The following is a 57,671-nucleotide window of genomic DNA, read 5'->3' as shown; positions in this document are numbered from 1 at the left end:
GATCGTCTACCTCGCCGACCCGGCCAACAAGTCCCTCACCGGCACCAGCCTCGCCGTGGACGGCGGCCTCGCCGGCCTGCGGATCGTTCAATAGGATCGAGAGGAGGGCACCGAATACGGCAGCGCTTCCTTGCTCGCACACAGCGTCCCGATCTACATCGGTTCGTGCCCGCCTGCCCTGCGACCGACCAACATGTAAGTTATCATACAAGTGACGAGCCAACGTTCGGTCGCGTAGGATTCGTCTGATAGGCGGAAGCATCCGCTGATACGGATTTGGAGTCGCTGACGACATGCATTCGACACCCGCGATCGGCGGCGAGGTTCTTCAGCCGCAGCGCAACCGCCCCCCGCTCGCCGCCGCGGTCGTCAAGAGCCTGGCGACCGCGATCGTCGTCGGCGAATACAAGCCGGGCTCGGCCCTGCCGCCCGTCGGTGAACTGTGCGAGCAGTACGGGGTCAGCCGCACGGTCATCCGCGAAGCCACGACCGCCCTGGTCGAGAAGGGCCTGGTCCTGTCGCGACAGGGGTGGGGGACGATGGTTCTCGACCAAGAGCATTGGAACCTCTTGGACCCGCTGGTCCTCCAAGGGCTCTTCCAACGCAAGGACCGACTGTTCTATCTCGACAATCTCATCGAGATCAGGGCAAATCTGGAGTGCGCCATGGCAGCCCGGGCTGCCGGTCAGCTCGACGAAGCGCAGCGCTCGGCGCTCAAAGCGAAACTCGATGAACTCGCAGAGCTCAAGGACGACCCCGCCGCCTACATGCGGGTCGATCTCGAGTTCCACGAACTGATCCACCGCGCCTCGCGAGACGCGTTCGGCAGGGCGATCGTCGCGAACATTCAGGGCAAGGCACTGCACACTCCGCAGTACAGCGGAGACCCCACCCGCGATGACATCGAGCATGCCCACGAAGGCCACGCTCGGATCCTCGAAGCCCTGCTCGACGGCGATGCCGACTGGGCCGCCGCGGCCATGCGGAAACACATCACCTCGTCCTGGAAACGCCGCCGCCCCCGTGAAGAGCCGGCCACGGACTGAGTGCCGCCTGGCGACCACCGCGCATGGGCAGCCGGGGCCGACCCCCAGTTGAACGCTGCGCGCGTCAATTTTGCTCCGACCGCAGAACTGCGGAAGATGCCCTCAGCGCTGCCCTGCCCCGGTTCGGCTTGTCCGCCAACAGGAAACATCCCTCCCTCAATAACATATCGCGAACCTTAAATGCTTCATTGCGTCGCCGCGTGGATGCTGCTACGCTCCCGGAAATAACAGATCATACATGTTATGTATGTTGTCTTGGGAGGTCTTTATGCGCAGCAGAGTAGTAGGCATCCTCGCCGTCGCCGCGGTGGTCGCGGCCGGGGCGTGGTTGCCGGTGGCCGAGGCGATCGGCCAAGAGCAGGGCGAAATCGTCGTGTACGTGGCGACGGATGGCGAGCCGGATGCGGCGGGGACGTTCGAGGATCCGGTGTCGTCGATCGCGGCGGCACGGGATCTGCTGGCCGGGCAGACCTCGGCCAATGTTCCCGGAGCGGTCTACATCAGGGGCGGCGTGTACCCCGTGGAGGAGACCACGGTCCTCAGCGGTGCGGCGCATTCGCACGTCACGTACGCCGCGTACGAGGGCGAGGACGTCCGCTTCACGGGCGCGCACAAGCTGCAGACAGGCGGCTTTCAGAAGTTGACGGACGTCTCGGGGGCTCAATTCTCGTCGGCGGCCCGCCTGCAGAGTTCGGTACGCGACCAGGTATACGTGTTCGATCTCGGAGCGGCGGGCATCCCGACCGGCGAGCTCCACAAGAACGGGTTCAACTGGGTGCAGCAGCCGATGCCGCCCGAACTGCTCGTCGACGGGTCCACGCAGCGGCTCGCGCAGTACCCGAACGGCGGCACGAAGATGACCCGGACCGACCTGTCGGTGAGCTACGCGCCGCAGGGCGCCCGGGACTTCTTCTCGGACAAAACCAGCAATACGAAGACCTATGAAGAGATGCTCCAGATGCCGGGGCCGATCTTCAACGCGAACTCGGCGGCGGTGAAAGAGCGGTTCCTGGAATGGGGGCCGCCGACGATCTGGAACCAGCAGGTGAATCAACCGCCCCACTCCACGGATCCGAACGACCCCTACTACGTCGACAACGCGCAGCACGAGACGGACGGGTGGCTGAACGGGTTCTTCGGCACGGACTGGGCGACCGAGAACCTCCAGATCTACTCGGCCGCCGATGACGGCTTCAACCTCCGCAGCCACTTCCCGACGATGTACCGGGCGACCTCCACCGGAGGCGTGTTCAGCCTCGTCGCGCAGAACATCCTGTACGAACTGGACACCGCGGGCGAGTACTACATCGACCGGTGGAACGGCAACGACGTGCTGTACTACCTCCCCGCCGACGGCACCGTGGCAGGCAAGTCGATCTCGCTTACGTCGGTCGGCGAACCGTTCTTCACGCTCGACGGCGTCACCCGCGTGACGTTCGACGGCCTGCGCCTCGACGGCGGTACGGGCGTCGGCATGCAACTGCTCGACTGCGAGTCCTGCACGATCCAGAATTCCGAGTTCTCCAACTTCAGCCTCGACGCCGTCCGGATCGGCGAGGACAACGACGAGTTGACCGCGCTCGCGGAATTCGCGACCCGCCGCGGCGGGCACGACAACCGGGTGCTGAACAGCGCCTTCCACGACCTGGGAGGCGGCGGCGTATGGGCCACCGGAGGCGACCGCGACTCATTGGAACGCGGCGACAACCTCGTCAGCGGCAACGAGTTCTGGGACATCTCGAAGCTGGCCCTCAAGGACTACACGCCCGCGATCACGCTGGCCGGCGTCGGGAACACCGCGTCGTACAACTACATCCACGACACACCGAACATGGCCCTGCAGATCTTCGGCAACGACATGCTCGTCACGCACAACGAGTTCGAGAACGTGCTGACGGAGGCCAGGGACCAGGCGGCGATCTACTCGGGCCGCGACTACACGTACCTGGGCAACGAGATCTCGTACAACACGTTCAAGGGCATCGAAGGCGAGCGCCGCTGGGCCGTCTATCTCGACGACGGCATGTCGGCGATGAACATCCACCACAACCTCTTCGAGTCGGGGACCGAAGCGGTCTACATCAACTCCGGACGCGCCTCGCAGGTGACCGACAACGTCTTCCTCGACCACGACCACACCGGTTTCGAACTCACGTTCCGCACCAAGCACGGCGCGACGCTCCCCGTGCCGAACCAGAAGGTGCACGTCGAGCGGTTCAACGACATGCTGAAACCCGGCGACGGTACCGGCTTCACGAACACGGCGGCGAACATCGCGACCTGGCTGGACCACTATGAGGACCAGTACCCCGACCTCGCCGACTGGTACTGGCCGACGCGCCCGGACGGCACGGCCTGCCAGGCGATCGACACGAACACGTGCACTGTGGAGGCCACGTACGAGAACCCGGACTCCCTGCTCGTACCCTCCGGCACCGTCATCGCGAGGAACGTGCGGATCAACACCGGTGATTGGCGGTTCTCCGAATACGGCTACGACGACTACAACCCGGGCATCAACACCGTCCAGGTCTCGGCCGGCACTCCCGGGGAGGTCGGGTTCGACCGCGCCTCGCGGACCTTCTCCGAGTCGAGCCCGCTGGCGACGAACCCGGACTTCGGAGACGAGTGGATCGAGGCGTGGAACGAGGGATTCTCGGACGACGGCTCGGCTCCGGTCTCTGGCGAACTGCGCGCGACGGCGGCGGGCAAGTGCCTGGACGTGACCGGCCAGTCGACCGAGAACTGGGCCAGCATCCAGATCTGGTCCTGCTGGGGCGGGGCCAACCAGCAGTGGACCCACACCGCTTCCGGTGAGCTCACCGTCTACTCCGGCGGTTCACTGAAGTGCCTGGACGCCTCCGGCTCGGGGACCAGCGCGGGCACGGAGGTGATCATCTGGACCTGCCACGGCAGGGCCAACCAGCGATGGAACCTCAACCCCGACGGCACCGTCACCGGCGTCCAGTCCGGACTCTGCCTGAACGTGGTGGACGGGGCCACGGCCAACGGCACCCGGGTGAACCTGTGGGACTGCCACGGCGGCAACAATCAGCAATGGACCCTTTCCTGACGGTGAGCAGACACAGGAGAGTGGTTGCAATGACGCCCTGGCCCGACTGGCCGAAAGCGACCAAGGCTGAGGACATACAGAACGGAAGCCCGAACACCGTGCATACGAACATCGCTCAACGGACGGAGCTGTGGAGCAATGCCCCCTGCCACAAGACAACGAAGTCGAAGAGCTCTCGCACTCGGCGCGCTCGGCGTCGCGATCGCCTGCGTGGCGGCCATGCTGAGTAACCCTGCAGCGGCCGCCGGGAAGGACCGCACGCTCACGCTGTACGTCAGCCCGGACGGCAAGGGCACCGCCTGGTGCCAACCGCGAAACCCGTGCTCACTGGAGCGGGCCCAAGAGGTCGTCCGGAGCGCCGACGGCCACGACCGCGACATCGTGGTGCAACTGGCCGGCGGCACCTACCGCCTCACCGAACCGCTCCGCTTCGACGCCCGCGATTCGGGCTCGACCGACCACCCGATCACCTGGACCGCGGCCCCCGGCGAAACGCCCGTCATCTCCGGCGCCTCGCCGGTGACCGGCTGGACCGAGTCGACCACCATGCCCGGCGTGTGGGAGGCGCCCGCCCCCGCGGACGCAAACCTGGAGGCGCGACAGCTCTACGTGGACGGCCGACTCGCCACCCGCGCCCGCACCGAGCTTCCCCGCGACGCCGTGAGCTTCACCGCCGACGGCGTCGACCTGGCCGATTCGCTGGCATGGCTGGCCGATATCGAGCAGCCCGATCGCACGGAGCTGGAGTTCGTCGGGTCCTTCACCCACCGCCGGTCACCGGTCGCCGGCATCACCGCCGACCGCATCGCGATGGCCCAGCCCGCCTGGGACAACAACACGTGGGGCTGGGACACCGTCCAGCACACCTTCCGCGCCGGTCCGCTCTACATCGTCAACGCCCGCGAGTTCCTCGACGAGCGGGGCGAGTGGTACCTGGACCGGGAAGCCGGGAAGGTCTACTACAAGCCGCTGGACGGCCAGGACGTGAACGAGGCGAGCGTCGAACTGCCGCGCCTCGCAACGCTCCTGGAGATCGGCGGCACCTACGACGAACCGGTGCACGACCTGCGGTTCTCCGGCATCCGGTTCACCGGCACGACCTGGACGGCGCCCGGCACCGACGAAGGCTACGCGAGCCAGCAGTCCGGCGCGTTCCTCATCGGCGGCGACCACGACCGCCCGGCCGACGCCTTCGCCACCTGCGCGGAGGGCTGCAGAGAGTTCGAGGGCACGCGCAACACCTGGCACCAGATGCCCGCGGCCGTGCAGGTGTCGGCTGCGCACCACATCGAACTGAGCGACAACGTCTACACCGGCATCGGTTCCGTGGGCCTCGGCATCGGCAACGACGCCAACGCGCACGCCACCGGCGTCGGACTCGGCGCGAGCGACATCGTCGTGTCCCGCTCGCAGTTCCACCAGACCTCGGGCCAGGCGATCGTGGTCGGCGGCGTGCAGTCCGACGCGCACCATCCCAGTGACGAGCGCATGATCGTCGAGGACATCACCATCAGCGACAACCTCGTCGACAACGTCGCCATCGAGTACAAGGACGGGGCGGGCATCCTCGCCACGTACGCAACCCGGGCGAGCATCGTCCGCAACGAGGTGCGGAACCTGCCGTACTCGGGCATCAACACCGGCTACGGCTGGGGCGCCAACGATCCCGGAGGCAGCCCCGAGTACCTGCAGCGCGGCCTCTACGACTACCAGCCGGTCTACGACACGCCCACTACATTGGCGGACAACCGCGTCGCGTTCAACTACATCCACGACGTCATGCTGGAGATGAACGACGGCTCCGCGTTCTACAACCTGTCGGCCGCGCCGGGCAGCGTCCTCGAGGGCAACTACATCTGCCTCCCCGACGATCCCCCGGCCGGACGCGCGGCCCTCTACTTCGACGAGGGCTCGCGATACTGGAGCGTGAACGGCAACGTCCTCGACGCCTCGCACACCCAGTTCTTCAACCAGCGCTCGACCAACCACACCGGCGACGTCACGTACACCGACAACTGGGTGGTCGGCGGCAACGCGAACTTCGCCGACGGGCGCGGGACGAACACCGTCACCGGCACCGTGCGCCTCGCCCGCGGCGAGTCGGTCCCGACCGACGCCGCCCGCGTCATCTACAACGCCGGGATCTCCCCCGCGCTGCGAACCGGCACCGATCCGGGACGCCCGGAACTGGCCCTCAACATCACTGTGGACGGTGAGGTCGCACCGGGCTTGGCGACCGACGTCGAGGCGACCCTGACCAACCTCGCCGAGGGCGTGGCGCTCACCGACCTGGCGTTGACCGCCACCGCTTCGGAAGGCTGGGCCGTCGAGCCGGTCGAGGCGGTGCCCACCTTCCTGGAGGCGGGCGGTTCGGCCCAGATCGAGCTGCGGCTCACCGCCCCTGACGTACTCACCGAACCCATCGAGGTCGGCACCGTCGAAGTAGCAGCGGGCTACACCGTCAGCGGCGACCAAGTCTCCCGGACGGTGAACGCGGCGACGGCCGTCGCCGCGCCGGTCACGACCCTGAGCACGTACGGCTCGGTGCCGGGCCAGTTCGGCGAACTCGACGGTGTCTACGCCATCCGCAACGCCGGTGCCGACATCTGGGGCGCCGGCGGCCAGCGCGACGACGAGTACGGCACCGTCTACGCCCCGGGCGCCGTCCAGGACGGCTCGGTCGTCACGGTGCGGGTCGACGCGGTGGACCCGGTCAACCCGTGGACCAAGGCCGGCCTCGTGCTCCGCAACGACGTCACGAATCCTGAGGAGGCGGGCGGCTACGTCGTGCTGGTCGCCACGCCCGACAACGGCGTGAGCCTCCAATGGGACTCCGATGGGGACGGATTCCTCGACCAAGGCCGACAGCAGGCGGCCACGGCCCCGGTCTGGCTCCGGCTCTCCCGCACCGGCGACCAGGTCACGGCCGAGTACTCGGCGAACGGCACCGACTGGACGCAGCTGGGTGCTCCGGTGACCGCGGCGGGGACGGCGTCGACCCAGGACGCCGGGATGATCTTCACCTCGCATTCGACCTCGGTCGGCCAGGCGGATTTCAGTCAGTTCAGCGTCGAGACGAGCCAGGGCGACCCGGCGGGCTGACGCTGCCGGAGGCCCATCGCGCCCGGCTCGCATCTCGGTGATGCGGGCCGGGCGCATTGCTGTCCTGCTGGTTGAACCCTCCCTACGTTCGATCAGTGAGGTTACCCGTGCCGCACAGGTCGATCGAGGCCTGCGGTGCCCCGATCCGGATCGCCGTTCGCCGCGGCGGCCATGCGAGAATCACTCGGTGCATATCGGTCAGCCGCTGATCCGCGGGCTTCGCGCCCTCGTGTTCGCGGTGGCCTGCGTGGCCGTCACGGCCACCCTGCACTTCATCGCCGGCGGGTCGCTGCTCTCCTTCGGAACGTTCGCTACCGCCGTCGCGGTCCTTGCACTGCCGGCCTACTGCCTCGGCGACAGACAGCGCGGCGTCGGCGTGATCGCGGCCGCCTGCGCGCTCGCACAATCAGGCCTGCACGCGTGGTTCATGGTCGCGTCCGGCCACGCGCACCACCTGGCGCCGAGCCCGATGATGCTGCTGGCGCACGCGCTGGCGATGGCCGTCACGGCCGTCTGGTTGGCCCGCGGCGACGCCGCGCTGACGGCCTTCCTCGACCTGCTCATCCTCGCGTTCGGGCCAGGTCTGTGCCTGCGACTGCTCGAAGCGGCGGGTCCGGTCCTGCCGCCGCGCCGCGCGGTGCCCGCGCCCGAGGGCGTGCGTCCGCAGCTGATGCTCCTCGCCGCAGCCGTGCCGCGACGCGGCCCGCCGACGGCGGTCTTCTCCCGGTAACCCGTTCATCGACGGAGGCGCACGCCCCGTCGGCACCTCCGCCCTGCGGATGAACGGACGACCTCTTCGCTCGCCACCCAGCCGTGTCGGTCGCCCTGCGCACCGGCTCGGTCCATCGGCGACGCGTCTGCAGTGCCGCCCGCGGCCCTGTCGCTTCAGCGACGGCCGCTGACCGCGCGGTGCCCACAGGCGTCCCGCACGACTCCACTCAGCACGAATGCGGTCAGCCGCATTGAAAGGAACACCTCCGCAATGGCAACTTCGTCACGAAAACAAGCCGCCGCAGCACTCCGCAGACAGCGGGAAGCAGAGGCGCGCCGCAAGCGCATCGTCTTCGGCGTCGCGATCGGCGCGGCCGTCCTGCTCGTCGGCGGCCTGCTCGGCGTCGGCATCTGGATGAACCGCGAGGTCGACTACGAGGTCAACGAACCGGCCGCCGAAACCACCGACACCCACGCCGTCAAGATCGGCGACGGCCCGGTCCAGATCGACCTCTACATCGACTACCTGTGCCCGGCCTGCAAGGAGTTCGAGGACACCTACGCCGCCGATCTGCAACGCTGGATCGACGACGGTTCCGTGACAGTGAACTACCACCCGATCGCCATCCTCGACCGCCTGAGTCAGGGCACCCGGTACTCGACCCGCGCCGGCGCGGCGGCCGTGTGCGCCGCCGACACCGGACAGCAGGAATTCCTCGACTACACGCTCGCGCTGTACGCCGCCCAACCCGCCGAGAACACCCGCGGGCTCGACGACGACGAACTGGAGCGCATCGGCACCGAGGACGTCGGACTCGGCGCGGCGTTCGAGGCGTGCGTGGAAGACGAGACGTACCGGGGCTGGCTCGGGGAGAGCACCGCCTCCGCCACGAACGAGCAGAGCGTGACCGGCACGCCCACCGCGAAGGTCAACGGGCAACTCGTCGACCCCGCGGCCTTCGCCGACTCGGTCGAGACCGCGATCGCCTCCGCGAGCTGATTCACGATCCATTAGGGATCGAATTGATGCCGACGGAGGCGGCAACAGTCAGCCATTGACCTGCAAGATCGAACGACGCCCGAACCGGAACCGAAAAGACCGGCGCACGGCGCTATCAAGCGTGCCCGCTAACAGCCATTTCGTCGAGATTAGTACTACTTGTCAGTAATAAGTGTTTTGATGTGATCTGTGTCATCTCGAATTGACATTCATTCTCACCTCAGTTGAAGCTTCTAGTACTTCAACTCGTCCGCGACCGACCGTCGCGGGCCGGGCGCGGCCGCGGTTGGGTCGGTCGCGCCCTTTCTCCCCCCGTCTCACGAGTCCTTGCTCCTCCCCTGAATCCGCCGCTGCGGATACGCCTGTTCGCGGGAACCGGTGCGGCGGACCACCACCTCTGTTCTGTCAGAAAGGAACTCCCCCGGTGATATCCATGAGTTCATTGCGGGCCGCCGGTCGTCGGCGAAGCGTCATAGCGGCGCTCAGCGCCGCGGCCGTAGCCGCCACAAGCCTCACCGTCTTCGCCTATACGGCCACCGCAGACCCGGCGCTCCCCTCGTCCCCGACCTCCTTCAAGGACGGTCGCTACATCATCCAGTTCGCCGACGAGCCCGTCGCCGTCTACGACGGCGGCGTGCCCGGTCTCGAAGCCACCACCCCCGACGACGGCGAGCGCATCGCCTTCGATTCGGATGCGGTGCAGGACTATCGCGCGCATCTCGAGGAGGCCCGCGACGAGATCCTCGGCGACGTGCCCGGCGTCCAACCCGACGCCGAATACGACACGGCCTTGAACGGCGTCGCGGCCGAGCTGACCGGTGCAGAAGCGCGCGAACTCGCAAGCGACGAGCGCGTCGCCGCCATCGTCCCCGACGGGCTCTCGAAGCCCCAGTTGGACACCTCGAGCGAGTTCCTCGGACTGTCCGGTGAGGACGGTTCCTGGGAGAGCGAGTTCGGCGGCGGCGAGCACGCCGGCGAAGGCGTCGTCATCGGGATCATCGACGGCGGCTTCATCCCCGAGAACCCGATGTTCGCGCCGCTGCCCGAGCCCCGTCCCGACCAGGACGTCATCGACGCCAAGTGGAAGGGCGAATGCGAGGAGGGCGAAGACACCCCTGAGAACAACGTCGTCTGCAACAACAAGGTGATCGGAGCCCGCTGGTTCGACTCCACCGGCAACAGCGACGTCGACGGCTTCAAGTCGCCGCGTGAGGAGTACAACCACGGCACCCACGTGGCCACCACCGCCGCAGGCAACCTCGACACCGAAGCTGTCATCGACGGCGTTCCGGTCGGTTCGGTCTCGGGCATGGCGCCCGCGGCGCGGCTCGCCGTCTACAAGGTCTGCTGGATCGCCATCGACGGCCTCTGCCAGAACTCCGACATCGTGGCCGCGATCGACGCGGCCGTGAGCGACGGCGTGGACGTCATCAACATGTCGCTCGGCGACGCGGGGAACACCATCGTCGACCCGATCGCGATGGCGTCCTTCGCCGCCGCCGAAGCGGGCGTCTTCATCGCCAATTCGGCCGGCAACGCCGGCGAGAGCGGCGCGAGCACCGTCGGCCACAACGCGCCGTGGGTCACCTCCGTCGCCGCCGGCTCCCACACCCGCACCTACGATGTGGAGCTGACTCTCGGCGACGGCCAGACCTTCCCCTATACCTCCAACGCCCCGAGGTTCACTGAGACCGAGGCGGATCTGGTGCTGGCCCAAGAGGTCGCCGAGGAGGGAGCGGATCCGGCCGAGGTGCGGTTGTGCGCGCCGGGCACGCTGGATGCGGACAAGGTCGCGGGCCGGGCGGTCGCCTGCGCCCGCGGCACCTACCTCTTCGTCGAAAAGTCCCAGGCCGTGGCCGACGCGGGAGGCGCGTTCGCGCTGGTCTACAACGACGATGCCGCCCAGGACGACCTCGACACCGGCTTCGACGCCCCGCAGTGGACGGTCCGAACCGGCGTCGCCGCGGGCGACGCCATCGAGGCCTATGCCGCGGGCAACGACGCCGCAACCGTGACCGCCCATGCCTACGAGACGGTCAGCCAGACCGCTCCGACCTCGGCTGAATGGTCCGGCCAGGGCCCTGCACTGGCCGGCGGCGGCGACCTGCTCAAGCCCGACATCACCGCGCCCGGCGACGAGATCCTCGCCGGGTACATGCCGTCGGCGACTCCCGACGGCGGCCACTTCGGCCTCATGGGCGGCACCTCGATGGCCAGCCCGCACATCGCCGGCCTTGCGGCGCTTATCAAGAGCGCCAACCCCGACTGGTCGCCCATGGCGATCAAATCGGCGATCATGACCACCGCTTACCAGACCGACACCGAGGGTGAACCGATCGGGCGCGCGGGCACCGACGCCACCGCCACGCCGTTCCACCTCGGCTCCGGACACGTCGACGGCCAGGCCATGTTCGACCCCGGCCTGGTCTACGACTCCGGTGCGACCGACTGGATCCGCTACGGGTGCGCCATCGGCCAGTTCCAGGAGGTGGCGCCCGCCGGCACCTGCGAGACCGCCGAGGACGACCACGGCGCGCTCGACCCGAGCGACCTGAACTACCCGTCGATCGCGGTCGGCGACCTGACCGGGAAGCAGACGATCACCCGCACGGTCACCAACGTCGACGACACTGTCGGCGTCTACTACCCGACCGTCGAAGTCCCGCAGGGCTTCAAAGTCAAGGTGGACCGCAAACTCCTGGTGGTGCAGCCGGGCGCGACAGCCACGTACTCGGTCACGATCACCCGGACCGACGCCGCCAGCGCCGAATGGTCGTTCGGGTCACTGACCTGGCGCGACTGGCGGGGACACGAAGTCCGCAGCCCGATCACGGTGCGCGCGGCGGACATCGCCGTCCCCAGCGAGCTCACCGGCGAAGGCACTGAAGGCTCGGCCGAGTTCGACGTGAAGACCGGCGTGGACGGTACCTTCGAACTGGCCGCTTCCGGCCTGGTCGCCTCGGACACCCGGACACTCGCTCTCTCCAATCCGGACCGTTCGACCTTCCCTATGGACGAACCGGTCGAGCGCGACCAGACCAAGGCCTTCGAACTCACCGTCCCCGACGATGCCGCAATGGGGAGCGTCGCGACGTTCGATGCCGACCAGGGCCCGGAGGTCGACATCGACCTCTATGTCTACACGAAGCTGGACGACGGGACCCTCGAACTGTTCGGCACGCCGCAGCTGCCAGGTTCAGACGAGGTCGTCGATCTGGAGGCCGGCCGGACCTATGTGGTCTTCGTCGACCTGTGGGACGCCCCGACCACCGCAGTCGAGGCACTGGTCCATACCTGGATCGTCCCCGGAACGGCCGCAGGGAACTTGACCGTGGCCCCGGATTCGCTGGAGGCCGAAGCCGGTGACGCCCACACCGTGACCGCAACTTGGTCGGGCGTGGACGCGGACCGGCGCTACCTCGGCACGATCGACTACCTCGTGGAAGGAGCCCTCCTCGGGCGCACGATCGTGGCCATCGGGTTATGACCTCCGCCCGGTCCCGCCTTCGGTGCGCTTCTGATGGGAGCGCCCGAAGGCGGGGCCGTCTCACGGATGGGATAGGGCGAAAGGCGTGGACCGGACAATCGCTAAGGGATCTGTCCGGTCCACGCCTATCCGTATGGGGCCGCTCAGGCCTGGTGCAGCCCGAGGTCGATGAGCCATTGGAGCGTGGTGCGGGGAGTGAGGCCCAGGAGTCGTTGTGCGGAGCGCTCGGGGTCGATCGCGTTGTCGGGCAGGGCGACGATCTGCTCGTAACCGTTCTGGACCACCGCGGCGGCGTCGGCGCCCATCAGCGGTGCGAGTCGCACGGCGAAGTCGGCCGGCGTCTGGAGCTCGTAGACCACGTCGCGGCCGTATGCGGCGGCGAAGGCCTCGGCCAGGTCCTTGCCCGTGACGGCGGGAGACTGGCCGACCTCGACGACTCCTGTCACGTCTCGCTGTTCGAACAGGGCGAGCGTCGCGTCGGCGATGTCCAGGTGTGAGCCCCACGAGGAGGCGAAGTCGGTCGGCAGCGGGTAACGGAGCACGCCTTTGGAGCGGATGCCCTCCTGGACGTGCGGAAGGAGCAGGTTCTCCAGGTAGTAGCGGGGTGCGATCACGGCGTACGACAGGCCGCTGTCGGCCAGCGCCGCGGCCATTGGGTCGGCATCGGCGGGGAACCCGCTGGTGGAATAGACGACCCGCTGGGGGCGGGCTTCGCGTAGCGCGGTGATGATGTTGCCCGCGTATGTGTTGCGCGTTGCGGCGTCGACCACCGGCAGGTGGACGAACACGCCCTCCGAGCCGCGGTAGGCGTCGGTGAGCTGCTCGATCGAGTCAAGGTCGACCGCGAGCGTCCGCGCGCACGCCACGTCCGCGTCTGTGCGGCGGGTGAGGGCGGTGATCAGCACCCCTTTCGTGGCGAGAGAGGTGACGACGGGTCCTCCTTGGGCGCCGGTGGCGCCGTGCACTACATAAGTCATGACGCCATTAGTACAATCGATGCATCAGTTACATCAACTGCACTAATGGAGCCTGGAGACGATTGTGGCCACTGACACTCCCGCCGAAGACGTCGTGACCGCGCTGCCCGAGTGCGGGGTCGCGCGCTTCCTCACTCTGCTCGAAGGACCGTGGGCCACGCTCATCGTCCGCGAACTCCTGCACGGCCCGCACCGCTTCACCGAGCTGCGCGCGGCGCTGCCGCGCATCAGCCCGCACACCTTGACGCGGCGGCTGCGCCAATTCGAGAATCACGGGATCGTAACGCGCACTTCGTATCCAGAAATCCCCCCGCGTGTGGAGTACCGACTCACCGAGCTCGGCGAGGGACTTCGCACCGTCCTCGACGCCATGGGCGCCTGGGCGATGTCGATCCCCGAACCCGCCCGACCCGACGACACGGCCTGGTACTGCGACCACGGCGGCCGCCCGAAGCCCGCGAATCAGCCGTAGTCGAGGTGGCGGTCGAGGTATCGGCCGGTGAGGCTGCGCTGGTCGCCGCGGAGGTCGTCGGGAGTGCCCGTGGCGACGATGGTGCCGCCGTCGGCGCCGCCGCCGGGGCCCATGTCGACGATGTAGTCGGCGTTGGCGATCAGGTCGAGGTCGTGTTCGATCACGAGGACGGTGGCGCCGTTGTCGACCAGGCGCTGAAGCACCTTCAGCAGGGTCCGCACGTCGAGCGGGTGCAGGCCGATCGACGGTTCGTCGAAGACGAACAGTGTCGCGCTCTGGTCGCGGCCGAGTTCGGAGGCGAGTTTGAGGCGCTGGGCCTCGCCGCCGGAGAGCGCGGGAGTCGCCTCGCCCAACGTGAGATAGCCCAGGCCCAGGTCGACGAGGGTCTGGAGTTTGGACCGGACGCGGCGCAGGTCGCCGACCCGGTCCAGCGCCTGCGTCGCGGTGAGCTTGAGCAGCTGCGGCAGGCTGACGCCCTCGCGTTCGTACCGATCGGCCTCCGGCGCAAAGCGAGTGCCGTCGCATTCGGGGCAGACGATGTCCACATCGGGCAGGAACTGCACGTCGAGCGAGACTTCGCCGGTGCCCTGGCAGCGCGGGCAGCGCAGCGACCCGGTGTTGTAGGAGAAGTCGCCCGCACCCAGGCCGTCGGCCTTCGCGGCGGGTGTGGCCGCCCAAGCGCGGCGCAGCTCGTCGAGGATGCCGCTGTAGGTCGCCACTGTGGACCGAACGTTGGCGCCGACCGGGCTGCTGTCCACGGCGTTGACGCGGGTGACCGGACCGGGGCCAAGGTCCGCGACCTGTCGGGGCAGCGGCGTGTCCGCGATGCGGGCGCGTAGTCCGGGAATGAGGCTCTCGAGGACGAGTGTGGTCTTGCCCGAACCCGAGACGCCGGTGACGGCGATGAGGCGCCCGGCCGGGAGTTCGAGGTCGAGGCCATGCACGGTGTGCAGCGGTCGTGTCGACAAGCTGATGCGCCCCAGGTCGAACATGGCGTCGGCGTCCGCGCGCGAGCGGACCGCGGCGCTTTCGCGACCGGCGAGGAACGGCCCGATGAGCGAGTCCGGGTGGGCGGCGATCTGCTCGGCGTCGCCGGTGGCGAGCACCCTGCCGCCTTGGCTGCCCGAACCGGGCCCGATCTCGATGAACCAGTCGGCTTCGCGCAGGATCTGGACGTCGTGGTCGACCAGGACCACGGAGTTGCCGTCCGCGAGCAGATCCCGCATGACCGTGAGCAGTCCATCCACATTCGTCGGATGCAGGCCGATGGAGGGCTCGTCCAGGACGTACAGCACCCCGGTGGTCTCGTTGCGCACCGCGCGGGCCAGCTGGACCCGCTGCCGCTCACCGGTCGACAGCGTGGAACTCGCCCGGTCGAGACTGAGATAGGACAGGCCGAGTCCGGTGAGCCGTTCCGCGATCACCATGAGCTGCGCGCTGATCTCGCGGCCCATCCGCGCCATGTCGGGCGGCAGCGAGTCGACGACCTTCGGGACCCACTCGGTGAGGTCGCTGAGCGTTTTCGCGGTCGCCTCAGCAAGATTCAAATCGTCCACAGTGGTGGATCTGGCGGCTTCGCTCAGGCGGGTGCCGCCGCAGTCGGGGCAGGTCTGGACGCTCAGGAACCGGTTGACCCGGTTGAGGCCCTGCTCGCTGGCGGCGTTCCTGACCGCCTCCTCGACGGCCTGCCGGGCGTTGCGGTACGTGAAGTTCAGGTCGAACAGCTTGCCGCTCTTGGAAGGCACGCGAATCTGCCGCTTGACCTCGGGGCCGTGCATGACCGTCTCGCGCTCGGTCGCGTCGAGTTCGGCATAGGGCACGTCGGTGCGCACGCCGAGTTCGGCCGCGACCTGCGGCATGACGCTCAGGCCGAACATCGACCACGGTGCGACCGCGCCCTGGTCGATCGTCTTCGAAGGGTCGGGGACGAGCGCGTCCTCGTCGACCTCGCGCACCACGCCGGTGCCCTCGCAGCGCGGGCAGGCGCCGTCGGAGTTGAACGCGAACGTCTCGGCCCCGGGCGGATAGAACACCGAGCCGCACACCGGGCACGTCAGGTCCATGTTCAGCGCGACGTCGATCGTCGGCTCCTGCCGGTGGCCGTTGGGGCACAGGTGTGCGCCCAGGCGCGAGTACATGAGCCGCAGGTAGTTGAGGAGCTCGGTGGAGGTGCCGAAGGTGCTGCGGACCGACGGGACGCCCGGACGCTGCCGCAGCGCCAGTGCGGCCGGCACGTGCTCAACAGTGTCCACATCGGCCCGCGGCGCCTGCGCGAGTCGGCGGCGCGTGTAGGTCGAAAGCGCCCCCAGGTACCGGCGCGATCCTTCGGCGTAGAGCACGCCGAGCGCGAGCGAGGACTTGCCCGAGCCGGACACACCGGCGATCGCGACGAGCTTGCGGAGCGGGATCTCGACGTCGATGCCCTGCAGGTTGTGCACTCGCGCGCCACGGACCCGGATCCGCTCCGGCGGTTCGTTCGCGTCGGCCTCGGCCATGTCATCACTTCCCTTTCTCCGCCGCACAGGGAAAGCGCGGACGGGGTCGACAGTTGCCTCAGGGTTCGCTCAGGCCTGGCCCCAGAAGGCGTCTTCGGCGTCCTGGTCGGCGGAGAACAGCCACATCTCGGCGATCTTGCCGCCCTCGACGCGCAGGACGTCGATGCCGTCCATCGACATCGAGGCGCCCTCGCGCTCGCCGGAGAAGTGCACCGGGAACGCGGCCAGATCGCCGTTGACCATTGGACCGCCGGTGAACTCGAGCTTGAACGTGCCAGCGGTGAGGGCCATCTGGCCGCCGATCATCTCGCCCACGGGCGCGGGGCCATCCTTGAGGCCTGCGAAGCGGTGGCCGCCGGGCTGGTGCCACTTGATGTCGGCCGCGAACAGGCCCGTGGCGGTGGGGATGTCGCCGGAGGACATCGCCTCGTAGTACTGGCGGGCCACTTTGGCGGTGGTGCTGGACTCGGTCATCGGATCGCTCCTCGTTTTCGCGTTGTTCCTGCGTTCGGTCTATAGTCACTTTCTGAAATCAGTAACCACAACGTAACCATTGGAGATTTGTGTCGCATGTCATATGAGCCTGACTGGAATGTGCTCACCGCGACCTGCCCCTCGCGCACTTCGCTGACGAGGATCGCCAACAAGTGGACGGCGATGATCGTCATCGTGCTCGGCAAGGGCCGCACGCGCTTCCGCGACCTGCGAACCAGCGTCGAGGGCATCAGCGGCAAAGTTCTCACCGAGACGCTGCGCGACCTCGAACGCGACGGCCTCGTCAGCCGCCACGTCTTCGCCGAAGTCCCTCCCCGCGTCGAATACGAGCTGACCGACCTGGGCCGCACGCTGCATACGCCCCTGAGCGCGATCGGCCAATGGGCCGAAGCGCACATCGCCGAAGTCCTCGAGGCACGCGAACGCTACGACTGCCAACGCTGACCCGCCACGTCAAGCCTGCCGCTGCCACCCCGACGCGGAGTGGGGTGGAGGAACCACGTCACGCGATCCGGCGCTGGCTCGAGTTTGAAGTCCGGGTTCCCGTAAGTACACGACGCGGGCTTGAGCGCCCCGGCTCTCGGCGCTCACCCTCACGTCGGGTGTCGAAGGACTCGCCATATGTGCCCGACGGCAGGCACAACGTTCACCGTCGTTCCGGCCTCGTGCCTCCAGGGCTGGTTCTCGGGGTCATGCCCAGGAGCAGCAGATCCAGGAACCCGGCGGCGTCGGTGTCGACGACCGCTGAGGGCGGGATCAGTGCCCGGTAGAGCAGGGTGCCGGAGATGGCGTCGGCGGCGGCCTCGATATCGAGGCTGGCGCGGAACTGTCCGTGCTCGACGCCCAGCCGCAGTAGGTCGAGCATCTGCTCCCGGCCCGGGCCGGTGAAGCGCTCATAGAGCTGCTCGGCTTCGGTGCCGCCGTCGGTCGCGGCGGCGGCCAGGCCCCGGATCACCGCGACCGTGGCGGGCTGGCCAAGCTGCCCGAAGAACTGGCCGAGCCAGGTGCGCAGATCCGCGGCCGCGTCGCCGGTCCGCGGCGGCGCGTCCGCGCGGATCCCCAGGTGGCCGGCCATGACCGCCTCGGCCACGATCGCCGCTTTCGAGGGCCAGCGCCGGTAGACGGTCTGCTTGCCCACCCCGGCCCGCGCGGCGATCGCCTCGATCGTCATCCGCTCGTAGCCATCGGCGGCCATGAGGTCCCGCGCCGCCTCCAAGATCGCCGTGTCGGTCTGGGCGTTGCGGGGTCGCCCGCGTGGTTTGGCAGTCACGCCGATGAGTGTAGTCTCGCTATTTACAATACGGTACGTCTCGTATATTTAAGCAGAGGAGATAGTCATGAGCAGGGAAGTCCTAGTCGTCATCGGCACCGGAGGCATGGGCCGCGCCATCGCTCGCCGCAGCGGAAGTGGGCGGAAGGTCCTGCTCGCCGACTTCAACCAACCGGCTTTGGCGGCGGTCGGCGAGGAGCTTCGCGGCGAAGGGCACGACGTCACCACCCAGGCGGTCGACGTGGGCGATCGCGATTCGGTCCTCGCTCTCGCGAGGGCGGCAGTCGATCTCGAGCCGGTGGCGCGCATCGCCCACACTGCGGGCCTGTCGCCGGCGCAGGCGTCGAGCGAGGCGATCCTGCGGGTCGACCTGCTGGGCACCGCGCTCGTTCTCGAAACGTTCGGCCAGGTCGTCGCGCCCGGCGGCGCCGCGGTGGTCATCGCCAGCATGGCCGGTCACATGGCGGTCGGCTTGGACGCCGAAACCGAGCGGGCACTCGCCACCGTCCCGGCCATGGAGCTGCTGGGCCTGCCGTTCCTCGCCGCCGCTGCGACGGGCGACCCCGGCCCGGCCTACACCATCGCCAAGCGCGCCAACCTGCTCCGGGTACAGGCCGTCGCGGGCGTTTGGGGCGAGCGGGGCGCGCGCGTCAACTCGATCAGCCCCGGGGTCATCTCGACCCCGATGGGGCAGCAGGAACTCGAAGGTGACAGCGGAGAGCAGATGCGGGCCATGGTCGCCATGTCCGGCACCGGACGTCTCGGCACGCCCGACGACATCGCCGCTGCCGCGGCCTTCCTGCTCGGCCCTGCCGCCGACTTCATCACCGGCACCGACCTGCTCGTGGACGGCGGCGTGGTTGCCGCCCTCCGCGGCATGCGCGGCTAGATCAAGGAGATCGCAATGCCCAAGCACGCCTTTCATCCTGATCTACGCCGCGCGCGGATCCTACCGCGGAGCGTGCCGGTCGGACTGGGCCGACGAATCACCGGCCTGATGGCACCGAGAGCGCCGCGCGGTGGGGAACTCGTCCGGATCGACGCCGACGTCGCTGTGCGGGTCTTCCGGCCGCCGAACGCAGTCGGTCCGGCGCCAGCGGTGTTGTGGATCCATGGCGGCGGCTACGTCCTGGGCAGCGCGATGCAGTCCGACGACTGGTGCCGCGAGGTCACCAGCCGCCTTGGCGCGATCACCGCCGCGGTGGAATATCGACTGGCACCGAAACACGCGTTCCCAGTGCCATTGGAGGACTGCTACACCGCTTTGCAGTGGCTGGCGGCGGACCCGGATGTGGACGGTTCTCGGATCGCGATCGGCGGCGAGAGCGCCGGAGGCGGCCTGGCCGCCGCGCTCGCCCTGCTCGCCAAGGAACGCAGAACGATCCGGCCGGTCCTGCAAGTGCTGTCCTATCCGATGCTCGACGACCGGACCGCGCAGCGCACCGACATCGATCCCGCGTCCCTGCGCATGTGGAATCAGAAGAGCAACCGCTGGGCCTGGAACGCCTACCTCGGCATCCACGCGGCCGCGCCACCGCCGCTGGCTGCACCCGCCCGATACGAAGACTTCACCGGCGTCGCGCCGGCATGGTTGGGCGTGGGTACCAATGACCTCTTCTACGACGAGGACCTCGCCTACGCCGAACGGTTGCGCCACTCAGGAGTCCCCTGCGAACTCAAGGTCGTCCCCGGCGCCTACCACGGCTTCGACGTGGTAGAACGCCATGCCTTGGTTTCGCGCGCCTATCAGGGATCCCAGATGTCCGCTCTGGAGCGAGCATTGGGTGCAAGACGGTCGGAGGGTCGGCACTGAGTGCGGATCGGTCGGGGACTAGAGCCGTGGCGCTCCGGTGCGGGTTCGGAGCGCTTGCAGTTCCCGGTTGACCGCTCGCATGCCGATTTCGAGGGCGCGCAGTTCTTCCAAGGTGAGGCCGTCGATGACGTCGCTGCCCAGTTCAGGCCTGGCTCCGAGGATCTCGGCGATGACCGCGCGGCCGAGTCTGGTCGGTCGGAGACGCCGGACGCGCTGGTCGCCGTCGTCCGGGGCGCGTTCGACGAGGTCCTGCTTGACGAGCCGGTCGACGAGCCGGGACATCGTGGGCAGGGAAACCGCAAAGTCCTCGGCCAGGCCGCTGGCCGTCGATCCTTCGCTCACGACGACCGAGGAGAGCACTTTCAACTGCTGGATGGTGAGTTGCGTCTCCATCAACGGTCCGATGATGCGCGGAATGGAGCGCGCCGAGATCGCAACCGACAACGATTCGATGCTTTTGCGCACTTCACGCCTGTCCTGATTCGTCATCCCTTCACGGTAGTCGCTCTCGGAACTCCGACTGGCCGATTTAGTTAGCTTCAGGCTAACCTCTTTGCAGGAGGTATCCGGCCGATGCCGCGCCGGGTCCGAAACCATCCCAGCCCGAACACCCCGGGCAAAAGGAGACAGCATGGAAGAGCCACAGGCGGCCTCGATCGATCTCGATGCGATCCGCGAGCGGTACAAGCGCGAGCGCGACCGCCGCATCCGCCCCGACGGCGCACGCCAGTACCGCAGCGCCGCAGGCGAGTTCGGCTACTACGCCAAAGACCCTTACACCCAGTTCACCGAACGCGAGCCGAAGACCGACCACGTCGAAGTCCTCGTCATCGGCGCCGGGTTCGGCGGCCTCCTGGCGTCCGCGTCGTTGCGGGAGGCCGGGATCGAGTCGATCCGGCTCATGGACGAGGCCGGCGACGTGGGCGGCACCTGGTACTGGAACCGGTACCCGGGCGTGCGCTGCGATGTCGAGTCCTACGTGTACATGCCGCTGCTCGAGGAGACCGGCGCGATGCCGACCGAGCGGTACGCGAAAGGCGAGGAGATCCGTCGGCACGCGGTGCGCATCGCCGAGCACTACGACCTGTACCGCGACACGCTCTTCCAGACCCGCTCGACCAACCTGGCGTGGGACGAGGACCCAGCGGAGTGGATCGTGGAGACCGACCGCGGCGACCGCTTCCGCGCCCGGTACATCATCACCTCGACCGGAACGCTCACCCAGCCCAAGCTCCCCGGCCTCCCCGGCATCGAGTCCTTCCGCGGCCACACCTTCCACACCAGCCGCTGGGACTACGGCTACACCGGCGGCACTCCCGACGGGAACCTGACCGGGCTCGCCGACAAGCGGGTCGCGGTGATCGGCACCGGCGCGACCGGCCTCCAGGCCGTGCCGATCCTGGCCGATAGTGCGGGCGAGCTGTTCGTGTTCCAACGCACGCCGTCTACGGTGGACGTGCGTGACAACCACCCGACCGATCCCGCCTGGGCCGCAGCGCTGAAGCCGGGCTGGCAGCGCGAGCGGATGGAGAACTTCCTCGCGATCATCGCGGGCGAACCGGTGGACGAGTTCCTCGTGACCGACGGGTGGACCGCGACGGTGGCGTTGCAACGCCACATGATCTCCGGTGCGGTCGACGAGTCGCTCCCCGAGGAGGAGCGCCTGCTCCGCGACGAGCTCGATGACGCCGCCACGATGAACCGCATCCGCGCCCGCGTCGACGAGCTCGTCGCCGACCTGGCCACCGCCGAAGTGCTCAAGCCCTGGTACCGGTACATGTGCAAGCGCCCCGGATTCTCCGACCACTACCTCCAGGCGTTCAACCGACCCAACGTGACGCTCGTCGACACCGCTGACAGCCATGGCGTCACCGGCATGACCGAGAACGCGATCCTCGTCGGCGACAAGGAATACGAGGTCGACTGCATCATCTTCGCCACCGGTTTCGACGCCGGCGTCTCCGGCGTCATGTCCGGCGCGTTGCAGGTCACCGGCCGCGGAGGCCGGAGCCTCCTGGAGTCGTGGGCGACGGGCCCGCGCACCTTGCACGGCTTCTACAGCCACGGGTTCCCGAATCTGCTGCACCTCGGCGCCGTCCAGACCGCCAACTCGGTCAACTTCGTCCACATCCTCCAAGCGCAGGCCGAGCACGTCGCCGCGGTCATCGCCCGTGCCGAACGCGAAGGCGCCCGCCGGGTCGAGCCCACCGCCGAAGCTGAGGAGCGGTGGTTGCGCACGCTTCAGAAGACGGCGCACGACACCAGTGCTTTCCAGGCCGAATGCACGCCCGGCTACTACAACGGGGAAGGGACCCGGTCGTTCACCGGCTTCTCGTACTCCCCGGGCCCCGTCGCATTCCACCGGCTGCTGTGCGAATGGCGCGACGGCGACATGAGCGAGGTCCTGGTCCGCGGCGACGAAGACGCGCCACAGCACCTCGACACCGTCGGAGAGGTGGCCTCGTGAAGCGCCTCCTGACCGTCGGCGCCCTGCTCGTCCCGCTCGTCGCCGCCGGCTGCGTCGCGGGTCCGGCTCCGGCTCCGGCTCCGGCCGAACAGGATCGCGAGGGAGTCGGGCATCAGACCGCCGACGAGCTGATCCGGGTCACCGAACCCCATGTGCTGTCAGGCGGCACGCTGCTCGAAGGCCCGGTCTTCGACGATGAGGGGCGCCTCTTCCTCGTTGACGTCATGGCACCGCCCGGCGAGCCGAAGGTGCTGCGAGTCGATGTCGGGGAGGAGACGGTCGAGGCGATCTACACCGACGAGGCGAGCGTGTTCACGTCCGCGCAGATCAGCCCCGCCGACGGGCGCCTCTATCTCACCGACGGTCTCGGCGGCTCCGTCCAGAGCATGTTGCTGGACGGGACGGACCCGCGGACGCTCTTCTCCGGCGATATCGACGGAACGGCCATGCTGCCCGACGACCTCGCCTTCGACCCTGAGGGCAACCTCTACATCAGCGACATCCGCGGCGTGGAAGGCCCGGGCTGGGAGACGCTGGGGCGGGTCGTCCGCGTCAGCGCCGAGGGCGACGCCACAGTACTCGCCTCTGACCTGGCCTCTCCCAACGGCATCAGCTTCGACGAGGACTACGCAGGTCTGTGGGTCGCGCAGTACTACGCCAACCGCATCGACTACTTCGCCCTCGACGAGACGCGAACCGAGGTGACGGCCGCGTACCCGGGCATGTACGTCGACGGCGGCAAGGCTCGTGTCGACTCGACCGCGGTCGACGCCGACGGCAACGTCTACCAAGGATTCCACCTCAAGCCGGAGATCCACGTCTACAGCCCGAAAGGCGATCTGCTCGCCGTGATCGCCGTCCCCGAGGACGCACCCGACCTCGACACCGCGACCAACATCGCCATCGAGCCCGGGACTACCGACGGCGTCATCACCGTTAGCGGTCCCGACGGCGGCTACCTCTACACCTTCGAGGCCCTCGCCGAGGGCACCCGGCAATCCAACGGCGGATGACAGCCGGACCGCTGTAGCAACAGAGAGGCAATCGCAATGCAGACAGCAGGGAAGGTCTTCGTCGTCACCGGCGGCGGCAACGGGATCGGCCGCGAAGTCGTCCTGGGTCTCATCAAGCGCGGCGCAAAGGTGGCCGCGGTCGACCGCAGCGAGGAGGGTCTCGCCGAGACCGCGCGTCTCGCTGCCGCGGCCGATGGGCGACTATCCGCGCATGCCGTCGACATCACTGACCGCGCGGCGGTCGAGCGACTTCCGGCCGAAGTGCAAGCGGTGTACGGCCAGGTCGATGGCGTGCTCAACGTCGCCGGGATCGTTCAGCGCTTCGTGCGCGTGCAGGACCTGGGCCACGACGAGATCGAGAAGGTCATGGCGGTCAACTTCTGGGGCGTTGTCAACATGGTCAAGGCGTTCGTACCGGTGCTCCTCGAACGTCCTGAAGCAAGTCTGGTGAACGTGTCGAGCATGGGTGCACTGGCGCCGGTCCCCGGGCAGGCCGCCTACGGGGCCAGCAAGGCGGCGGTCAAGCTGCTGACCGAGGGGCTGTATGCGGAGCTTCGCGGCTCGTCGGTCGCGGTGACCATCGTCTTCCCCGGCGGTGTGGCGACCGACCTCGTCGCCAACTCAGGGGCCGGAATTCCTGCGAGCGTCGCTGCATCCGCGGGCGCCGGCTCGAAGGTGACCAGCGCCGCTGACGCCGGCGGGCAGATCATCACCGCACTCGAGAAGGGCACGTACCGGGTCCGCATCGGCGGCGACGCCCGCCTGCTCGACCGGCTCTCGCGCCTCGCCCCGCAACGGGCGACCGCGCTGATCGCCGACCGGATGCGATCGCTGCTCGACAACTGATCAGTCACGCGCCCCTTCCACCGATGTGGAGGTGTGTTCGGGCGCCGACCAGGAGCCGAGGAGGCGGGCGCTCGTCGGTTCCGGCGAGCGCCCGGCATCGAGCTTTGAGAGGGACGACCGCGAAATATCAGTCCTCAGTTCGTCGGGCGGTCATCGGCGCGGGCATGGCGCTCGCCGTCGCGGCCGCCGCGCTACTTCCTTCGGTCCCACCGGCCAACCCGACCGGAGCTTCGTGCCGAGACCGGTAAGGCCACTTGCCTAGCCAGAAAGTTTTGGGCCGTCACATCCGTGGATCAGTCATTTGTTTGATAATACGAATATATAGATCATATGTTCTATAGTTGAAGGGAGATCATCACGGGGGATGACGGTCATGGCCGTATGAGAACCCCTAGGCGCCCCGCGCAAGTCCGCCCGAAAAGGTGCTGGCACGATCTATTGGGATGCGACACACCAGCGGTTCGTCGGTGCACTCTCGTTGGGGACTCGTCCTGATGGGAGCAGGATCCGCCCAGAGGTTCGCGGTCAGAGCATCGCGGAGGTCTCGGCCGCTTGAATGGCGGCACTTGCATCTCAATCCGGTCCCGGGGCAGATCTGCTCGTGCGGGCGTGAGCACACTGAGAGCCGGGTGCCGCATGTCGAAATCTGGCATTCTGTCCGGGGCGGAGGGGACACCAAGACGGCGGGGAGCCGGCGGACCGTGGCATTGCCCGAACTCGCCGTCGAGATTCTTGCCGATCACCAAGTGCGGCAGCAGCAGTGGAGAGACCGGCACGGCTGGAAGTCGGCGGGGATCGTCTACGTGTTCGGCACCCGGAGCGACACCGTGCCGTCGGCCGAGGTCATCCGCAGGCAGTTCAGGGACGTGGTCGCCCAGGCCCGAATCGCCGGTTCGTGGACGCCCCGGGACTTGCGCCATACGTTCGTGTCGATCATGTCCGAGCGCGGCGCTTCAGTCGAGCTCATCGCCGACCTCGTGGGCCACAAAGACATCGCCACGACCTGGATCGTGTACCGCCACCAGCTCCGACCGGTCATCACCAAGGGGGCCGACCTGATGGACGCAGCACTCCAGGAGGAACACCTGGATCCTCAAGGGACGTTTAGGCTGCCAAAACAGGGCTCTCTTTTTGGCTCTCCCCTAGCAAGCGCCAAAGGTTCAAGGCCGAGTAGGGCATAGAAAAGAAGGCCCCGGACAAGCGGGGCCTTCGTATCTGTGCACCTAGCAATGCCGTATCTGAACCCATCGCCCCAGGTCATAGCACTGATCAGAAACCTCACGCGCATGGTGTCTGATTAGCAGGACCATTGCTAGACAACCATGAGAATGTATGTCGCTGACACGAAGAAACTGTTCGACTCGCCTTCGAGCTCCAAGACGTGTTCCCGATGGAAAGTGGCTCCAGTGTGCCTCAGAGACCGCAGGCCGTCACCTCGAAGGCGCCACCTTCACCGAGCCTTACGTTCCCATCAACCAATTCAACCTCGACCGGAGTCCCGGCACGTCAGCGACCTGAACCGGAAGGTGGTCGAGCGAGGCGGTACCCACAACAGCGCTGGCAGATCCCTCTCCCACCATCCGCCACACTAGCCACCCCAGTCCGGTGTGCACTAAAAAGGACTCGGACCCTTGGAGCTCAATCGGTTCATCACCACCACCAGAACCGATTCTGAGGTATCATCACTTCTCGGCCATTCCCACCCTTGCGATGCAAACAAACCCTTCCGAACGGATGAAATATGAGAATCTCCTCATATTACGAGCTCGGCCGCACGCAAAGCAGCCTTGAGTTCGTGGATGTTGACACTTACAAGGACACTCAGCTGTTCCTAGACCCTCACGCGCTTCGATGGGTCGACAGCGAGTGGGGAAACCAATGCGTTAGCTTGCTTCAAAGCTTTTTCAGTGCTGTCCTCGATGCGATCCAACAAGAGAACCATCAATTGGCACAGCAACTCTTGGCATCCATGAGCGAGCCAAATGAAACTCGGCTCGGCCTATCGAAAGGGCGCGCAAGAGGCCGTGGAATGGGACGGGATCTTGCAAGAGAAATGTGGGAAGCACTCCGCAAGAGCAGAGCAGTTTCCACTGGCCTGTTGGAAGATCTCGAGGACACCATCCTTTTCATCGAAGGAATTGGATTCGATATTATTTCAGACATTACTACAAACATCATTCGTGGTTCGCTTATCGAGTTCACCCAAGATGCTTGCAGGTATTACAACATCCCAATGGAAGAGGATGTCGGATCTGGCCGGATATGGAACCATCATTCGCGCACGTGGATGCATCAATACGTCAGCCTTTCCGTGACGTCGGATGGCCCTCTGCTCTTGGTTCCGAAGAGCATAGTGCGACGCTCTACTTCCTTTGAGCCCGGCGAGTACTACACTCATTATGTCCTACCAGTGCTTCAAGAGGAGGAGCTTCGAGCTAGCTCCCTGCTAGTCCAAACATTGAAGAATGGAGATCGAAAGGTTACGAAAAAATCCGTAAGAGAGAAATACGGAGAAGGAAAAGTCATCAATCTTGACACCACCATAAAAGATCCTTCAATTCTGGACAGATATCGGAAGTCCAAAGCTCGTCCGCAACTTCCCCCCAGCCATGAGGAAATTGCATCCGCTACCGAAACCCCAATGCCAGATTGGGAGAGTCTGCTAGAGCGGGTCTTGTCGGTGCCGCCAGGCAAGGACAATGCGAACACCTACCATCTAGCTATTGAAGCACTCTTGTCTGCCCTGTTTTATCCAGCGCTTGATCTTCCTCAGCGCGAGTTCAACATACACGAGGGTAGAAAACGCATCGACATCCAATATACTAACCGTGCAACAGAAGGATTCTTTCACTGGGTACGAGTTCAACATGAAACTCCGGCTGCCTTCATTGCAGTAGAATGCAAGAATTATGGGTCTGAGATCTCGAACCCTGAAATTGACCAACTTGCGATGCGTTTTTCCCCGATGCGAGGGCAAGTTGGCCTTCTCTGCCACCGGGGGTTTGGAGACAAATCTCGAATTATCCGGAAGTGTCGTGACGCTGCGCAGGATCATCATGGATTTGCTATCGCCCTCGATGACAAGGACATTAAAATTTTGGTCGAGTCAAGAATAAACGGAATCGACGGGATCATGTTCCGCCATCTTGTCGAGAGATTCCAAGAGCTCCTATAGATTGTTCAAATCATCCGAAACCCGACTTCCAAGAATCCAGAGGAGCCATTTAGTGCCCGATGAATCGCCGCAAGAAACGTTTACAGATTGGGCTGACGCAGACTACGAAAAACTAAGGAAGGCGATCACTCGCTCCGGATACCCATTGCAGGGAATGGTCGTAGATAAGCTCTTGAAAAATCTTCCCTCAGAAGCTTCGCATCAACGAATCGAGATACAGGAGGAATGGAGTTTTGTAGACAGGGAAACTGAGGCGATTAGGCAAATCGACGCATTGGTCGGGTACCAGGTATCTGAAACGCAACAGGATCGTGATGATTTTCATGATCCGTCTAGCTGGATCAGGGTTCATCTCAACTTCCTAGTTGAATGCAAGCAATCCGATCTGCCTTTTGTCGTCTTTACGAGAGAAACCGCTGGCCACTGCAGTATCCCTCTAATGTTTGGCCATCCTCACGAAGACATCGAACTTCGAGATGACCCCACAGCTGAAGGCATTATTCAAATGTCAGCGTCGGACGCCCTAGGAATCTGGGACCTTGGAATCCCTAATCCGGTCCGTGCAATGTCCATTGCCAAGGCACATCGAAAAGGGAAGTCACTTGAGCTGTCAGGAGAGGATTGTTATAGGAGCATAGCCTTGCCGGTCCTGAAGGCACTTGAACACCTTAAAGATATCACCCGACCTGGCCATCAGCGAATGTACTATGATGTCCGTTTGGTGTTTCCAATTGCAGTCCTTCGAGCTCCATTGATTTCCGCGGAAGTAATTGAAGGCGATGTTCGGATCAAGCCAGTATCCCACGTGCGATTGCTGAGATCCGAGCCGGGCCCTGAGTCGCTGGGAGGATTTGAGTCGACCGGATTCGATATCGTCAATTACGATTATCTTGATTCATACGTCGACGCCGCAAGGAAGGCGGCATCAATTCTTGCAGAACGAATCAAGTCGTTCTCTACACAAATGCTGACTGGTATAGCGGTCTTCGACCCGACAAGTTCAGAGCTCTCTCGGAAATATCCCTACGCCTCCATGAAGGCGCATGTGGGAATTGATGAAATGGCGGAGTCTCTTCGCGCTCGCTTCCGCGAGGTTCATTCATAGCTTCTGATCTGGGTCCTGACAAGCTTGTACTTCCAGCCCGCAGATACTCTGTCCAACTCACCACAGATTGGTCGCGGGTCGGCACCCTCTCGCTGCGCTGGACGCGAGTTCGAGCGTCACCCGCTGCCGACTTGGCCGAGTCAATCCTGATCTATATCCGATTGAGTCAAAGCCTCCACTGCATCCCAAGCGAATCCCAATCTCGCTAGGATTGCACGGCCACGCTCGTCCGACAGACTAATACGATTATGTGCAAACTCGTTCCGCACGAAGCTGAATAGTGTGCGTAGCTCTCCTTGAAGTATTTTCGCGAGTGCATGTGGATACCCGGAAGCTTCGAGATTTTCAATGAATTCATTTATGAGCCTTATTCCATAATTTTTGGACGTGCACCATTGTCGAATTCTAAATTCTACGAGAACCGCTGTCTCTCTAATCGCCGTGTCGTATGCCCCCGCGTCAATCAGAATATTGACGATTTTTCGAATTTCTCTTGGAATCTTGAGTTCACTTGCCAGGAATCTCACGAGCGCGCGGTGACCTGAACCCGTAATCTCGACATGCTTTTCAGGCGAAGAAAACCCAACCCAGGTAGCAATGCTTGGATCGAAATTGCCATCTTCATCAACATCATCGTCATATTCATTCAGCGGAGGCAACTCCAACAGCTCAAAAGTCCCGTCTGGCAATTTGTGGTACAAGGGACTTGGCAGTTCGGCTCGATAACGTCGATGATGTTCCCTCTCGGAGATTCGCTCAATACCAGAAATGTATCTATGATCCATCGCATCAAGAAGAGCTTGGTGCCAAACCGCAGCATGCAGATTCCGGCGATCAAACGGATCCTCAACGCCATCGAATCTCCATCCGATGAATAGAATCGCACGATCAATATCATCTATTGCCGTAAATCTGGCTCCTTCAGGAAACGCTGCGAGAGCGAGCAGCGCATCCATGGCATTTCCGCCCATCGGATAGGTAGGCCAGTCTGCATGAATCGCAATCGTTCCATCGGACATGCCAAATCCGTAGAACCCTGGATGATCTTCTATCTCCATCGTCGCTACCTTTCGAATTTCTTCAGCAGAGATCCCTGGCTAACATGAGATTTCGCGCTTCCCTAGCGGCCATGACGGATTTCGTGTACGAATCGCTACTTAGATCACGTATTACTTCAATATCAGCCATGACAGCTTTCACTGTCTTGAGCGCGGCATTAATTTCCGCCGATTCGGTTAGGGTCTCAACTTCCAGGAAAGCTCCACTCAGCTCGGGCACCGTCACGAGGGTGGCGAGTATCTGTCGATTCCTGTAGTCAAATCGGAAATTTAGGCAATGCTTGGTAAGACTCACCAATTCAACTAGGCCGAGGTCGCAAAGCATAGCTGAGACAGGGGCTCGGTCAGCGATGATGGTTTCGTACTCCGGTTTGGAGCCGCTTTCCCTGTCAGCTGGGGGTTGCTTGTAGGTTAGGACATGGCTGGTACCTGCTGGTGCGGTGATGGTGCGAAGGCGAATTTCTTGACCTTTGGTTTCGAGTCGGCGGTCGGGCCAGTCGTAGTAGGTGTCGTGGTAGGTGGCTTCCTCTTCCTCTGCTCGCGCTTGGAGCCAGGTTCGGACGGCTTCGACGTCTTTCACGCGGGCTTTCAGCTCGGCTTCGATCATGTTCTCACCTTCTCAGATCAGGCGCTCGGCGGTAGTCCAGAGGTCTTCGTATTGGCGGGTGAAGCCGGTGTGGAGGAGGTTGTACTGGGCGGCACTGAGGCGGTAGATGGCGCTCTGGTGGCCTTCGGTAGCGCCGTTGAACATCGAGAGGTAGATGGTCTGGTCTACTCGGATGAGGCGCCAGGTCGGCAGGGTGTTGTAGAGGGCGACGCTGAGGTCGAGGTGGGGCTGGTCGGTGAGTTCGCGGAGGCGGGCTATCGACATTCGGATGCCGGCCGTGAAGGATTCCTCGGACTCGCCGATCTCGTGGGCTCGGTGGGCTGCGGCTGGGGAGTCGGGGTCGAGGAGGAGGACTCGGGCTTTGACGGGTTCGGCGCGTTCGGCGGTTAGCGGTTCTCGGAGGAGGGAGTCGTTAAGGCCGATGAGGCCGAGCGCTCGGACGGCCAGGAGGTCGACTTCGTTTGCTTGCCAGGCGGCGTCGCGGATCTCTTGCGCAGCCGTGGCCTGGGCTGCGAACACTCTCGTGATGCCGATGCGGGCGGCTTGAGCCTCGGAATCTTGTGGTTCGCCGATAGCGGGGGCAAGGCCAAGGAGTTGACGGGCTCGGTCGGGCATGCCTAGTCCGTCGGCGATGCGTTCAAGGACTTCGATGCTGACGATCTTGCGTTTGCCGTTGAAGACCTCGTTGGTGCGGCCCTGGCCGATGCCGGTGGCGATGCCGATGCGGGACTGCGAGAGTCCGCCGTATTGGCGAGCGAGGCGAAAGACCGCTGCGATGTCACGGGCAGCGAGCGCCTGGCGCATGTTGTCGCGGTTCCAGAGGGCGTCCGGGAGATCCACCGGCACGAACATCGGTATGTCCATAGCGATCTAGCCTATATCTCACTATGAGATACCCGCAAGAGGTTAGCGCCCGCAACCCCGGTTTCGCCACGATGGGTTCACAGGAATTCCGGGCCGCTTCGTCGGTGTCACCGCGATCCGGCTCGGTTCACCAGGTACTCATCGAGGGGAGCGTGCCGGTGACGGCGCAGAGTCTACGAACCGCCAAGAGCGACTTCGAGATGCTCGGGCGATGGCAGAGCGAAAGCGGCAACTGGCTGTCGTTGAAGGCCCGCAGGAAAACCGGATACGCCTCAGTCTGGCTGGACTCCCACGGGCATCCAGTGAAGATCGGTCACGCGGTCCATGCGGGCGGCGTGGTTCGAGAGGTCCGGTGGGATCCTCCTCGGTCGGAACAGACGGAGGCATGGAAAGTCCAGCAGCGCAACCACATCGCCTCACTGATCGCGTCCTGGCACGCCGAGGGTGTCCAGGCTTCTGAGCCTGTGCAGTTGCCGCAGAGTGTGGTCGGGACCTTCGACTTGGACAGGTTCCGGTTTGCCGTCGAACCGACGGTCGCATCGGAGCATGCGGTGTTGAGCGTGGTGAACGCCGAGAACAGGCTTTCGCCGGTCGCGGATCTGCTTCACGAACGCGGGCGGATCTGCGGCATGGTCACACGGCCCGGCTGGAAGGGAACCCCTGAGGACCGCAAGCGGCGTTGGCGACGCGAAGTCGAGGCGATCCTCAATCGGGCCGCAGAACAGGGTCTTCTCTGACTTCACTCCCCCTTCGCGGGGCCGCCGGGTGGGAGGCGGCCCCGCTCCCCCGTCCATCTGTCAAAGGAGACCGATGCTCGCTGCTACGCACAATTTCGCTGACCTGGTCGAAGACCTCGACGTTCGCGGGTATGCGCTTATCCGTACCGCAGCCGACTTCGGCGCGTTGACCGCTGCCGCTGAGCGATTCGGAGCCCATGTCGGGTCCGCATCGATGGGCGCGCGACTCCTGGAGGCCCAGGATTCGCCCGACTGGCTCCCCCGCCACACCGAGCAACTCGACGATATCGAGCCACTCCAGTACTTCGCTCTGGGATGCCTGGAATCGGCCGTAAGCGGCGGCGCCACTTGCCTGTACGACGGTCGTTTGGCGGCCAGCGCGCTGGTCGACACTCATCCCGAATTGGTCAAGGTCCAGATCACCTACGCCACGCCCTGGCGACCAACGATCGCGACTCACCCGCTTATCGTGTTCGATCGTGATCACGGGCCGGTGTTGCGGTATCGATCGGCGCTGGAGACGAACACGGTGGACGGGCCGCTCCCGCCGGGCATAACTGAGGCACAGATGTACGGGCTGGTTGAGGCGGCGGTCTCAGTAGCGGTCGCCGTCGTTCATCGATGGCGGCCGGGTGATCTGCTGATCGTGAACAACCGGGTCATGATCCATGCCCGCCAGCCGTTCGTGGGCACGCGGCGGATGGTGCGCTACCGGTTCGACGATCCGCACTTCAAGACCGTCATAATCGGCCAATGAGACATGTCCGCCTCCCGGCGCCAGCGCTACGAGCCATGTCACCGCTGGTGCGGTTGTGGTGGAAGGTTCGCCGCCCGACGACGTTCGGCGTCAAGGCACTGCTCCGACATCCCGACTCAGATCGGTTTCTCGTCGTCCGGCACTCCTACGCCGACACTCGCCGCTGGGGCCTGCCGGGCGGCGGCTACCGTCCCGCACGAGAGACCCCGCAACAGGCCGCTGCGCGCGAGATCGCCGAGGAGTTGGGCCTCCGGATAGCCCCTGCTGATTTCAGCGTGCTGGACACGGTCACGACGACTCTTGAGGCCAAGCGAGACACGCTGACAGTCCTCGCAGCCGCGGCCCCCACAGAAAACTTGATGCTGTCCCCCGAGCTGGCTGAAGCTCGATGGGTCAGGAGTGTGGATGAGCTCGGCGATGCCTCGGTCTCGCGCTGGCTCCTCGCGGCGCTCGATCGTGCGCGTTGAAGTTCTGCCGCTCCAGCCGCTCCGGGGAGATATATTGTCTGGCTTTCAGAGCCACCGCGAATCCGGCTCTGACCTGCGTGGACCGCGGGTAACCGGGGGAGAGTCAGTTCAGGCCCCATCTAGGGAGCAGCTCGTAGGGCCCCATCTGTAGGGACCAGCCTGTAGGACGCGTAGAAACGGGATGCGGAGGCCGAGTAAATGCATCAGACGCAAGCGCACGCCACGAAAGGCACCCGCTCCCAGGGCTGCATGGTCGAACGGCGGCCGCTCGGCTCCTCTTGAGCGCCTTCGGGGAGATATATTGTCGGACTTCGACATCTCCGAAAAAGTCGTACCTACCTGCGCCGACACTCGGTGACCTGCCACGTCGTGTTCAGGCCCTATCCGGGTCCCCTTGGACGGGGCAGCCTCCGGGGCCCATCTTCCGGGATGCCTTCGTCGCGGCAGTCCGCCATGATGCCGAACCACCACACATAGAGGCTGCGGCGCTCGCCGGAAGCCCTCGCACAGGACGAATTTCCAGGAACCGACTATCCATCGGAGTCTGATTCATCGAACCCGGTTACTGTCCCGAACCTCCAGCTCATCGCGCCTTCGCCATCGGGAGCAAGCCGGTTACCCTGTCGCTCGATCGAGACGAAGTGCGTTGGTAACCGGGAGAGTAACCGCCCTCGACCAGGCATCCGATCCTTGCTCCCCTCCTCGGGGTAGCTGGTTCCGGTAGAATGTTTGTTCGACTGGATTGCATGATGCCTGGTGGGGCACCCACCTTGCCGTATCTTCAGCTGAAGCCCGCCCTCGGCCGGTCACACCGAAGGCGCCACAGCCCTCAAGTAGCAGGGCTTCGAAAGTATTCAGTCTTTTGCTGGCGCCCTGAGCCCCCTCCAATCAAGCTGAGTTCCCGCGTCCCGTTGCTTGCCAGGTTCCGTCATCTGTGTGGTCGCTCGACACCCCGCCGGAGTCCCTCTAGCATCGATTTTGATGCCCTGACCTGGGAATTTACCTGGCGGTGGGTGCGATGAACTGCCGGAATAACTCGATTCGCGTCACCGGAGAGCGGTACGACGAGATCGATACCCGCCAGCTCGCGCATCTGCTCATCAGGATGGCCCGTCGCCAGCGCGACGGTCGTAAGCCCGTCCCACGTCGAGGCGTCTACAAGATCGACGGCGACGAGAGCGAGTTCGAGGAATGACTTCCAGCAAGCGAAGCAGCGAGGGCCGCAAGATGCCCCGGGGTGGACGCGCGGTGCTGTACCTGCGGGTCTCCGACCCGAAGCAGGTCAACACTGACTACGACCCCGAGGGCAACTCCATCCCCGCCCAACGGAAGGCCTGCATGCAATTGGCCGGCGAACTCGGTCTGACGGTCGTGGAAGAGTACGTGGAGCCGGGCCGATCGGCCAAGAACATCGATCGCAGACCTCGGTTCAACGAGATGATGGAGCGCGCCCGCAAGCAACGAGATGTCGACGCGATCGTCATCTACATGCGATCGCGGATCTTCCGCAACGCCGCCGACGCCGCGCTCACCCGCAGGGAGCTGAAGCAGCTCGGGGTCTCGCTCTTGTCGGTCAAGGACCCCACCGCTGATTCGATCTCCGGCGACATGCTGGCCGGGATCTTGGACGTGGTGAACGAGTACCAGTCCCGCGCCGCTGGCGACGACATCGCCTACAAGATGGAAGCCAAAGCCCAGCGCGGCGGCACGCCAAACCGGACTCGGCTCGGATACCTGAACGTCACCGTGACCGTCGAAGGGCGACCGGTGCGGACAGTCATCCCCGATCCAGAGAGGGCCCATCTGGTTCGACTGATCTTCGAGCAGTACGCCACCGGCCAGTTCACCTTCGTGCAGCTTCGCGAGGCATCGATCCAAGCGGGGCTGCGGACACGGCCGACGAAGGCCTACCCGGCCGGGTGCGATCTGTCGATTCATGCGATCGGGAAGATCCTCAAGGACCGGTACTACCTCGGAAAGGTCCCCTACAAGGGACGCGAGTACGACGGCCGCCACGAGCCGCTCATCACGCCCGAGCTGTTCGAGCAGGTTCAGCAGGTGCTCTACCGACAGCGCAATGCCGGAACTCGGGATCGCAAATGGCAGCACTACCTCAAGGGCACCGTGCGGTGCGCCCGATGCAAACGGCTCCTAACGCTGGAGCGCGCGAAGTCCAAGACCGGGCGGTTCTACTTCTACTACCTGTGCCTGGGACGTGCCGACGGCGAATGCGACCTCCCGCGCATGACAGTTCCCGCCGTTGAAGAGCACGTCCAGAACCACTGGGCGACCTTGGCCATCGGCCAGACCACGGCCGATCGGATCAAGGCCGAACTCGCCAGCGCGCTCGAATCCGAGGGAGCCGTCAGTGCGACCCTGCGTCGCGAACTCGAGCGGGAGCTGCGAAAGATCGAGCTTGCGGAGGATCAGTGCGTCGAGCTCATCGGGAATCCCGACTGGCCCGCCGACAAACTCACGGAGAAGATCAGGCTGCTCAGGATCCAGCGGGAGACCATCGCTGCCAAACTCACGGATGCCCGCTCCGGCCAGCTTGAGGAGGCGCAGTCGACCGTTGACCTGATCCTGCAGCTACTCACCGACCCGAAGCGGGTCTATGGCGAAGCTTCTAACGACGAGCGGCGAACCCTCAACCAGATCTGCTTCGGGAAGCTGTTCCTCGATCGCGGAGAGTTTGGGCCGACCGTCATCGACACCCATCACGGCGAAACAGCCGGGCCGGTCATTCGGTTCACTTGCGATTGGAGAAACACCAATGGCGCTACCCGAACGGGTAACGCCATTGAAAACGATGTTCAAAAACATCCGGGTTCAGATAAGAACCTCTACGTGCGCGAGGGGGGACTTGAACCCCCACGTCCATAATAGGACACTAGCACCTCAAGCCAAAAAGAAGGTACCATACGCCCTATTCTCACTATATCACTGCAGCTAGATGCCCACAAGCAATAGTCAATATTCGTCAATACTGGGCGTTGCAGAGCTTCCTTTTCCCAACCCAATGGCGGCTTTTTTGGCTGCCCAACCCGCCCGGAACCATCGACATCCCGCCGCGAACCTCTGACTCCGCAGACAAGACACGCCGCGACGAAGGGTGAGCATCCCGCTTCAAGGCCCAGCGCCGCACTAGCGTGAGGGTGCGCACACCCTGACATTACTTGACAGCCACGATCGCGACTGTAACAGCTTTCGACCTACTGTGAGCAGGAGGACTGTGACCCCTACTTCTCGATCTCGCGATAATCACAGCCACGTTCCCTAACATCTGCCCCTCCAGAGAACTTGTGTTTCAGACTGCAAGAGACGGTCACCGTTCCTTTCTAGCTCAATTGCGCGAAACCCTAGCTATTGCAATGAAATGGAGAGTCGCCGTCTGATCTGTTCTAAATCGGGAGGAGATCAGCAAGCGCGATTGGGATCGCGCGTCCCTCCGTACTTCCGCTCGGCCTACAGTTGTGTCTCAGTCGGGGCATGAACGGTTTTGCAAGGAGGCAGTCGATCGTGAAGGTGCGCTATCTCGAAATTGCCAATTTCAGGGGAATTCGCCATATCAAGTGGCATATTCTAGCCGACTTCATCGCGCTAATCGGACCCGGTGACTCAACCAAGACCACGCTGCTTGACGCCCTGGGTCTCGTGCTCTGCCCGACCTACCGGTCCCAGTTCACCGACGCCGACTTTACCGATTGCAACCTGGACATGCCTATCCGCATCGAGGCGGCCGTGACCGAGCTGCCAGACTCGATCGTGACCGAAAACCAGTTCGGACACGACCGGTCCGGCATCTCTCCCGATGGCAGGCTCGAGCACGACTCGGTGCCGGGGACCGAAGAATGTCTGCTCATTCGATTGGAAGTCGACCACACGCTCGAACCGGTCTGGAGGGTGGTACGACCAGATGCCCCGGACGAGGGCCGGCCGATCAGCGCTGCTCAGCGCCAGAAACTCGGGTTCTCCCGCATCGGCGACTACACCGATCAGCACCTGAAATGGTCGAGGTCTTCGGCTCTGACTCGGTTGACTGAGCAACGCTCTGAGATGGCCGCGGTCGGACTGGCCGCCCAGCGCCGTGCGCGCGAGGCCATTTTCGAGAGCCTCGGTGGCGCCGACCTTCTCCAGGAAGCAGCCGATGAGGCTGCGAACCGGGCACGGCGCCTCGGAAGCGCGCCGTTCACGCGTCTTCGACCGGGTCTCGAGCCTCCAAGCACCTCACTGGCCCAACCGCTGCTGCTGCACAATGAATCGGTCCCCCTGACCTCCTATGGTCTCGGCACCCGACGCCTGACCAGTATCGCGATCCACGACCCTGGTGCCAGCTCTGCAGAACCACAGATCCTCGCAATCGACGAGATTGAACACGGGCTCGAACCGCACCGTCTCGCCGCGCTGCTCACGACCCTGAAATCCCGCGCTGCTGACGGCCACGCGCAAATCTTCCTGACCACGCACTCCCCCATCACGATCGAGAACTTGCAGCCACCCGATGCGCACGTTGTCCGGTCGACCGCTGGCATCACCACCGTCACACGCGTTTCGGAGTCGCTCGGCATCGACTACGGCGGAATCAGAAAGTGCCCCTCAGCCCTCCTGTCTCGCCGTGTACTTGTCGGGGAGGGGTCAACCGAGTTCGGCTTCCTCCGGGAACTGCTCAACCGCACTGACAGCTTTTACGGAGCGGCCGGCAAAGCCGGTAGCGCGGCACTCGGCATCGCCGTAGTTGACGGGGGCGGTGGAACAAGCGCCGCCCAGAAGGCTGCGATCTTCGCCGGACTCGGCTACACCACGGCGCTGCTGATCGACAACGACGACTCGAATGCAGACGCTCAGGTCGAGGCCGCGATTGCCGCGGGGGTGACAGTCATCCGCTGGGAACCGGGGCGGGCGATCGAAGACGCATTGATCGATGATCTTGACGCTCACGGTTTGAAGGACCTCATCGCACTCGCCGCCGAGCTCAAGAGCGAGAGCGCGGTTCGAGACCCGATCCAGGCGAAGCTCGCCAAGCCGTGTGGGCAGCTAGAAGGACTCGATCCCACAGCGTGGATCAGTCAGACCGGCAAGGCTGCTGGAGAGATCCTGTCGGCTGTTCAAGCCGCGTCCTGCGGCAGGAACGTCAACACCGGTGAGCAGGCATCCTCCAAAGGCTGGTTCAAATCCATCGATGCAGGGAAGGCGCTGGGCGGTTTTGTCTGGGACAGACGAGATGCGCTCCGAGGGACGGCGTTCATGCAACGGATGCAGCAGCTCATCGCGTTCGCCTACGCACCGGCTTCGGCCCCCGAGAATGACGATCACCATGAATCTTGACCCGGAGCTCGTCCTCCACGAATCGGTGCAGACCATCCTCGGGAACCTGCCATGCTCGGTGGCTCTGCCAGCCGGATGCGGCAAGACCGAGGTCATCGCCGGAGTCGCCAAAGCCGTTGCCGGTCGCGGTGGCAGCACCTTGATTCTGACCCACACCAACACAGGGGTAGACGCGATCCGACGCCGTCTCAAGCGATTCGGTGTCGCAACCAGCAGCGTCAACGTCACCACCATCGACTCGTGGTCGCTGCGACTGATCCGATCACACCCCCAACTCGCCGACATCAACGTCCCTGAAGCACCGGATTGGGGGCGGGCCGGTGCCTACCACCAGGCCGCAGCCCGGGCAGTCGGCACGCCTCCTATTGAACGGATGCTGAAGGCGAGCTATCAGCTCATCCTGGTCGATGAATACCAGGACTGCATGATCGACCAGCACGAGCTCGTCCACGCCCTCAGCGAAGTCATCGACACCGCAGTCCTGGGCGATCCGCTGCAGTGCCTCCTCGACTTCGGCCAGCAGACCCCTGTCCAATGGCCGAGAGACGTCCTACCGGTCTTCCCTGAGGTCGCGGTCGCTCAGCATCCTTGGCGTTGGGCCACGACGAACCCTGAACTCGGCGAGTGGCTTCTCCGAATCCGGGCACCGTTGGAAAACGGCGAACCGATCGACCTGGACACGGCACCGATCCGTTGGCTCTGGTCGGGCGACCACCAAGGCATCACCCGTGCTTGCCGGGATGCAGACCAGAGAACCGTGGCTGCCCTGGGGCACTTCCGGCAAGACTGCATCGGCCGAGCAAAGTTGCTCGGCGGGTCATACTTCTTGCTCGAAGCTCTGGATGAACAGCGGATCATGAAGTTCTGCACTGTAGTGGACACCGGCGAAAGTGGCAGGATCACCGCGGCGACCGTCGAATTCGCAGCAGGCTGCGCCACCCATGTTTCCAAGCATGTTGACCGCAAAGTTCGGGACCGCTTGCACCGAGGTGGCACATGGAGGCCCCGCACTCCCGAACTCAAGAGCGCTGCTGAGTCCCTGGACCGACTTGCGGCGCACCCCTCTCCAGCCAACGTACGGGACGCATTGCAACAGCTGGTCTCAATGGACACGGAAACCGCAGTGTACGGCCAGGAAGCCTTCACCGACGTCTGTAAGGCACTCGGGTTCGCACACGATCAAGGCCTCACCACAGCCCAGGCACTCTCACGAATCCGTGACCAGCGCCGCCGAAGCGGCCGCCACATCAGGAAGCGGGTAATCGGAAGACCGCTGCTGGTAAAGGGACTCGAATACGAGCACGCGATTCTTTTGGACGCCGATAGATACAAGACCAACCATCTGTACGTGGCACTGACGCGGGGGTCACGAGCACTCACGATCGCGAGCGGGACCCGAAAGCTCAACCTCCAAGAACCGGGCTTATACCGCACCAAGCACACCTGAGCAGCGTCGGGTGTTCTCGGATCCCTCAGGGAACGAAGGTCGAATCACATGGAAATCTTGAAACCGCAGCCGACCACGAAGGGCTAGCGGGGCCGTTCACGGGCGGCGTCTGAATGACATGATCTGCGCGACTGGATCTACCGCGGGCCGCGCCGGGGGCACCTACATCAGACGGGTTTGCGAAGGTGGGCCGTGACCTGCTCCCCCACATCCGGCTGGAGCGGGACTCGGCGACGATGAAGCCGGGCTCCCGGGCGAGGGCCGCGCCCCGCAGGTCGTAGGCCGATTCGGCAAGGTGCGAAAAGGCGTCCACGGCCGCCCTCGCCTGCCGACGCCCGGTCCAGAACAATCCCGCCGCGACGAGCAGCGCCGGCCACCACCACAGAGACGGGACCAGACACAGCACGCCTCACCCGGGGGGCCGAACCCGAGCGTCCCGTGCGGACGATGCCGACTTCATGGTCGGGATCGCCCGCACGGCGCTCATTGCGATCGAGGCCGGTCCGCTTTCACCGGCGTCGATTCGTTAGTTGTAGACGTTGAACTCGGCAACCGACCACCAGCTGCCCGCGCTGCCGGTATTGACGACCTTGATATAGCGGGCCGCCTGGGTCGGGAAGGACGTCAGTTGCACCGCCTGCTCCCCGTCCCCGGTCAAGGTGGAGACCTTGGTCCAGTCTGTCCCGTTCGCAGACACGAACACGTCAGCACTTCGCGTATAGTCGCCGACACTGCCGCCGGCATCCAACACGAGCTTGTTGAACGTCTGCGCCTGTCCCATGTCCACCTGCATCCACATGCCGTTGTACTGCCCGGTTCCAGAGCTGTACCGCGTGTCGATATCGGCGTCCAGCATGTGGTCGAGCGCATCGCTGGGCCACGGGCTCTCATCCGAAGCCGTTGCGGTCCAATCCGTCCGCGGCAGCGCGGTACCGAGACCGGTGACGGTGAACGAGGACTCGCCTGCCGGCTCACCGCTGGCGCCGTTCACAGCGACCGTGACCGCCCCAGAGGGAAGCCCGTTCGGGACGTACACGGTGATGCTCGTATCCGACCAGCTGTCGATCCTTGCGTGGTTCGATCCGAAGCACACCGAACCCAGTCCCTGTTTGTCACCGAAATCGGAGCCGCTGATCGTGACCTTGTAGCCCGGTATGCCTTCGCTCGGCGTCATGCTGCCGAAGGCCGGTGCCGGGAAGCTTGACGATTCTTTGGTGGTGAACATCGCTGAAGTCCCGCTGGGAAGCTCGTAGGTGTACGAGCCGTCGGGGGACGCCGCGAAACTCTGGCGGCTGCCGGTCCCGTTGTACACGATGGCGACCTCCGCGCCGTCCGGGCTCGTCCACTGCTGCAGCTGGAGGCCGTTCGATACCGCAGTCGGCGCTGCGATCGACCCGCTCGAGGATCCGTACACATCGATCTCACCGATCGACCACGGGAAGAAGAACTCTGCGCTCGAACCGCGCACTTCGGTATTGACGATCCGAACGTACTGCGCCGTCTGGGGCGGCAGCGTGATGGCGGTCTTTCCCATCGTTCCGTTGCCGTTCGCGATCGCACTGCCCCAGTCGACGCCGTCATCCGACACGTACACCTGGTACCTGCCGATGAGATCGAAGGACCGGTCTCCTTCGCCGTTGTCGAGAACGATTTGGCTGAAACTCGTCGAGCTCCCCAAATCGATCTGGAACCAGTCGCCGCTCTTCATCCGTTGGCCGGTGCTCCACCTGGTGCCGGTATCGCCGTCGATGGCGTTCGCGGCCTCATTGCCGTCCGAATGCTTCGAAGCGGTGACGGTCCACTGGCTGCGGTCCAGCGCCGTCCCGGCCTGGATGGAGGCTCCGACAGGGAAGGAGTACGTCAGGAAGCTGCTTCCGTTGTCGACGGTGTTCTGCAGGGGCAGCAGTTCGGGGTCGTAGGTGATGGTGGTCGGGTCGGAGGCCGGCTCGAACGTGAAGTCGTGCGTCGGGTCCACAACGTTGGTCGCCGCAGGGGTGCTGCCGTGCTGGGTGGGCCCCGACCAGGTGAAGGTGAGGGCGTTGCCGGCGCCGACGGTGTATTCGAAGTACTCGGTTCCGTCCGCAACGCTGAAGGTCTCCGTGGTGTCCCCGGAGTTGAAGACGATCAGGGCCTTCGACCCGTCCGGATTCTGGAACGCCACATTCTCGATGCTTCCGTCCCCGAAGCTGTTCGAGTAGATCCGATGGGCTCCAGGCTGGACGAACTTGCTGGCGTGGGCGAGCGCGTAGTAGTCCTCGTTGTATGAGACCAACCCATTGGTCGGATCGATGGTGACCAAGCCGCGCATCACTCCGATGCCGTTGGTGTCGCTGTTGAGGGGGCCCCGGTCGGGGTCGAGTGCGATGTTCCACAGCATCGCACCGTTGCCCCAGTTGCGCATGGTGCCGATGACCCAGGTGTCGAGCGCTTCTTCGAACCCTGCCTGCTTGTCCGCCTGCCAGACGCCTCCGGTGGCTTCGGTGAGGAACTGCTCCTTGTGCGGGTAGTCGTTGTGGGTCAGCGTCTGGTGGCTCGGTCTGCCGCTGTAGATGTGCCACCCGGTTCCGACGGCGTACTGGGAGGCGACGGGATCGTTGAAGACCGTCTCAGGGTAGGAGGGCACGTCCCAGTTGTGATCCCAGGCGAGGATCTTCGTGGAAATTCCGTTTGCCTCGAACGCCCGGCCGATCTCCTCGACCAGCCTGGTTTCCTGGTAAGCGTTCATGAACATGCCGGGCCAAGTGGGGATGCCCATGGGTTCATTCTGCGGGGAAACGTATGAGATTGGGATGCCGGCGTCACTGTATGCCTGAATGTACTTCACGAAGTAGTCGGCAAGCGTCGTGTAGTACTCGTCTTTGAGCGTTCCCCCGATCATGGAATCGGACGTCTTCATCCACCCTGGCGGACTCCACGGGTTGGCCATGATCTTGATGTCCGGGTTGAGCGTCTGAGCCTGCTGCAGTGCCGGAATGATGTACGGCACGTCATGCTCGATGGAGAAGTTGGCGAGCGTCGGGTCTGCTTCTCCTGGCGGCATGTCGTCATAGGAGTAGTTCCCGCCCACGTTGACGTCCGTGGCGCCCATCGGAGTGCGGAGCAGACTGAGGCCGATTCCCGTCGACGGATTGAAGAGTTTCCCCATCAGCTGATTCCGCTTGGAGGCGGGGAGCTGATCGATGAGCCAGGCGGAGGAGTCGGTCATCGCGGCCCCGAATCCCTCGACTCTTTGGTACTGGACGCCGTCGTCGACGTTGATCGTAAGCGGGTTCGATGTCTGCCCCGTCTGGAAGGAGATGCCCCTTTGCTTGGCGACCCATTGGTCTGCCGATACGTCCGTAAGCCAGACTTTCACACGATCGCCGTTCGATCCCGATGCGGCTTGTGCGGCGGCCTGAAAGGTGAATGCGGCGGCGAGACTCACCCCCGGTACGACAGTCAGGAGTGACCTTCTTTTGAATCTGCGCATGTTCGTCTCCTAAATTCTCGACTTCGAAAGGTTTCAAGAGTTAATGAAGTTAAATTAATGAATGCATAAGCTAATACGCAAGTTGATCTCTATGCGGATCAGCTCAGTCGAGTTCGGAACGACGCGGCGGGTTCGCCCCCGCCCGTGAGCAGGTGATCGCCGCGACTCGCGAAGCGAATTCGACCGCCTCGCGGGCCTCATCGGCGCTCAGGCGCGCCAGGCCCTGCTGGTCGAGGCGGTCATGTCGGCTCAGCCAGTCGAGCAGCGCTCCGCTCAAGGCGTCCCCGGCCCCTACCGTGTCGACGATCTCGGTCTTCGCCGTCGGCACCTCGAACCGTTCGCCGCCGCAGTGCGCCAGCGAGCCACGCCCACCGCGGGTCACCACGACCAGCTTGCAGCCCTTGTCGACCCACCGCCCGGCCAGCTCGTCGGGGTCCGCGCCGGGCCAGATCCACTCCAGGTCCTCGTCCGAGACCTTCACGATCGAGCTGAACGAGATCCACCGGTCGACGTTGTCGCGGTAGCCGTCACGGTCGCCCAGCAGCGCGGGGCGCACATTCGGGTCCACGCTGATCGTCGTCCCGGTGGCCAGCCCCTCCAGCCACCGCCCGACCACTTCCCCGCCCGGCTCCAGAGCAAGTGCCAGCGAACCGGCGTGCACCGCCTCCAAGTCCGGATCAGCCGGCAGCTCCCACCCTGACCACTGCCAGTCGGCGGTGCCCTGGACGTGAAAGGCGTAGCCGGCCGAACCGCCTAGAGCGACCGAAACGATCGCCAGGCTCGTCGGCTCCGCCGCATCGACGGCCCAACGCAGGTCTACGTTCGATTCGGTCAAGTGAGTCCGCAGTAGCTTCCCGAAGGCGTCGCTCAAGAGCCGCCCGAGGAAGGCGACGTCGGAGCCCAAGCGCCCCAACGTGACCGCGACGTTCATGGGGCTGCCGCCGGGGTGCGCGATCGGATGCCGGGCGTCGGTCTGGGCGACTTCGAGGTCGATCAGGGCTTCGCCCACGACGCCGATCACTTGCGGACCAGCCTTTCGCCGTCCCAGTGCACCGGGATCGGGTCGGTGAGCTCGCCGACGAACTCGCCGTCCTCGATGTTGCGGAAGCCGATGATGACCGTCTGGCCGTCCACGTCGTGCAGTCTCGCCGCGTAGAGGCTCTCGTGCTCGAACGGTCGGGCCTTCGCGATGTCGATGCCCGTGAGCGGGAGTTCGACGGGCACCACGTAGTTGTCGCCGGACTCTCCGAGCGCCCGGCGCGCGTCGGCGGCCTCGCGCTGGCCGCAGCAGAACAGCATCAGCCACTGGCCGTCGACCTGGTGCAGCTGGGTGACCTCGACCTGCCCGAACCCGAGCGCGTCCGGTCGGCTGAGCGGCGGGCGCACTTCCCACGTCTCCAGGTCGGCGGACACCGCGTGCCCGACGACGCCGCGTTCGCGGGCGGGCTCGGGGCCGTCGACGCGGGCGGTGTACGTCATGTGCCAGCCGTCCCCGCCTGGGTCCCGGTACACCCAAGGGTCGCGGCAGGACTCGTCGTGCCAGCCAGAGCCCTCGGTGAACTGCTCGTACCAGCGCGGGTCGGCCTCGACCTGCGGGCCCGGCAGCCGATGCCACACGGTCAGATCGTCGGACACGGCCGAGCCGATCCGCTGCACGCGACCGTCGTCACCGCGTGAGACGCCGGTGTAAAACATGCGCCACCGGCCGGAGTCCTCGCGCACAACTGAGCCGGTCCAGGTGGCCTGGTCGTCCCAAGCGGGCGCGTCGTCGAACACAAGCGCGTCCGGCAGCAGTGTCCACTTGGCGAGGTCGTCCGAGACTGCGTGGCCAATCGACGCTCGGAGGTGGCGGCGCCCCTCCTCCTGCAGCGCACGGGAGGCGCGCAAGAAGAACACGTGGTGGCGACCGTCGTCGTCGATAGCGTACCAGGAGTCCCAGACCCAGTGGTCGGCGAGCTTGAGCATCGGTTTCCTAACTAGTAAGGGTGTTCGGTTGCAGTGCAAGGGGGCTGGAGTTCAGTCCTTCATCCCGGCGCTGGCGATGGACTGAATGAAGGCGCGCTGGAAGACGAGGAAGACGATGACCATCGGCAGTGTGATCATGGTCATGTAGGCCATGACCTCGCCCCAGGCGGTGTCGAGCTGGAAGAAGTACTGCACGCCGACCATGACCGGCCGCAGCTCCTCGCTCTGCACGGTCATGAGCGGCCACAGGTAGGCGTTCCAGGTGGCCGGGGAGGTGACCACCGTCAGGATCGCGACGGTGGCGAACACGGGCTTGGAGAGCGGCACGATGATGCGCCAGTACGTGCGCAGCCATCCCGCGCCGTCGATCGCGGCGGCCTCTTCGAGTCCCTTGGGGAGGCTCTTGAAGTACTGGGCGAACAGGAAGATCGAGAAGGCGTTCACGATGAACGGGATGATCTGCACGCGGTAAGTGTTGAGCCAGCCCAACTCGAGTACCGGCGTGAGGCCGTTGAAGCCGACCCACGGCAGGTTCGCGACCAGGTACACCAAGGGCACGATGGTGGTGTCGAACGGCAGGATGAGCGTGGCGATGATGAGGCCGAACACGAGTCCGCGGCCCTTCCAGCGCATCCGGGCGAGTGCGTAGCCGCACATCGAGTTCACTACCAGACCGAACCCGGTGACCATCGCGGTCACGAACAGGGTGTTCCCGAGGAAGCGCCAGAACGGCACCCGGTCGAACACGGCGGCGTAGTTCGCCAGAGAGAGGTCGCCCGTGGGCAGGAACGCCTTGAAGGAGTTCATGTCCGCGAAGATCTGATGATCGTTCTTCAGGCTCGCGACAACCATGAACACGATCGGGAACAGGAAGAACCCGGCGAGCACCGTCATCGGAGCGTAAGTCCAAACGCGTCGTGCCTTCGAAGGCGGCTTGAATGTCGTTGAGGCCATGGTCAATCCCTGTCCCTCGTCAGATGGCGTTGTACAAGTGCCAGGGCGAGCACGATGCAGAAGAAGATCAGCGACAGCGCGGCGCCGTAGCCCATCTGCTGCTGCTGGAATCCCTTCTGGACGATCTGGAACACGATGGTGCTGGTAGAACCCACCGGACCGCCCGCGGTCATGATGTTGACCTGCACGAACAGGCTCATCGCGGCGATGGTGATCGTGATGAGCACGAACACGAACGTGGGTTTGAGCAGCGGCAGCGTCAGGTACCGGAACCGCTGCCACGGCGTGGTGCCGTCCAGGGCGCCGGCCTCGTAGATCTCCTCGGGGATGGTCTGGAGTCCGGCGAGCCAGATGATCATGTGGAATCCGACGCCCTGCCACACGCTCATGACCACGATGGCGCCCATGGCGGTCGACGGGTTCGCGAGCCAGGCCTGGCCCGCCCAGGCGCCGCCCGTGACCATCGACAGGGCCGAGTTGATCAGCCCGTCCTCCTGGTACAGGAAGCGCCACAGCAGGCTGACCACGACCATCGAGGTGATCACCGGCAGGAAGAACACGGTGCGGAAGAAGTTCCGCCCGGCCAGCTTCTGGTTCACCAGCAGTGCCAGCACCAGCCCGAGCCCGCCCTGCAGCGGCACGACCACGGCCGCGAACAGGAACGTGTTCAGCAGCGACTTGTGGAACGTCGCGTCTTCTCCGAAGGCCCGCTGGAAGTTCTCCAGACCGACGAACTCCGGCGGGGTCGGGGAGATGAGCCGCGCGTTCGTGAACGCGAGGACCAGCGACACCACGGCCGGGCCGATGACGAACAGGAGCAGGAGCGCGACCCCGGGGACCGCGAAGGCGGCCCCGGCGCGCTGCTCAGCGCGGGCGAAGCTGCGGCGGCGCGGCCGCGACGGCCCGGGCGGGGCCGCCCCCGCAGCGGCCCCTTCGGTGCTCGCCGATGCCCGGCTTGCGAGTTTCGCCGAGGCCATGGCTAGAACCCGTACCCGGAGTTCGACTCGATGTCGGCGTCGATCTCCGCGACGGCCGCGTCCAGCGCCTCCTGCACGTCGCCACCGTGGACGATGTTGCCGGCGTACTGGCTGAACACCGAGGCGATCACGGTGTACGCCGGGGTCTCGGGTCTCAGCACCGCGTAGGCCTTCGAGTAGTCGACCAGCATGCGTAGATCGCCGTCGGTGCCGTAGTGCTCGGTGAGCTCCGCGGCCGCGTCGGTGGCGGGGATCTGCCCGGTCTGGTTGCAGAACTCGGCGACGTACTCGTCCGAGAACGCGGTCTCCAGCCACGAGGTCGCGCCTGCAGTGTCCGCAGTGGAGGTGACGGCCCACTGCCAGGAGCCGCCGCCGATCTTGGGGCCGTTGCCGAAGTCCGGCGGCGGCAGGAACAGCATGTCGTCGTAGAGGTCCATGGCGGCGAGGGCGCCCCAGTTGCCGTGGAAGGCCATGGCGGCCTTGCCCTGCATGAAGTCCTCGGCGCCGACGGGTGACTCCACATTGGCGAGACCCGACGTGAACAGGCCCTGGAACCACTGGCCCCAGGCGAGGGCCTCGGGCCCGTTGAGCGCGCCTTCGGCGCTGAGGTACGTGTCGCGGTTGATGAGGTCGCCGCCGAAGCTCTGCAGGAACGGCGAGTACGCGTATGGGAACCACTCGCCGGTGTCGGCGGTCGAGAAGTCGATCGCCCACTGGTACGCGCCGTCGGCGACGACCCGCTGCAGCGCGTCGTCGAACTCCTCACGCGTCCAAGGCGATTCCATCGTCGGGACGCGGACGTCTGCCGCGTCGAGCACGGACTGCCGCGCAAAGATCGAGCAGGCGGCCTCCCAGTGCCCGACCGCGTACAGCTCGCCCTGGAACTTCCCGAGCACCGTGGGCAGGAACTTGTCCGTGAGCTCAGTGGAGAGGTCCAGGGGCTGGAGGTGCCCGGCCCAGGCCCAGTTCGGGACGTTCGGTCCATCCACAGTGAGCAGGTCAGGTAGGTCGCCGGAGAGCGCCGCGGCGTTCACGGTGTCGTTGTAGACCTCCTGCGGAAACGGTTCGAACGAGGCCTTGTAGGTGTCCTGGGAGCCGTTGAAGTCCTTGATGATCGCCTCGGTGACCTCGACCTCCGCGGGGCTGCCGGCGGCCTGGCTCCAAAGGGCGAGCTCGCCGTCGGCGGAGCCGCCGGAAGTCGTCGTGCACGCGGCCAAAGCGGGTCCGGCGAGGGCGGCGCCACCGGAGGCGGCGGCCAGTTTCATGAGATTGCGACGTTGCATGGTTTTCACTCCAATGTGATTCGGGCAATATGATTAGCGTGGCGGCGCGACGGACTCACGCTTGACCACTGGGCAGGGCATGAGGTGTTGCACCGTTGCGGCCTCGGGGTTGTCGAGGCGGCGCAACAGTTCGAGAACGGACCAGCGGCCCATCTCGTAGTGGGGCAGGGCCGCGGAGATAAGCGCGGGCTGCAGTTCTGGTGCGATGAGCTCCTGATCGTCGTAGGACACGACCGACAGGGCCTCGGGGATTCGGAGTCCCAATTGGGCGGCGGCGCGGTAGACGCCCATCGCCACCCTGTCGTTGAAGCAGAAGACGGCGGTGGGCCGGTCGGGGCGGTCGAGCAGGCGCAGCGCGGCCGCGTGGGCGGGCCGCGTCGTCGCCTGGTCGATCTCGACGAGCAGATCGTCGGAGTGGAGGCCGTTGGCTTCAACCCGCTCCCGCCACGTCGCGAGCCGGATCGCACGGGCCTCCACATCCTCTGTGGTCGTGATGTGCCCGATCCGGGTGTGCCCGGCGCCGGTGAGTTCGGCGAGCAACCCGAGGGTGCCGCCGCGCTCGTCGGGCACGACCGAGGAGGCCGAACCGTCCGGCGTCCGCGCGTTGAGCAGGACGCAAGGGGTCGTCGCGATCGCCTTGGGCGCCTTCACGACCTGGTGGTACATGGTGGCCAGGAGGATGCCTTCGATCTGGCGCTCCTGGAGGGCGGCGACGGCCTCGCCGGTCTCGGCCGCCTCGCCGGAGGTGTCGACTATGAGCAGCATGAACCCGGCCTCGCGAGCCGCGTCGTGCGCTCCCCGGATCATTTGGCCGGAGAATGGGGTGGTGGCGACGTCGTCGCCCACGAACCCGAGCGTATGGGTGCGGCGAGTACGCAGGCCCGAAGCGACCCGGTTGGGCCGGTAGCCCAGGTCGGCGGCGGCGGCCCGCACCCGCTCGCGGGTCCCAGCGCCGATGCGGGTGCCGCCGGTGTCGTTGAGCGCCATCGAAGCGGTAGCAGTCGAGACGTCGGCGGCCTTGGCCACATCGGCCAGCCGGGGCGGTTTAGTCTTCATCGACTTCTCCGATCCAGTCAATTCCTATGCGCGCTTGATGTGGCCGTTCAGACGGAGGTCGGCCACGCTCCGGCCTGCCTTCACCGTCCAGGTTCCTGCGACGGTGCGCCAGGCGTGGTCCTGCTCGTTCCAGTACTGGAACGAGCGCTCATCGAGCGGGACGACCACTTCCACGGTCTCGCCGGGTTCCGCCGCGATCGCTTGGAAGCCCGCCAGGCGGTGCCGCTCGATGCCGCCTTCGATGTCCACGCCTGCTTCCGGGGCCAGGTAGACCTGCACCACTTCGCGGCCGGCGAGCCGGCCGCTGTTGCGGACCCGGATCTTGACCTGGTCGTCCTCGACCGTGAGGCACTCGTACTCCCAGTCGGCGTATGACAGGCCGTGGCCGAACCAGAAGGCCGGCTCGGTGTCGTGGCGTTCCCAGGCCCGGTAGCCGATGAAGACGCCCTCGTCGTAGTGGAGTTCGCCCGCGTCGGTCGGGACGACCTGGACCACCGGCGCGTCCTCGAGCTTCTTGGGCCAGGTGGTCGTCAGGCGGCCGCCGGGCTCGGCGCCGAGGAGGACGTCGGCGAGGGCGTGCCCGCCCTCTTGGCCCGGGAACCAGGTCAGGAGGATCGCGGCCACGTCGTCGGCCCAGGGCATCTCGACCGGGGAGCCGGTGTTGACGACGACGATCGTGTTCGGGTTCGCGGCGGCGACGGCCGCGACGAGCTCGTCCTGACGGCCCGGCAGGCGCAGGTCGCACCGGTCGAAGCCCTCGGATTCGGTGAGGTCGGTGGTGGAGACGACGACGACGGCGAGCTCGGCGGAGCGGGCCGTTTCGACGGCTTCGGCGATGAGCCGGTCCTCGTCCGGGCGGGGCCCGGTGTGCATGAGGCCGAACAGGACCGAGGGCGGGAAGCCGTGGGGATACGAAAGCGGCGTGTACTGCAGACGCACGGGGATCCGCTGCCCTGCTTCAAGGTAGATCGTGAATGTCTCGACGCCGGGGCCGAACAGCGCCTCGAACGGGTCGTCGCCTGCGACGGTCCGGTCGCCGTCAAAGAGCACTTCGTCGCCGAAGACGAACGAATGGTGGCCCGCGCCCCTGATGCCGAGGACGTGCTCGCCGGTCACGTCCACGGTGAATGTGCCTTCGAGGACGGCGTGGTGGAAGTCGTCGATGTTCATGTCACCGGGCAGATAGCTCATCCACTTGACGTCGCCGTCGGCGAGTGGCTCGGCTGGGAGCTCGGTCCCGTCGTTCTTGACGGGCCTCACCGAGAGTTCGAAGCCGTGCTTGGCGGGCAAGATCTGCTCGTGCAGGTCAACGCCCTGCGCGTAGACGACGCGGTCGCCGAGGGCCCCGCGGAGCCCATCGAGCGGGGACACGACGTACGGCGGGTACACGGTGGCGGAGCCGCCGCCGAGCACGCGGGCCTCGGCCGCGGCCGGGCCGATGAGCGCGAGCCGGTGGATCGCGTCGCGGTCGAGCGGCAGGATCGCGGCCTCGCCGTCTGCGGGCGGGTCGTTCTTGGCAAGCACGAAGGACCGCTGCGCGATCTCCCGCAGCAGCGCTTCAGGGTTCTCGATCGCCTCGATGCGATCGTCGACCGCGGCGCGGACGCCTTCGAGGGCGCCGACGCGGGCGGCGAGCGTGAGCATGCGGCGCACCGCGTCGTCCACATGGGCCTCACTGGTGCGACCCTCCCGGACGGCCTCCACGAGGTCCTTGCCGTAGACCGTGAACGGCCCGGGCATGGCGAGGTCGAGTCCGGCCTCGATGTCCTCGACGGTGTGGCGGGCGGCGACCCAGTCGGAGACGTTGAAGCCGTCGAACCCGAACTCCTCGCGCAGCACCTGCATGAGCTCCTTGTGCGCGGTCATGGTGTGGCCGTTGACGGAGTTGTAGGCGGTCATGACGCCCCACGGATTCGCCGACGCGGCCACCATCTCGAAGGGCCGCAGGTACATTTCGCGCAGGGTCCGCTCGTCGATGATGTTGTCGACGGTGAGTCGGTCGGTTTCGGCGTCGTTGGCCACGTAGTGCTTCATCGTGGTGCCCACACCGCACTCTTGGACGCCGGCCACATAGGCCTGCGCGATGCGCCCGGTCAGGTACGGGTCCTCGCTGAAGGCCTCGAAGTGCCGGCCGCCGAGCGGGGAGCGGTGCAGGTTGATGGTGGGCGCGAGGAGCACGTCCACGTCCTTGCGGATGGACTCGGCCGCGAGGAGGTTCCCGATGCGGCGCACCAGGACCGGGTCCCACGAGGCGGCCTGCGCGGTCGGGCTCGGCAGCGCCAGGGACGGGTCGGTGACAGACCAGAACCGGCCGCGCACGCCGATGGGGCCGTCAGAGACGGTCATCGACCGCAGGCCCGCCGCGGGTACCGCGAGGGTCCGCCACATGTCGATCCCGGCCAGCAGGTCGGCCTTGGTCGCCAGATCCATCTTCGCCCAAGCCGCTTCGACGGCTGCGTCGTATTCGGGCCGGTCGTCCGGGATGTTCCAGTCGCTCATGCCGCGCTTCCTTTCTCTAGTCGCCTTGTCGGTGGCATCGGGTTCGTCACTTGTCGACTCCGGATATGACGATCCCCCGGACGAAGACCCGCTGCGCGGCGAAGAAGATCGTCAGCGGCAGCGCCAGCGCCAGCAGCGTCGCGGCCATGACCAGGTGCGGCTCGGTGCTGTAGAGGCCGCTGAAGTAGCTGAGGCCGACACCGATGGGGGCGAGGTCGCGGTTGCCTCCCAGGTACAGCATCGGTTCGAAGAAGTCGTTCCAGGCGTAGAAGAAGTGGAAGAGGCTGACCGCTGTCAGGGCCGGGATCGATTGCGGGACGATCACGCGCAGGAAGGTGCGGATCGGTCCGGCGCCGTCGATGCGGGCGGCCTCTTCGAGTTCTTTGGGGATCGTGAGGAAGTACTGCCGCAGCAGGAACACGTTGAATGCGTTGGCGAAGAAATGCGGCACGATCAAGGGCAGGTAGGTGCCGACCCAGCCCATTTGGAGGAACACCGCGTACTTCGGGACGAGGGTGACCGCGGGCGGCAACAAGATGGTCGCCAGCAGCAGCGCGAACAGCGCTCCTCTGAAGGGGAAGCGGAACCGGGCGAACCCGTAGGCGACGAGCGCGGATGAGACGACCGAGCCGACCATGGTTGTGAGCGCGTAGAACAGCGTCCAGCCGAACATGCGCGGGAAGTCGAGGGTGTTCCAGGCCTCGACGAAGTTGCCCCACTGGGGTGCGAAGCCGGTCACCGGTTCCAGCGAGCGCCAGCGGCCGTCCCACTCGATCGGTCCGGCATCGGGGTCGGCGGGGTCGATGAAGACGCTCGACTCGCGGCTCTTCTCGACCAGGGCGAGCTCACGGACCTCGCCGTCGGGCATCGGCACCGCGTAGACGTCGTACTCCTCGCCGTCGTATTCGAAGACCTCGGCCGCGACCGGCAGGATCGACGAGTTCGGATCGGAGACGCTGTCCTTGTCTTTGAGGGCGCTGACGACCCCGTATCCGAGCGGCATCAGGAAGAGCACGACCAGCAGGAATGCGGCGAGGGTGGTGCAGCCGGACAAGAGGATGCGCTTGCGGCGACGGCGCGTGGCCGTCTCGGTCGCGTCGCGTTCGGGGGCCGGGGAGGTCCGAGGAGACGCTTCGATCTTGAGGCTCACGGCCGCTCCGATCCGTAGTGGACCCAGTACCGGGCGGTGCCGAACAGCACCGCGGTCAGGGCCGCGACGACGATGAAGATGAACCAGGCCAGGGCGGCGCCGTAGCCCATGTTCCCGAATGCGAAGGCCTGCTGGTAGAAGTGGATGAGCAGGAAGCGGCTGGCCCCGTCGGGATGACCGCTGTCGCCGAAGAGCACCCATGGCACCACGAAGTACTGCAGGATCCCGACCGAGCCGATCACCAGGTTGAAGAACATGACCGGTGACAGCAGCGGCAGCGTGACGCTGCGCAGGCGTCGCCACCAGCCGGCGCCGTCGAGGGACGCGGCCTCGTAGAGTTCGGTGGGGATGCTCTGCAGGCCGGCGAGATTGACCAACATGGTCCCGCCGACCCCCCACAGGCCGATGAAGCTGAAGGCGAACAGCACCAGGACCGGGTTGTCGAACCAGCGCAGGCCTCCCGTGCCAGTGGCCTGGACCCCGGTCAGCTCGATGAGCCGATTGACCCAGCCGGTCTGCGGGTTGAGCACCTGCTGCCAGATGATGATGCCGGCCACCAGTGGAACCATCGACGGGGCATAGAAGAGCACGCGGAACAGGTTGGTGGCCTTGAGGTGCGCGGAGTTGAGCAACAAGGCCAGGCCGAGGGCGAAGATGAGGCTCAACGGCAGGAACAGTATTGAGAACCGGAGCGTGACCAGCAGCGATGTCCAGGTGTCGGGGTCGGACAGCGCCCGTTCCCAGTTACTGGCGCCGACGAATGCCGCCTCTTCTGGCGCGGTGAGCTGGAAGTCGAGTGTGGAGAAGACCAGGGAGGCGAGGATGGGGAGCATCGAGAACAGGACGAATCCGATGAGCCATGGGGAGATGAAGGCGTAGCCCCAGCGGGCTTCGCGTCGCTGCATGGGGCTCGCCGGCCGTTTGGGGGCGCGCCGCTCGCGGCGGGCCTCGCGTATTGCTTCGGTGAAGTCGGACATGGCGTCCCTTTCAAGGAGCCCGCAGAGGGGGCGGCACTTGCGATGACCGGTGGGCCGTCGTTCCGTGCCGCCCGCTCTGCGGTGCGGGTCACTCGGCGTCGAAGGTGGCTTGGAGGTCGGCCTGGAGTTGTTCGAGTTCGGCGTCCATGTCGAGTCCCTCCTCTTGGGAGAACCTGGCACCGTATTCGTCGAGCACGGTCGTGGCTTCGAGGGCGTTGGGCAGGTAGCCCTCATGCGACGGCTCGTCGGCATAGGCGATGCCGTCGAGGACCACGTCCCAGTTGATGTCCTGATCGGGGAAGGCCTCGGTGCCGATGCGGTCGAAGTAGCCGTCCTGGAGGCTGAGTCGGGCCGGCGTGCCGCCGTAGGTCTGCGTCAGCTTCTCTGAGGCGTCCCCGAGGAGATAGGTGAGCACTTCGAACGCTTCATCGGGATGTTCGCTGTCCTTGGTGATCCCGAAGGTGTCGGCGTGGATCTTGGCGGTCGTCTGGTCGCCGTATGCGGGGACTGCGGCGGTGTCCCAGTTGCCTTCGAAACCGGTCATGCAGCAGGTGGCGTACCACAGGTGGCTGTAGCCCATGCCGAGGTTGCCCGACTCGAACCAGGAGCCGGCGCCCATGAGGTCCGAGTCGCCGTATGGGCCGTTGGGCATGAAGTGCTCGGTCCACATGCCGTCGTAGTACCACTGCAGTGCCTCACTCCAGTGCTCCGGGATCTGGGCGTTGCCCGCGTCGTCCACGAGTGAGCCTGCACCGAAGAGGGTCGCCTGGGATCGGATGTCGGCGAAGATGTTGCCGAATCCGAACTGGACGATGTTGTCCGGATCGAACGAGGGGTCGGTGGCGTCGTTGCCCTCGGCGTCCACGGTCAACTGCATCGCCAGGTCGGTCATCGTGTCGATGTTCCAAGGCAGTTCATTGCCTTCGCTGTCGATGTAGGGCGCGCCGTATTCCTGGGGCGGGTAGGGCAGGCCGGCCTCGTCGAACAGATCGAGGTTGACGTAGAGGAACGAGGGGTAGACGGCGAACGGCAGACCGATCTGACCCTCGCCTTCGAGATGGTAGAAGTCGACCAGGGCCGGGTCGAAGTCGCTGAGGTCGTAGTTGTTCTTCTCGATGTAGGGAGCCAGGTCGAGCCAGGCGCCGGGGAACTTCGCCTGGGCCTTGATGCCCATGGGACCGACGATGTCGGGGGCGTCGCCCGTGGCGATCTGGGTGTTGAGGATGTCGGGTGCCGCGCCGGCGTCGACGATGTCGAGCACGAGCTCGATCTCGTCCTGGCTGGCGTTGAACTCCTCGACGATCTGCTCTTGGGCGGGAATGGCGGGAGCATCCGAGCCGACGCCCACACCGACGAACCAGCGGATCTCGACGCGATCGGAAGCTGTCGAGCCGCCGGAGAGGCAGGCGGATGCGAGCACGGCGGTAGCGCCGCCGATGGCGATCGCGCGGCTGGCCGAAAGCCAGCGGGTGGTCGTGGAGCGGCGATCGCCGCTGGAGGCGGCGAGAAGTCTGGTTCTCATAGGATGCTCCTAGGATCGGAGCGCCGAGGGCGTCGGCGACTGGATGAGGCGTTTGCGGAGGTCTGCCTGGTGATGGACAAGATGTGTGGTGCGATCGCCGCAGTGCCGGCTGCGGCGATCCTGGCCTCCCGGTGCGCCGAGGAGGGCTTGGCGGTACGCTCAAGAGGTCGTACATTACTTACGTGTAAGACTTAGATTAAGATATTAATCACCTGCGGTCAATCCCCTCGCCATAACGGCATGGTCGCAGGGACGTAACGAAACGGACTCGGAGAACAATGAACCCCCCGGCGCAGAAGAGCACGCGAGACCTCAAACTCGCCAATCGGACACGGGTGCTGCGAACGCTGTACTTCGACGGCCCGTTCACCCGCCGCGACCTGGTGCCCGCGACCGGGCTGAGCACCGCCTCGATCAGCAACGTCACCTCCGAGCTGCTCACCGAAGGCGTCCTGCGCGAGGCGGGCAAGCTCGAATCCGACGGGGGCCGACCGCACATCCTCCTTGAGGTCGACCCCGGCCACGCCCATGTGATCGGCATCGATGTCGGCGAAACCCACGTCAGGGTGGAGTTGCTCGACCTCAAACTGGAGGTGCAAGCCGGCTCCCTGCACTCGCTCGCCCCGGGCCGACACGACCCCGACACGGTCATCGAACACATCGTCAGCGGAGTCCGCACGGTGATGGCCGAATCGAACGGGACGCCGATCCTCGGCGCCGGCGTGGCCATGCCCGGGAACGTCGAGTACGGCCCGGACGCGGTCATCCACGCCGAGGCCTTCGGCTGGAACGAGGTCCCACTCGGCCGCATTCTCTCCGAGCAACTGGCGCCGCTCCCAGTCCGGGTGGACAACGGCGCCATGACGAAGGGCCAGGCGGAACTGTGGTTCGGCGCCGGACGTGGCGTCCGTGACGCCGTGATCGCGCTGGTCGGCTTCGGGGTCGGCGCGTGCATCGTCGTCGACGGAAAGCTCTACCGCGGAGCGGCCAGCAGCGCAGGGGAATGGGGCCACACCTGCGTTCAAGTGGGCGGACGGCGGTGCCGGTGCGGCAGCCGCGGCTGCCTGGAGGCCTACACCGGCGCCGAGGACGTGCTGGACCGTTTCCTCACCGCCGGAGGCGCGGTCGATCTCGCCTCGGGCGGCGAGGAGGCAGCCCTGGAGAAGCTGCTGGACGATCCGTCGGAAACGGCTCGCCGCGTGGTCGATGAGACAGTCGAGTACCTGGGCGCCGGCTTCGCCGACCTGATCAACCTGTTCAACCCCGAGCTGATCGTCGTCAGCGGCTGGGCCGGACTGATGCTGGCGCAGCGGCGGATGGACGACATCGTCGCGGCGGCACGCTCCTATTCGTTGAGTCAGCCGTTCCAGCGGGCCAGATTCGTTCCCGGATCGCTCGGGCCGGACACGGTCGCCAAGGGAGCCGCGACTCTTGTGATCGAGCAATTCCTCAGTGCCGAGCGGTTGACACCGTGACAACGGAGGACATGCGCCTCTCGCGGGGGCTCAATTGGGTGTGCGTACTTCACCCCGCCGCCAGAGTTGGGGGGTTAACGCTGAGTAAGCCCGAGGCGCGGTGTCAGGATCGCTCCCGGTCCGTTTCCCCAGGCTTCTCGCCGAACCCGCCGTGCGCCTTACAACGCGACGGGCTCTCCACGATTTCTGTCGTCAGGCGTTCTCGGTCGGCAAATAGGTGTTCGGGATCTGCAAGCCCCGGTAGCGGTACCGGGTGACTCGGATCGTCGAGGCGATCGACACGAGTTCGACCCCGTCCGCCGTGATGGGCCGCCACCGCCCCTGCGGGGTGGTGAACCGGCGGCGGAACGTCCTTCCAGCGCCGGTGATGTCGCACCATGAGCATGCGGATCACCCGCCGCCACGCGACCAGCATGCTGAACACGTTCTTCGCGAAGGCGTGCTGGAAGTACGCTCCCCACCGTGCATGATCATGCCGAGTCCTTTCAGCACGAAAGCGAGGTCTTGCTGTGACGTCCGGTGGGTCAGTGCACGG

44 protein-coding genes (1 of these 44 running past the window's edge) are annotated in these 57,671 nt (G+C 65.3%); 25 read left to right on the top strand and 19 right to left on the bottom strand.

Annotation, left to right across the window (positions count from 1 at the left end):
* The 7 genes from FAB82_RS23510 to FAB82_RS28465 form a co-directional block, all read left to right on the top strand.
* Positions 1-94 carry the final stretch of an SDR family NAD(P)-dependent oxidoreductase gene (locus FAB82_RS23510; protein WP_136537005.1) on the top strand. The gene continues 650 nt to the left of window position 1, outside the view, so the window shows 94 of its 744 coding nt (coding positions 651-744); its start codon lies beyond the left edge, outside the window; the stop codon is at positions 92-94.
* A 199-nt stretch (positions 95-293) separates the two neighbouring features.
* Entirely contained in the window at positions 294-1,046 is a 753-nt protein-coding gene (locus FAB82_RS23505; RefSeq protein WP_136537004.1) for a FadR/GntR family transcriptional regulator, read from the top strand.
* Between the two features lie 268 nt (positions 1,047-1,314).
* On the top strand, positions 1,315-4,119 hold the full coding sequence (locus FAB82_RS27620) for a ricin-type beta-trefoil lectin domain protein (protein WP_211116803.1): 2,805 nt from the start codon (positions 1,315-1,317) through the stop codon (positions 4,117-4,119).
* 219 nt (positions 4,120-4,338) lie between these two features.
* On the top strand, positions 4,339-7,221 hold the full coding sequence (locus FAB82_RS23495; RefSeq protein ID WP_136537002.1) for a right-handed parallel beta-helix repeat-containing protein: 2,883 nt from the start codon (positions 4,339-4,341) through the stop codon (positions 7,219-7,221).
* Between the two features lie 187 nt (positions 7,222-7,408).
* Positions 7,409-7,951 carry a hypothetical protein gene (locus FAB82_RS23490; protein ID WP_136537001.1) on the top strand — a complete coding sequence of 181 codons (543 nt, stop codon included), beginning with the start codon at positions 7,409-7,411 and terminating at the stop codon, positions 7,949-7,951.
* A gap of 252 nt (positions 7,952-8,203) precedes the next feature.
* Positions 8,204-8,932, top strand: coding sequence for a DsbA family protein (locus FAB82_RS23485; RefSeq protein WP_136537000.1), 729 nt, complete (start codon positions 8,204-8,206; stop codon positions 8,930-8,932).
* Positions 8,933-9,365: 433 nt separating this feature from the next.
* Positions 9,366-12,419: a S8 family serine peptidase gene (locus FAB82_RS28465; RefSeq protein ID WP_136536999.1), complete on the top strand. Its 3,054-nt coding sequence runs from the start codon at positions 9,366-9,368 to the stop codon at positions 12,417-12,419.
* 143 nt (positions 12,420-12,562) lie between these two features.
* On the opposite strand, the gene FAB82_RS23475 is transcribed toward FAB82_RS28465, so the two are convergent.
* Positions 12,563-13,396, bottom strand: coding sequence for an SDR family oxidoreductase (locus FAB82_RS23475; protein ID WP_136536998.1), 834 nt, complete (start codon positions 13,394-13,396; stop codon positions 12,563-12,565).
* Between the two features lie 64 nt (positions 13,397-13,460).
* Here FAB82_RS23475 and FAB82_RS23470 point away from each other — a divergent pair, with 64 nt between their 5' ends.
* Positions 13,461-13,868, top strand: a complete 408-nt coding sequence (locus tag FAB82_RS23470) for a winged helix-turn-helix transcriptional regulator (RefSeq protein WP_246039789.1) — start codon at positions 13,461-13,463, stop codon at positions 13,866-13,868.
* Here FAB82_RS23470 and FAB82_RS23465 read toward each other — a convergent pair.
* Both FAB82_RS23465 and FAB82_RS23460 read right to left on the bottom strand, forming a co-directional pair.
* A complete protein-coding gene (locus FAB82_RS23465; RefSeq protein ID WP_136536997.1) occupies positions 13,859-16,363 on the bottom strand; it encodes an excinuclease ABC subunit UvrA in 2,505 nt (834 codons plus the stop codon). The two genes, FAB82_RS23470 and FAB82_RS23465, sit on opposite strands and share 10 nt — an antisense overlap.
* 69 nt (positions 16,364-16,432) lie before the next feature.
* The gene (locus FAB82_RS23460) at positions 16,433-16,837 is read right to left on the bottom strand and encodes a nuclear transport factor 2 family protein (RefSeq protein WP_136536996.1); all 405 of its coding nucleotides are present in this window, start codon (positions 16,835-16,837) and stop codon (positions 16,433-16,435) included.
* A gap of 96 nt (positions 16,838-16,933) precedes the next feature.
* Here FAB82_RS23460 and FAB82_RS23455 point away from each other — a divergent pair, with 96 nt between their 5' ends.
* Positions 16,934-17,302, top strand: a complete 369-nt coding sequence (locus FAB82_RS23455) for a winged helix-turn-helix transcriptional regulator (RefSeq protein ID WP_136536995.1) — start codon at positions 16,934-16,936, stop codon at positions 17,300-17,302.
* A gap of 202 nt (positions 17,303-17,504) precedes the next feature.
* Here FAB82_RS23455 and FAB82_RS23450 read toward each other — a convergent pair whose 3' ends face one another.
* Entirely contained in the window at positions 17,505-18,128 is a 624-nt protein-coding gene (locus FAB82_RS23450; RefSeq protein WP_136536994.1) for a TetR/AcrR family transcriptional regulator, read from the bottom strand.
* Between the two features lie 67 nt (positions 18,129-18,195).
* On the opposite strand from FAB82_RS23450, the gene FAB82_RS23445 reads away from it, so the two are divergent.
* Positions 18,196-19,017, top strand: coding sequence for an SDR family oxidoreductase (locus tag FAB82_RS23445; RefSeq protein ID WP_136536993.1), 822 nt, complete (start codon positions 18,196-18,198; stop codon positions 19,015-19,017).
* A 108-nt stretch (positions 19,018-19,125) separates the two neighbouring features.
* On the top strand, positions 19,126-19,941 hold the full coding sequence (locus FAB82_RS23440) for an alpha/beta hydrolase (RefSeq protein WP_211116802.1): 816 nt from the start codon (positions 19,126-19,128) through the stop codon (positions 19,939-19,941).
* 18 nt (positions 19,942-19,959) lie between these two features.
* On the opposite strand, the gene FAB82_RS23435 is transcribed toward FAB82_RS23440, so the two are convergent.
* Positions 19,960-20,430 carry a MarR family winged helix-turn-helix transcriptional regulator gene (locus FAB82_RS23435; protein ID WP_168801744.1) on the bottom strand — a complete coding sequence of 157 codons (471 nt, stop codon included), beginning with the start codon at positions 20,428-20,430 and terminating at the stop codon, positions 19,960-19,962.
* Positions 20,431-20,572: 142 nt separating this feature from the next.
* Here FAB82_RS23435 and FAB82_RS23430 point away from each other — a divergent pair, with 142 nt between their 5' ends.
* From FAB82_RS23430 to FAB82_RS23405, 6 genes are all read left to right on the top strand, one after another.
* Positions 20,573-22,408 carry a flavin-containing monooxygenase gene (locus FAB82_RS23430; RefSeq protein WP_136536990.1) on the top strand — a complete coding sequence of 612 codons (1,836 nt, stop codon included), beginning with the start codon at positions 20,573-20,575 and terminating at the stop codon, positions 22,406-22,408.
* On the top strand, positions 22,405-23,421 hold the full coding sequence (locus tag FAB82_RS23425) for an SMP-30/gluconolactonase/LRE family protein (RefSeq protein WP_211116801.1): 1,017 nt from the start codon (positions 22,405-22,407) through the stop codon (positions 23,419-23,421). Before FAB82_RS23430 ends, FAB82_RS23425 begins: the two co-directional genes overlap by 4 nt.
* A gap of 36 nt (positions 23,422-23,457) precedes the next feature.
* On the top strand, positions 23,458-24,267 hold the full coding sequence (locus tag FAB82_RS23420) for an SDR family NAD(P)-dependent oxidoreductase (protein ID WP_136536988.1): 810 nt from the start codon (positions 23,458-23,460) through the stop codon (positions 24,265-24,267).
* A gap of 701 nt (positions 24,268-24,968) precedes the next feature.
* Positions 24,969-25,448: a tyrosine-type recombinase/integrase gene (locus tag FAB82_RS27270; protein ID WP_168801743.1), complete on the top strand. Its 480-nt coding sequence runs from the start codon at positions 24,969-24,971 to the stop codon at positions 25,446-25,448.
* 560 nt (positions 25,449-26,008) lie between these two features.
* Entirely contained in the window at positions 26,009-27,442 is a 1,434-nt protein-coding gene (locus FAB82_RS23410; protein WP_136536986.1) for a hypothetical protein, read from the top strand.
* A 52-nt stretch (positions 27,443-27,494) separates the two neighbouring features.
* Positions 27,495-28,547 carry a hypothetical protein gene (locus FAB82_RS23405; RefSeq protein WP_136536985.1) on the top strand — a complete coding sequence of 351 codons (1,053 nt, stop codon included), beginning with the start codon at positions 27,495-27,497 and terminating at the stop codon, positions 28,545-28,547.
* 140 nt (positions 28,548-28,687) lie between these two features.
* On the opposite strand, the gene FAB82_RS23400 is transcribed toward FAB82_RS23405, so the two are convergent.
* The 3 genes from FAB82_RS23400 to FAB82_RS23390 are packed head-to-tail and all read right to left on the bottom strand — an operon-like array spanning position 28,688 to position 31,076.
* Entirely contained in the window at positions 28,688-29,605 is a 918-nt protein-coding gene (locus FAB82_RS23400) for a hypothetical protein (RefSeq protein ID WP_136536984.1), read from the bottom strand.
* Between the two features lie 22 nt (positions 29,606-29,627).
* Positions 29,628-30,212: a class IV adenylate cyclase gene (locus FAB82_RS23395; RefSeq protein ID WP_136536983.1), complete on the bottom strand. Its 585-nt coding sequence runs from the start codon at positions 30,210-30,212 to the stop codon at positions 29,628-29,630.
* A gap of 12 nt (positions 30,213-30,224) precedes the next feature.
* Positions 30,225-31,076 carry a helix-turn-helix domain-containing protein gene (locus FAB82_RS23390; RefSeq protein WP_211116800.1) on the bottom strand — a complete coding sequence of 284 codons (852 nt, stop codon included), beginning with the start codon at positions 31,074-31,076 and terminating at the stop codon, positions 30,225-30,227.
* A 23-nt stretch (positions 31,077-31,099) separates the two neighbouring features.
* Between FAB82_RS23390 and FAB82_RS23385 the strand changes: the two genes are divergently transcribed.
* The 7 genes from FAB82_RS23385 to FAB82_RS23360 all read left to right on the top strand — a co-directional run bounded on the left by FAB82_RS23385 (position 31,100) and on the right by FAB82_RS23360 (position 39,809).
* A complete protein-coding gene (locus FAB82_RS23385; RefSeq protein ID WP_136536982.1) occupies positions 31,100-31,813 on the top strand; it encodes a hypothetical protein in 714 nt (237 codons plus the stop codon).
* A 73-nt stretch (positions 31,814-31,886) separates the two neighbouring features.
* Positions 31,887-32,570, top strand: a complete 684-nt coding sequence (locus FAB82_RS23380; protein WP_136536981.1) for a TauD/TfdA family dioxygenase — start codon at positions 31,887-31,889, stop codon at positions 32,568-32,570.
* A gap of 35 nt (positions 32,571-32,605) precedes the next feature.
* On the top strand, positions 32,606-33,037 hold the full coding sequence (locus FAB82_RS23375) for an NUDIX domain-containing protein (protein ID WP_211116799.1): 432 nt from the start codon (positions 32,606-32,608) through the stop codon (positions 33,035-33,037).
* 1,018 nt (positions 33,038-34,055) lie between these two features.
* Positions 34,056-34,232, top strand: a complete 177-nt coding sequence (locus tag FAB82_RS27265; RefSeq protein WP_168801742.1) for a hypothetical protein — start codon at positions 34,056-34,058, stop codon at positions 34,230-34,232.
* Positions 34,229-35,920, top strand: a complete 1,692-nt coding sequence (locus FAB82_RS23370; RefSeq protein ID WP_136536979.1) for a recombinase family protein — start codon at positions 34,229-34,231, stop codon at positions 35,918-35,920. The genes FAB82_RS27265 and FAB82_RS23370 overlap by 4 nt, the downstream gene beginning before the upstream one ends.
* Before the next feature lie 636 nt (positions 35,921-36,556).
* The gene (locus tag FAB82_RS23365; protein WP_168801741.1) at positions 36,557-38,362 is read left to right on the top strand and encodes an ATP-dependent nuclease; all 1,806 of its coding nucleotides are present in this window, start codon (positions 36,557-36,559) and stop codon (positions 38,360-38,362) included.
* Complete coding sequence (locus FAB82_RS23360) at positions 38,340-39,809, top strand: UvrD-helicase domain-containing protein (RefSeq protein WP_168801740.1); 1,470 nt, start codon at positions 38,340-38,342, stop codon at positions 39,807-39,809. The genes FAB82_RS23365 and FAB82_RS23360 overlap by 23 nt, the downstream gene beginning before the upstream one ends.
* A gap of 526 nt (positions 39,810-40,335) precedes the next feature.
* Here FAB82_RS23360 and FAB82_RS23355 read toward each other — a convergent pair.
* From FAB82_RS23355 to FAB82_RS23305, 11 genes are all read right to left on the bottom strand, one after another.
* The gene (locus tag FAB82_RS23355) at positions 40,336-43,164 is read right to left on the bottom strand and encodes a discoidin domain-containing protein (protein WP_168801739.1); all 2,829 of its coding nucleotides are present in this window, start codon (positions 43,162-43,164) and stop codon (positions 40,336-40,338) included.
* 217 nt (positions 43,165-43,381) lie between these two features.
* Positions 43,382-44,299, bottom strand: a complete 918-nt coding sequence (locus FAB82_RS23350) for a carbohydrate kinase family protein (protein ID WP_168801738.1) — start codon at positions 44,297-44,299, stop codon at positions 43,382-43,384.
* A complete protein-coding gene (locus FAB82_RS23345; RefSeq protein WP_136536974.1) occupies positions 44,296-45,243 on the bottom strand; it encodes a glycoside hydrolase family protein in 948 nt (315 codons plus the stop codon). Before FAB82_RS23345 ends, FAB82_RS23350 begins: the two co-directional genes overlap by 4 nt.
* Positions 45,244-45,294: 51 nt before the next feature.
* Positions 45,295-46,197, bottom strand: coding sequence for a carbohydrate ABC transporter permease (locus FAB82_RS23340; protein ID WP_211116798.1), 903 nt, complete (start codon positions 46,195-46,197; stop codon positions 45,295-45,297).
* 2 nt (positions 46,198-46,199) lie between these two features.
* A complete protein-coding gene (locus FAB82_RS23335) occupies positions 46,200-47,174 on the bottom strand; it encodes a carbohydrate ABC transporter permease (RefSeq protein ID WP_136536972.1) in 975 nt (324 codons plus the stop codon).
* 2 nt (positions 47,175-47,176) lie between these two features.
* On the bottom strand, positions 47,177-48,457 hold the full coding sequence (locus FAB82_RS23330; protein WP_136536971.1) for an extracellular solute-binding protein: 1,281 nt from the start codon (positions 48,455-48,457) through the stop codon (positions 47,177-47,179).
* Between the two features lie 33 nt (positions 48,458-48,490).
* Positions 48,491-49,513, bottom strand: coding sequence for a LacI family DNA-binding transcriptional regulator (locus FAB82_RS23325; protein ID WP_136536970.1), 1,023 nt, complete (start codon positions 49,511-49,513; stop codon positions 48,491-48,493).
* A gap of 24 nt (positions 49,514-49,537) precedes the next feature.
* Positions 49,538-52,012, bottom strand: a complete 2,475-nt coding sequence (locus FAB82_RS23320) for a glycoside hydrolase family 3 protein (protein WP_136536969.1) — start codon at positions 52,010-52,012, stop codon at positions 49,538-49,540.
* A gap of 46 nt (positions 52,013-52,058) precedes the next feature.
* A complete protein-coding gene (locus tag FAB82_RS23315; protein ID WP_211116797.1) occupies positions 52,059-53,162 on the bottom strand; it encodes a carbohydrate ABC transporter permease in 1,104 nt (367 codons plus the stop codon).
* On the bottom strand, positions 53,159-54,139 hold the full coding sequence (locus FAB82_RS23310; protein WP_136536968.1) for a carbohydrate ABC transporter permease: 981 nt from the start codon (positions 54,137-54,139) through the stop codon (positions 53,159-53,161). Before FAB82_RS23310 ends, FAB82_RS23315 begins: the two co-directional genes overlap by 4 nt.
* 88 nt (positions 54,140-54,227) lie before the next feature.
* Positions 54,228-55,661: an ABC transporter substrate-binding protein gene (locus FAB82_RS23305; RefSeq protein ID WP_136536967.1), complete on the bottom strand. Its 1,434-nt coding sequence runs from the start codon at positions 55,659-55,661 to the stop codon at positions 54,228-54,230.
* 278 nt (positions 55,662-55,939) lie between these two features.
* Here FAB82_RS23305 and FAB82_RS23300 point away from each other — a divergent pair, with 278 nt between their 5' ends.
* The gene (locus FAB82_RS23300; protein WP_136536966.1) at positions 55,940-57,136 is read left to right on the top strand and encodes an ROK family protein; all 1,197 of its coding nucleotides are present in this window, start codon (positions 55,940-55,942) and stop codon (positions 57,134-57,136) included.
* Positions 57,137-57,671: the final 535 nt, after the last annotated feature.

The sequence above is a fragment of the Glycomyces buryatensis genome (assembly GCF_004912275.1).
GTDB lineage: Bacteria > Actinomycetota > Actinomycetes > Mycobacteriales > Micromonosporaceae > Glycomyces > Glycomyces buryatensis.
The sequence above is the reverse complement of the archived record's forward strand: the minus strand, read 5'-3'. Positions and strand labels throughout refer to the sequence as shown.

Bases quoted from the DNA above. Each gene is read 5' to 3' on its own strand.
- FAB82_RS27265 (WP_168801742.1), top strand. From the start codon at position 34,056: ATGAACTGCCGGAATAACTCGATTCGCGTCACCGGAGAGCGGTACGAC.
- FAB82_RS23340 (WP_211116798.1), bottom strand. From the start codon at position 46,197: ATGGCCTCAACGACATTCAAGCCGCCTTCGAAGGCACGACGCGTTTGG.
- FAB82_RS23325 (WP_136536970.1), bottom strand. From the start codon at position 49,513: ATGAAGACTAAACCGCCCCGGCTGGCCGATGTGGCCAAGGCCGCCGAC.
- FAB82_RS23475 (WP_136536998.1), bottom strand. From the start codon at position 13,396: ATGACTTATGTAGTGCACGGCGCCACCGGCGCCCAAGGAGGACCCGTC.
- FAB82_RS23380 (WP_136536981.1), top strand. From the start codon at position 31,887: ATGCTCGCTGCTACGCACAATTTCGCTGACCTGGTCGAAGACCTCGAC.
- FAB82_RS23370 (WP_136536979.1), top strand. From the start codon at position 34,229: ATGACTTCCAGCAAGCGAAGCAGCGAGGGCCGCAAGATGCCCCGGGGT.
- FAB82_RS27620 (WP_211116803.1), top strand. From the start codon at position 1,315: ATGCGCAGCAGAGTAGTAGGCATCCTCGCCGTCGCCGCGGTGGTCGCG.
- FAB82_RS23440 (WP_211116802.1), top strand. From the start codon at position 19,126: ATGGCACCGAGAGCGCCGCGCGGTGGGGAACTCGTCCGGATCGACGCC.
- FAB82_RS23305 (WP_136536967.1), bottom strand. From the start codon at position 55,661: ATGAGAACCAGACTTCTCGCCGCCTCCAGCGGCGATCGCCGCTCCACG.
- FAB82_RS23485 (WP_136537000.1), top strand. From the start codon at position 8,204: ATGGCAACTTCGTCACGAAAACAAGCCGCCGCAGCACTCCGCAGACAG.
- FAB82_RS23345 (WP_136536974.1), bottom strand. From the start codon at position 45,243: ATGCTCAAGCTCGCCGACCACTGGGTCTGGGACTCCTGGTACGCTATC.
- FAB82_RS23445 (WP_136536993.1), top strand. From the start codon at position 18,196: ATGAGCAGGGAAGTCCTAGTCGTCATCGGCACCGGAGGCATGGGCCGC.
- FAB82_RS23465 (WP_136536997.1), bottom strand. From the start codon at position 16,363: ATGGCCGAGGCCGACGCGAACGAACCGCCGGAGCGGATCCGGGTCCGT.
- FAB82_RS23410 (WP_136536986.1), top strand. From the start codon at position 26,009: ATGAGAATCTCCTCATATTACGAGCTCGGCCGCACGCAAAGCAGCCTT.
- FAB82_RS23435 (WP_168801744.1), bottom strand. From the start codon at position 20,430: ATGACGAATCAGGACAGGCGTGAAGTGCGCAAAAGCATCGAATCGTTG.
- FAB82_RS23330 (WP_136536971.1), bottom strand. From the start codon at position 48,457: ATGCAACGTCGCAATCTCATGAAACTGGCCGCCGCCTCCGGTGGCGCC.
- FAB82_RS23420 (WP_136536988.1), top strand. From the start codon at position 23,458: ATGCAGACAGCAGGGAAGGTCTTCGTCGTCACCGGCGGCGGCAACGGG.
- FAB82_RS23495 (WP_136537002.1), top strand. From the start codon at position 4,339: ATGCTGAGTAACCCTGCAGCGGCCGCCGGGAAGGACCGCACGCTCACG.
- FAB82_RS23300 (WP_136536966.1), top strand. From the start codon at position 55,940: ATGAACCCCCCGGCGCAGAAGAGCACGCGAGACCTCAAACTCGCCAAT.
- FAB82_RS23395 (WP_136536983.1), bottom strand. From the start codon at position 30,212: ATGATCGAAGCCGAGCTGAAAGCCCGCGTGAAAGACGTCGAAGCCGTC.
- FAB82_RS28465 (WP_136536999.1), top strand. From the start codon at position 9,366: ATGAGTTCATTGCGGGCCGCCGGTCGTCGGCGAAGCGTCATAGCGGCG.
- FAB82_RS23320 (WP_136536969.1), bottom strand. From the start codon at position 52,012: ATGAGCGACTGGAACATCCCGGACGACCGGCCCGAATACGACGCAGCC.
- FAB82_RS23430 (WP_136536990.1), top strand. From the start codon at position 20,573: ATGGAAGAGCCACAGGCGGCCTCGATCGATCTCGATGCGATCCGCGAG.
- FAB82_RS23400 (WP_136536984.1), bottom strand. From the start codon at position 29,605: ATGGAGATAGAAGATCATCCAGGGTTCTACGGATTTGGCATGTCCGAT.
- FAB82_RS23335 (WP_136536972.1), bottom strand. From the start codon at position 47,174: ATGGCCTCGGCGAAACTCGCAAGCCGGGCATCGGCGAGCACCGAAGGG.
- FAB82_RS23385 (WP_136536982.1), top strand. From the start codon at position 31,100: ATGAGATACCCGCAAGAGGTTAGCGCCCGCAACCCCGGTTTCGCCACG.
- FAB82_RS23390 (WP_211116800.1), bottom strand. From the start codon at position 31,076: ATGGACATACCGATGTTCGTGCCGGTGGATCTCCCGGACGCCCTCTGG.
- FAB82_RS23360 (WP_168801740.1), top strand. From the start codon at position 38,340: ATGACGATCACCATGAATCTTGACCCGGAGCTCGTCCTCCACGAATCG.
- FAB82_RS23375 (WP_211116799.1), top strand. From the start codon at position 32,606: ATGTCACCGCTGGTGCGGTTGTGGTGGAAGGTTCGCCGCCCGACGACG.
- FAB82_RS23460 (WP_136536996.1), bottom strand. From the start codon at position 16,837: ATGACCGAGTCCAGCACCACCGCCAAAGTGGCCCGCCAGTACTACGAG.
- FAB82_RS23455 (WP_136536995.1), top strand. From the start codon at position 16,934: ATGTCATATGAGCCTGACTGGAATGTGCTCACCGCGACCTGCCCCTCG.
- FAB82_RS23310 (WP_136536968.1), bottom strand. From the start codon at position 54,139: ATGTCCGACTTCACCGAAGCAATACGCGAGGCCCGCCGCGAGCGGCGC.
- FAB82_RS23505 (WP_136537004.1), top strand. From the start codon at position 294: ATGCATTCGACACCCGCGATCGGCGGCGAGGTTCTTCAGCCGCAGCGC.